Source organism: Streptomyces sp. NPDC107562, from assembly GCF_055657325.1.
In genome coordinates this window covers 1-55,685 of the sequence record NZ_JBVKBE010000008.1, presented here as the reverse complement: position 1 = coordinate 55,685, position 55,685 = coordinate 1, and the positions used below count along the sequence as shown (strand labels likewise).

Annotated in this window: 54 protein-coding genes, 1 pseudogene and 1 riboswitch (1 of these 56 running past the window's edge); of the genes and pseudogenes, 29 read left to right on the top strand and 26 right to left on the bottom strand. The window is 72.3% G+C overall.

Annotated elements, in window-relative coordinates:
- Positions 1–55, bottom strand: the beginning of a protein-coding gene (locus ACZ7LV_RS22325; RefSeq protein WP_471941582.1) for a hypothetical protein. 503 nt of this gene lie to the left of the window's left edge; only the first 55 of its 558 coding nucleotides appear in the window; its start codon is at positions 53–55; its stop codon lies off the left edge, out of view.
- Positions 56–317: 262 nt separating this feature from the next.
- Here ACZ7LV_RS22325 and ACZ7LV_RS22320 point away from each other — a divergent pair, with 262 nt between their 5' ends.
- The 5 genes from ACZ7LV_RS22320 to ACZ7LV_RS22300 all read left to right on the top strand — a co-directional run bounded on the left by ACZ7LV_RS22320 (position 318) and on the right by ACZ7LV_RS22300 (position 5,277).
- On the top strand, positions 318–1,172 hold the full coding sequence (locus tag ACZ7LV_RS22320; protein WP_401680011.1) for a bifunctional methylenetetrahydrofolate dehydrogenase/methenyltetrahydrofolate cyclohydrolase: 855 nt from the start codon (positions 318–320) through the stop codon (positions 1,170–1,172).
- On the top strand, positions 1,162–1,830 hold the full coding sequence (locus ACZ7LV_RS22315) for a DUF3017 domain-containing protein (protein WP_471941581.1): 669 nt from the start codon (positions 1,162–1,164) through the stop codon (positions 1,828–1,830). The genes ACZ7LV_RS22320 and ACZ7LV_RS22315 overlap by 11 nt, the downstream gene beginning before the upstream one ends.
- 369 nt (positions 1,831–2,199) lie before the next feature.
- The gene (locus ACZ7LV_RS22310; RefSeq protein WP_471941579.1) at positions 2,200–3,333 is read left to right on the top strand and encodes a helix-turn-helix domain-containing protein; all 1,134 of its coding nucleotides are present in this window, start codon (positions 2,200–2,202) and stop codon (positions 3,331–3,333) included.
- A 464-nt stretch (positions 3,334–3,797) separates the two neighbouring features.
- Complete coding sequence (locus ACZ7LV_RS22305; protein WP_471941577.1) at positions 3,798–4,787, top strand: malate dehydrogenase; 990 nt, start codon at positions 3,798–3,800, stop codon at positions 4,785–4,787.
- Between the two features lie 160 nt (positions 4,788–4,947).
- Positions 4,948–5,277, top strand: coding sequence for a hypothetical protein (locus ACZ7LV_RS22300; protein WP_471941575.1), 330 nt, complete (start codon positions 4,948–4,950; stop codon positions 5,275–5,277).
- Positions 5,278–5,290: 13 nt separating this feature from the next.
- Here ACZ7LV_RS22300 and ACZ7LV_RS22295 read toward each other — a convergent pair whose 3' ends face one another.
- Complete coding sequence (locus tag ACZ7LV_RS22295; protein ID WP_471941573.1) at positions 5,291–6,181, bottom strand: GNAT family N-acetyltransferase; 891 nt, start codon at positions 6,179–6,181, stop codon at positions 5,291–5,293.
- Between the two features lie 177 nt (positions 6,182–6,358).
- Between ACZ7LV_RS22295 and ACZ7LV_RS22290 the strand changes: the two genes are divergently transcribed.
- The 5 genes from ACZ7LV_RS22290 (at position 6,359) to ACZ7LV_RS22270 (ending at position 13,528) form a co-directional block, all read left to right on the top strand.
- Positions 6,359–7,894, top strand: coding sequence for an aldehyde dehydrogenase family protein (locus ACZ7LV_RS22290; RefSeq protein WP_471941571.1), 1,536 nt, complete (start codon positions 6,359–6,361; stop codon positions 7,892–7,894).
- A gap of 109 nt (positions 7,895–8,003) precedes the next feature.
- Entirely contained in the window at positions 8,004–9,533 is a 1,530-nt protein-coding gene (locus ACZ7LV_RS22285; RefSeq protein WP_471941569.1) for a GMC family oxidoreductase, read from the top strand.
- Complete coding sequence (locus ACZ7LV_RS22280; protein ID WP_471941567.1) at positions 9,533–10,639, top strand: quaternary amine ABC transporter ATP-binding protein; 1,107 nt, start codon at positions 9,533–9,535, stop codon at positions 10,637–10,639. The genes ACZ7LV_RS22285 and ACZ7LV_RS22280 overlap by 1 nt, the downstream gene beginning before the upstream one ends.
- Positions 10,639–12,573 (top strand): ABC transporter permease, encoded by a 1,935-nt coding sequence (locus tag ACZ7LV_RS22275; protein WP_471941565.1) that lies wholly within the window; start codon positions 10,639–10,641, stop codon positions 12,571–12,573. Before ACZ7LV_RS22280 ends, ACZ7LV_RS22275 begins: the two co-directional genes overlap by 1 nt.
- Before the next feature lies 1 nt (position 12,574).
- On the top strand, positions 12,575–13,528 hold the full coding sequence (locus tag ACZ7LV_RS22270) for an ABC transporter substrate-binding protein (RefSeq protein ID WP_471941563.1): 954 nt from the start codon (positions 12,575–12,577) through the stop codon (positions 13,526–13,528).
- Between the two features lie 3 nt (positions 13,529–13,531).
- Here the strand turns inward: ACZ7LV_RS22270 and ACZ7LV_RS22265 are convergent, their stop codons facing one another.
- From ACZ7LV_RS22265 to ACZ7LV_RS22255, 3 genes and pseudogenes are all read right to left on the bottom strand, one after another.
- On the bottom strand, positions 13,532–14,263 hold the full coding sequence (locus tag ACZ7LV_RS22265; RefSeq protein ID WP_471941561.1) for an isocitrate lyase/PEP mutase family protein: 732 nt from the start codon (positions 14,261–14,263) through the stop codon (positions 13,532–13,534).
- Positions 14,260–14,706: a carboxymuconolactone decarboxylase family protein gene (locus tag ACZ7LV_RS22260; protein ID WP_471941559.1), complete on the bottom strand. Its 447-nt coding sequence runs from the start codon at positions 14,704–14,706 to the stop codon at positions 14,260–14,262. Before ACZ7LV_RS22260 ends, ACZ7LV_RS22265 begins: the two co-directional genes overlap by 4 nt.
- A pseudogene (locus ACZ7LV_RS22255) lies at positions 14,703–15,209 on the bottom strand (carboxymuconolactone decarboxylase family protein). Before ACZ7LV_RS22255 ends, ACZ7LV_RS22260 begins: the two are co-directional and overlap by 4 nt.
- 46 nt (positions 15,210–15,255) lie before the next feature.
- Between ACZ7LV_RS22255 and pdxR the strand changes: the two are divergent.
- Positions 15,256–16,689 (top strand): MocR-like pyridoxine biosynthesis transcription factor PdxR, encoded by a 1,434-nt coding sequence (pdxR, locus tag ACZ7LV_RS22250; protein ID WP_471941557.1) that lies wholly within the window; start codon positions 15,256–15,258, stop codon positions 16,687–16,689.
- Between the two features lie 117 nt (positions 16,690–16,806).
- Here the strand turns inward: pdxR and rocD are convergent, their stop codons facing one another.
- A complete protein-coding gene (gene rocD / locus ACZ7LV_RS22245; RefSeq protein WP_471941556.1) occupies positions 16,807–18,027 on the bottom strand; it encodes an ornithine--oxo-acid transaminase in 1,221 nt (406 codons plus the stop codon).
- A gap of 93 nt (positions 18,028–18,120) precedes the next feature.
- A riboswitch (ZMP/ZTP riboswitch) is annotated at positions 18,121–18,212 on the top strand.
- 41 nt (positions 18,213–18,253) lie between these two features.
- Here rocD and ACZ7LV_RS22240 point away from each other — a divergent pair.
- Positions 18,254–19,702, top strand: a complete 1,449-nt coding sequence (locus ACZ7LV_RS22240; protein WP_471941554.1) for a glycine hydroxymethyltransferase — start codon at positions 18,254–18,256, stop codon at positions 19,700–19,702.
- A 94-nt stretch (positions 19,703–19,796) separates the two neighbouring features.
- Here ACZ7LV_RS22240 and ACZ7LV_RS22235 read toward each other — a convergent pair whose 3' ends face one another.
- The 4 genes from ACZ7LV_RS22235 to ACZ7LV_RS22220 all read right to left on the bottom strand — a co-directional run bounded on the left by ACZ7LV_RS22235 (position 19,797) and on the right by ACZ7LV_RS22220 (position 22,960).
- Positions 19,797–20,501: a hypothetical protein gene (locus tag ACZ7LV_RS22235; RefSeq protein WP_471941952.1), complete on the bottom strand. Its 705-nt coding sequence runs from the start codon at positions 20,499–20,501 to the stop codon at positions 19,797–19,799.
- A 35-nt stretch (positions 20,502–20,536) separates the two neighbouring features.
- A complete protein-coding gene (locus ACZ7LV_RS22230) occupies positions 20,537–21,235 on the bottom strand; it encodes a hypothetical protein (RefSeq protein WP_471941950.1) in 699 nt (232 codons plus the stop codon).
- Positions 21,236–21,447: 212 nt separating this feature from the next.
- The gene (locus ACZ7LV_RS22225) at positions 21,448–22,365 is read right to left on the bottom strand and encodes a hypothetical protein (RefSeq protein WP_471941552.1); all 918 of its coding nucleotides are present in this window, start codon (positions 22,363–22,365) and stop codon (positions 21,448–21,450) included.
- Positions 22,358–22,960, bottom strand: a complete 603-nt coding sequence (locus ACZ7LV_RS22220; protein ID WP_401680062.1) for an RNA polymerase sigma factor — start codon at positions 22,958–22,960, stop codon at positions 22,358–22,360. The genes ACZ7LV_RS22225 and ACZ7LV_RS22220 overlap by 8 nt, the downstream gene beginning before the upstream one ends.
- Positions 22,961–23,186: 226 nt before the next feature.
- Between ACZ7LV_RS22220 and trpS the strand changes: the two genes are divergently transcribed.
- A complete protein-coding gene (gene trpS, locus ACZ7LV_RS22215) occupies positions 23,187–24,200 on the top strand; it encodes a tryptophan--tRNA ligase (RefSeq protein ID WP_471941551.1) in 1,014 nt (337 codons plus the stop codon).
- A 202-nt stretch (positions 24,201–24,402) separates the two neighbouring features.
- Positions 24,403–24,981 carry a 2'-5' RNA ligase family protein gene (locus ACZ7LV_RS22210; RefSeq protein ID WP_471941549.1) on the top strand — a complete coding sequence of 193 codons (579 nt, stop codon included), beginning with the start codon at positions 24,403–24,405 and terminating at the stop codon, positions 24,979–24,981.
- A 42-nt stretch (positions 24,982–25,023) separates the two neighbouring features.
- On the opposite strand, the gene ACZ7LV_RS22205 is transcribed toward ACZ7LV_RS22210, so the two are convergent.
- Positions 25,024–25,779 (bottom strand): decaprenylphospho-beta-D-erythro-pentofuranosid-2-ulose 2-reductase, encoded by a 756-nt coding sequence (locus tag ACZ7LV_RS22205; RefSeq protein ID WP_471941547.1) that lies wholly within the window; start codon positions 25,777–25,779, stop codon positions 25,024–25,026.
- 117 nt (positions 25,780–25,896) lie between these two features.
- Positions 25,897–27,309, bottom strand: coding sequence for an FAD-binding oxidoreductase (locus ACZ7LV_RS22200; RefSeq protein ID WP_471941545.1), 1,413 nt, complete (start codon positions 27,307–27,309; stop codon positions 25,897–25,899).
- Positions 27,310–27,554: 245 nt separating this feature from the next.
- On the opposite strand from ACZ7LV_RS22200, the gene ACZ7LV_RS22195 reads away from it, so the two are divergent.
- Positions 27,555–28,490, top strand: a complete 936-nt coding sequence (locus ACZ7LV_RS22195) for a YihY/virulence factor BrkB family protein (RefSeq protein WP_471941543.1) — start codon at positions 27,555–27,557, stop codon at positions 28,488–28,490.
- 330 nt (positions 28,491–28,820) lie between these two features.
- On the opposite strand, the gene ACZ7LV_RS22190 is transcribed toward ACZ7LV_RS22195, so the two are convergent.
- The gene (locus tag ACZ7LV_RS22190; protein ID WP_471941948.1) at positions 28,821–30,119 is read right to left on the bottom strand and encodes a D-alanyl-D-alanine carboxypeptidase family protein; all 1,299 of its coding nucleotides are present in this window, start codon (positions 30,117–30,119) and stop codon (positions 28,821–28,823) included.
- Positions 30,120–30,222: 103 nt separating this feature from the next.
- Here ACZ7LV_RS22190 and ACZ7LV_RS22185 point away from each other — a divergent pair, with 103 nt between their 5' ends.
- From ACZ7LV_RS22185 to ACZ7LV_RS22175, 3 genes are all read left to right on the top strand, one after another.
- Complete coding sequence (locus ACZ7LV_RS22185; RefSeq protein ID WP_471941542.1) at positions 30,223–30,462, top strand: SCO4848 family membrane protein; 240 nt, start codon at positions 30,223–30,225, stop codon at positions 30,460–30,462.
- 37 nt (positions 30,463–30,499) lie between these two features.
- Entirely contained in the window at positions 30,500–31,831 is a 1,332-nt protein-coding gene (locus ACZ7LV_RS22180) for a metallophosphoesterase (RefSeq protein WP_471941540.1), read from the top strand.
- Between the two features lie 526 nt (positions 31,832–32,357).
- The gene (locus ACZ7LV_RS22175; RefSeq protein WP_471941538.1) at positions 32,358–32,771 is read left to right on the top strand and encodes an ATP-binding protein; all 414 of its coding nucleotides are present in this window, start codon (positions 32,358–32,360) and stop codon (positions 32,769–32,771) included.
- A gap of 43 nt (positions 32,772–32,814) precedes the next feature.
- Here the strand turns inward: ACZ7LV_RS22175 and ACZ7LV_RS22170 are convergent, their stop codons facing one another.
- On the bottom strand, positions 32,815–34,281 hold the full coding sequence (locus ACZ7LV_RS22170; protein WP_471941536.1) for a sensor histidine kinase: 1,467 nt from the start codon (positions 34,279–34,281) through the stop codon (positions 32,815–32,817).
- Positions 34,278–34,967, bottom strand: a complete 690-nt coding sequence (locus ACZ7LV_RS22165) for a response regulator transcription factor (RefSeq protein WP_471941534.1) — start codon at positions 34,965–34,967, stop codon at positions 34,278–34,280. The genes ACZ7LV_RS22170 and ACZ7LV_RS22165 overlap by 4 nt, the downstream gene beginning before the upstream one ends.
- Before the next feature lie 167 nt (positions 34,968–35,134).
- Between ACZ7LV_RS22165 and ACZ7LV_RS22160 the strand changes: the two genes are divergently transcribed.
- The gene (locus ACZ7LV_RS22160; RefSeq protein WP_471941946.1) at positions 35,135–37,558 is read left to right on the top strand and encodes an MMPL family transporter; all 2,424 of its coding nucleotides are present in this window, start codon (positions 35,135–35,137) and stop codon (positions 37,556–37,558) included.
- Here the strand turns inward: ACZ7LV_RS22160 and ACZ7LV_RS22155 are convergent.
- From ACZ7LV_RS22155 to ACZ7LV_RS22135, 5 genes are all read right to left on the bottom strand, one after another.
- Entirely contained in the window at positions 37,530–38,147 is a 618-nt protein-coding gene (locus tag ACZ7LV_RS22155; RefSeq protein WP_471941532.1) for a Uma2 family endonuclease, read from the bottom strand. The two genes, ACZ7LV_RS22160 and ACZ7LV_RS22155, sit on opposite strands and share 29 nt — an antisense overlap.
- 91 nt (positions 38,148–38,238) lie before the next feature.
- Positions 38,239–39,009, bottom strand: coding sequence for a TetR/AcrR family transcriptional regulator (locus ACZ7LV_RS22150; RefSeq protein WP_471941530.1), 771 nt, complete (start codon positions 39,007–39,009; stop codon positions 38,239–38,241).
- A 9-nt stretch (positions 39,010–39,018) separates the two neighbouring features.
- Complete coding sequence (locus ACZ7LV_RS22145) at positions 39,019–39,498, bottom strand: thiol-disulfide oxidoreductase DCC family protein (protein ID WP_471941944.1); 480 nt, start codon at positions 39,496–39,498, stop codon at positions 39,019–39,021.
- Between the two features lie 104 nt (positions 39,499–39,602).
- Entirely contained in the window at positions 39,603–40,010 is a 408-nt protein-coding gene (locus ACZ7LV_RS22140; RefSeq protein ID WP_471941528.1) for a hypothetical protein, read from the bottom strand.
- Positions 40,011–40,120: 110 nt separating this feature from the next.
- Positions 40,121–40,531: a VOC family protein gene (locus ACZ7LV_RS22135; RefSeq protein WP_471941526.1), complete on the bottom strand. Its 411-nt coding sequence runs from the start codon at positions 40,529–40,531 to the stop codon at positions 40,121–40,123.
- A 68-nt stretch (positions 40,532–40,599) separates the two neighbouring features.
- On the opposite strand from ACZ7LV_RS22135, the gene ACZ7LV_RS22130 reads away from it, so the two are divergent.
- Positions 40,600–40,992 carry a hypothetical protein gene (locus ACZ7LV_RS22130; RefSeq protein ID WP_471941524.1) on the top strand — a complete coding sequence of 131 codons (393 nt, stop codon included), beginning with the start codon at positions 40,600–40,602 and terminating at the stop codon, positions 40,990–40,992.
- Positions 40,992–43,478 (top strand): DUF4132 domain-containing protein, encoded by a 2,487-nt coding sequence (locus tag ACZ7LV_RS22125; protein ID WP_471941522.1) that lies wholly within the window; start codon positions 40,992–40,994, stop codon positions 43,476–43,478. Before ACZ7LV_RS22130 ends, ACZ7LV_RS22125 begins: the two co-directional genes overlap by 1 nt.
- 63 nt (positions 43,479–43,541) lie before the next feature.
- Here the strand turns inward: ACZ7LV_RS22125 and ACZ7LV_RS22120 are convergent, their stop codons facing one another.
- The 5 genes from ACZ7LV_RS22120 to ACZ7LV_RS22100 form a co-directional block, all read right to left on the bottom strand.
- Entirely contained in the window at positions 43,542–44,303 is a 762-nt protein-coding gene (locus ACZ7LV_RS22120) for a succinate dehydrogenase iron-sulfur subunit (RefSeq protein ID WP_471941520.1), read from the bottom strand.
- Positions 44,303–46,057 (bottom strand): succinate dehydrogenase flavoprotein subunit, encoded by a 1,755-nt coding sequence (gene sdhA / locus ACZ7LV_RS22115; protein ID WP_471941518.1) that lies wholly within the window; start codon positions 46,055–46,057, stop codon positions 44,303–44,305. The genes ACZ7LV_RS22120 and sdhA overlap by 1 nt, the downstream gene beginning before the upstream one ends.
- Before the next feature lie 22 nt (positions 46,058–46,079).
- Positions 46,080–46,562 carry a succinate dehydrogenase hydrophobic membrane anchor subunit gene (locus ACZ7LV_RS22110; RefSeq protein WP_401680119.1) on the bottom strand — a complete coding sequence of 161 codons (483 nt, stop codon included), beginning with the start codon at positions 46,560–46,562 and terminating at the stop codon, positions 46,080–46,082.
- A 5-nt stretch (positions 46,563–46,567) separates the two neighbouring features.
- Entirely contained in the window at positions 46,568–46,948 is a 381-nt protein-coding gene (sdhC, locus tag ACZ7LV_RS22105; protein WP_471941516.1) for a succinate dehydrogenase, cytochrome b556 subunit, read from the bottom strand.
- 200 nt (positions 46,949–47,148) lie between these two features.
- A complete protein-coding gene (locus tag ACZ7LV_RS22100; protein WP_471941942.1) occupies positions 47,149–47,673 on the bottom strand; it encodes a 2-oxo-4-hydroxy-4-carboxy-5-ureidoimidazoline decarboxylase in 525 nt (174 codons plus the stop codon).
- A 206-nt stretch (positions 47,674–47,879) separates the two neighbouring features.
- Here ACZ7LV_RS22100 and ACZ7LV_RS22095 point away from each other — a divergent pair, with 206 nt between their 5' ends.
- From ACZ7LV_RS22095 to ACZ7LV_RS22065, 7 genes are all read left to right on the top strand, one after another.
- Entirely contained in the window at positions 47,880–49,490 is a 1,611-nt protein-coding gene (locus ACZ7LV_RS22095) for a beta-N-acetylhexosaminidase (RefSeq protein ID WP_471941514.1), read from the top strand.
- Positions 49,491–49,677: 187 nt separating this feature from the next.
- The gene (locus ACZ7LV_RS22090) at positions 49,678–50,286 is read left to right on the top strand and encodes a hypothetical protein (protein WP_471941512.1); all 609 of its coding nucleotides are present in this window, start codon (positions 49,678–49,680) and stop codon (positions 50,284–50,286) included.
- A gap of 264 nt (positions 50,287–50,550) precedes the next feature.
- Positions 50,551–50,952, top strand: a complete 402-nt coding sequence (locus ACZ7LV_RS22085) for a hypothetical protein (protein ID WP_471941510.1) — start codon at positions 50,551–50,553, stop codon at positions 50,950–50,952.
- Positions 50,953–51,114: 162 nt separating this feature from the next.
- Complete coding sequence (locus ACZ7LV_RS22080; protein WP_471941508.1) at positions 51,115–51,729, top strand: RNA polymerase sigma factor; 615 nt, start codon at positions 51,115–51,117, stop codon at positions 51,727–51,729.
- Complete coding sequence (locus ACZ7LV_RS22075; protein ID WP_471941506.1) at positions 51,726–51,932, top strand: hypothetical protein; 207 nt, start codon at positions 51,726–51,728, stop codon at positions 51,930–51,932. The genes ACZ7LV_RS22080 and ACZ7LV_RS22075 overlap by 4 nt, the downstream gene beginning before the upstream one ends.
- 351 nt (positions 51,933–52,283) lie before the next feature.
- A complete protein-coding gene (locus ACZ7LV_RS22070; protein WP_471941504.1) occupies positions 52,284–52,952 on the top strand; it encodes an RNA polymerase sigma factor in 669 nt (222 codons plus the stop codon).
- Complete coding sequence (locus ACZ7LV_RS22065) at positions 52,952–54,061, top strand: hypothetical protein (RefSeq protein ID WP_471941502.1); 1,110 nt, start codon at positions 52,952–52,954, stop codon at positions 54,059–54,061. The genes ACZ7LV_RS22070 and ACZ7LV_RS22065 overlap by 1 nt, the downstream gene beginning before the upstream one ends.
- A 144-nt stretch (positions 54,062–54,205) precedes the next feature.
- Here ACZ7LV_RS22065 and ACZ7LV_RS22060 read toward each other — a convergent pair whose 3' ends face one another.
- Positions 54,206–55,039 carry a L,D-transpeptidase family protein gene (locus ACZ7LV_RS22060; protein WP_471941500.1) on the bottom strand — a complete coding sequence of 278 codons (834 nt, stop codon included), beginning with the start codon at positions 55,037–55,039 and terminating at the stop codon, positions 54,206–54,208.
- A 128-nt stretch (positions 55,040–55,167) separates the two neighbouring features.
- Between ACZ7LV_RS22060 and ACZ7LV_RS22055 the strand changes: the two genes are divergently transcribed.
- Positions 55,168–55,685 (top strand): methylmalonyl-CoA mutase family protein (locus ACZ7LV_RS22055; RefSeq protein WP_471941498.1); only part of this gene is annotated, 518 nt, incomplete at its 3' end.

Sequence of the window (55,685 nt, the reverse complement as noted above, 5' to 3'; positions counted from 1 at the left end):
CCTGCTGCTGGCCCTGCGGCGCGCCGTAGGGGTTGTTCGGATCGCCGAAACTCATGGCGGTGTTTCCTCCGTTGGCTCAGGTGCGGGGACGACGCGCGGCGGATGCGGAGGAAGGTTGCTACAGATGCGGTGCGTCCCCCCGGTACTGCCCGCGGCACTGTGGCCACAATCGTTCTTCAGCCATGGGTTGCTTGTCCAGCCGCATTCCCTATGTGTTGTGCAAGTGCAACATCGCCGATCATGGGCGGAAACGCCGGGACCGGGCCCCTCGCGACCCGGATTGGAACCGGGAGGCGGTCATCCGGGAGGATGGGGCCATGACCGCCCAGATTCTCGATGGCAAGGCCACCGCAGCCGCGATCAAGTCCGATCTGACCGCCCGCGTGGCGGCGCTGAAGGAGAAGGGCGTCACGCCCGGCCTCGGCACGATCCTGGTCGGGGAAGACCCCGGCAGCCAGAAGTACGTCGCCGGCAAGCACCGTGACTGCGCGCAGGTGGGCATCGCCTCCATCCAGCGCGAGCTGCCCGCCACGGCGACGCAGGAGGAGATCGAGGCGGTGGTGCGCGAACTCAACGAGGACCCGGCGTGCACCGGCTACATCGTGCAGCTGCCGCTTCCCCGGGGCATCGACGAGAACCGCATCCTCGAACTCATGGACCCGGACAAGGACGCCGACGGCCTCCACCCGATGAACCTCGGCCGGCTCGTCCTGAACGAGCCCGCGCCGCTGCCCTGCACCCCGAACGGCGTGCTGACGCTGCTGCGCCGCTACGGCGTGGAGATCAAGGGTGCGGAGGTCGTGGTCGTCGGCCGGGGCGTGACCATCGGCCGGCCGATGCCGCTGCTGCTGACCCGGCGCAGCGAGAACGCGACGGTGACGCAGTGCCACACCGGTACGCGGGATCTGTCCGCCCACCTCCGGCGCGCCGACATCATCGTCGCCGCCGCCGGGTCCGCCCACCTCGTGCGGCCCGAGGACGTCAAGCCGGGCGCGGCCGTCCTCGACGTCGGCGTCTCGCGCAGCGCCGAGGGCAAGATCGTCGGGGATGTGCACCCGGATGTCGCCGAGGTCGCCGGCTGGATCTCCCCGAACCCCGGCGGCGTCGGTCCCATGACCCGGGCTCAGCTGCTCGTCAACGTGGTCGAGGCGGCGGAGCGCAGTGCCGGCTGAGCCGCCCGAGGAGAACGGGACCACCGAGCGACAGGGCACCGCGGCGCACAACGGAGCCGCGGCGCACAACGGAGCCGCGACGCGGAGTGGTGCGTCGCAAGGCGGCGTGCCGCGGGGCGGCGGTGTGTCGCTGGAGGAGGCGTCGCCGAACGGCGTCTGCGGCAACGGCTCCGCGCCCGACCAGGAGGCCGCGGACGGGGCCGACGAGGGTGCCGAGCTCGTCGTGCGGGACGCGATCAGCGTTGTCGACGAGGACGGCACGCCCCGGCGGGCCACCCGCCGCTTCCCCTTGTTCACGCGGGACACGGCGCGACCCGAGGGCGGCGGCCGGGCGGCCGGGGGCGACGCGCCCGCGCCCGCGCGGCAGTGGCCGATGCTCGCCGTGCTGGGGCTGGTCGGTCTCGGCCTGCTGCTGACGGCGTTCGACGCGTTCCGGATCGGCACCCTGCTCGTCGGTGTCGCGCTGGTCGGCGGAGCCGTGCTGCGGTGGGTGCTGCCCGGCGTCGGCATGCTCGCCGTACGCTCCCGCTTCACCGACATCGCCACCTACGGCGTCCTCGGCCTGGCCATCGTCCTGTTGGCGCTGATGGCCCAGCCGAACCCGTGGCTGGAGGTCCCGTTCCTCAAGGACACCCTGCACTTCACCGTGCGCGGCTGACCGCGCCCCGACGCCCCGCACGGAAACGGCGGCCCATCCCCTCCCCCGAGGCAGGACGGGCCGCCGTCGCACCCAAACTCCCGCACGACGAACGGCCTGTTCAACGGTTGTCCGCGCGCTGTGGCACGGAAGTGACCGTTCCGCTACGGTGTCCGCGCTCCGCGACAGCCGGGGGCCGGTGGCGTCTGGGTGCGTTGCGTACCGCCGGGACGTCGGAGGTCACCGGTGTGTGCCCGTTGTGTCGATGTATGGACAGCTTCGGGAAGCCGGTTCAAGGCGCTGCGGGGCGCGGCTAATCTGCCCGATCGGGGACGGTCCGGGACGTCCCGCGCCGCAGTGGCGCACTCGGGGGGAAACAGGGGGGAAGCGATGCCTCGTTGGAAGGCCTTGCCGGAGGAACTCGATCCGCAGATCAGTGAATTCGCCGGGCAGTTGCGGCGGCTCGTGGACCGCAGCGGTCTGAGCGTCGCCGCGGTCTCCGACCGCACCGGGTACAGCAGGACGTCCTGGGAGCGCTATCTCAACGGCCGGCTGCTCGCGCCCAAAGGCGCGGTCGTCGCGTTGGCCGAGGTCACCGGCACCGATCCGATCCATCTGACGACCATGTGGGAGCTCGCCGAACGGGCCTGGAGCCGCTCGGAGATGCGGCACGACATGACCATGGAGGCCCTCCGGATCTCCCAGGCCCGCGCGGCACTGGGCGAGTTCGGCGCGGCCCCGGGCACCGCCCGGGGAAGGACGGCCCGCAAGGGCGGCCGCGCGACGGCGACACCGGGCATCGCGGGCCCGGCGGGGGTCTCCCCGACGGTTCCGGCCCAGCCGACGGCGTCGGAAGCCGACGCCCGGGACGCCGGGGCCCGGCCGGGCGTGCACTCGTGGGGACTCGCGGGACGCGGCGGACCGCCCCGCGCGGGCGCGCGAGCCGGCAGGGGGGCGGCTCCGGCGTCGGGTGCGGGGGCAGCGGGCCCCGGCGCGCCGACGCAGGACCCGCCGGGCGGCCCTTCCGGGGGTACGGGCAGGCGGCGGCTCGCGATGTTCCTCGTCGGTGCCGCCGTCGTGGTCGCCGCCGCCGGTGCCGTGCATCACGTCACCGGCGACGCCGCGGACAGGGCGGACGCCACGAGCGCCTCGCCGTCCCCGTCCGCCACGCCCGACCTCGATCTGCCACCCGGCGTGAAGTGCGCCGGGGACGGGTGCACCGGCAAGGACGCGGAGGCCATGGGGTGCAGCGGTGAACTGGTCACCACCGCCCGGTCGGCGACCGTCGGGGCCGCGGTCGTCGAGGTCCGCTACAGCGAGACCTGCGGGGCTGCCTGGGGCCGTGTCACCCAGGCCGTGCCGGGCGACGAGGTCCGGGTGACGGTCGGCGGCACGAGCCGGAGCGGCTCGGTCACGGCCGTCGGTGACACCCTCGCGTACACCCCGATGATCGCCGTCGAGGACCCGCAGGAGGCCACGGCGTGCGCGACGCTCGCGTCGGGGGAGCGGGGCTGCACGCGGTAGGGGCGACGGAGACGGGGACCGGTGCGCGTACCGGGAAGACGTCGGCTAAGGGGGCCGGCGAAGGATGCCCGGAAAACGGCGGTGAAAGGTGCCGGGAAGACGCCGGTGAAGGGTGCCCGGAGAACGACGGTGAAGGTGCCCGGAAGACGTCGTGAAAAAGTCGCCGGCCGCACGCATGCGTGCGGCGATCCCGGGCACGCGCACAGTACCCCCACGGGAGTCCGGCAACGGTACCCCCACCCGGCGGTCGCCCCGTCTTTCCTCTCCCGGACGGGCGGCCGCCGTTCTTCTCGTCGGCCCCGCGGGTCTTTCCCGAGCTCTGTGGGCCGGGCCACACCGACCCGGACGTCCGGGATACCGGAGGCGCGATAGCCTGACCGCTGGATCTCTCTTGACGCCAAGAGATCGATCAAAAAAAGCCGGGGCAGGGACGCCCCACCGCCAGCTGTCATACGGAGAACGCCATGACCCGCACTCCCGTGAACGTCACCGTCACCGGCGCGGCCGGCCAGATCGGTTACGCCCTGCTCTTCCGCATCGCCTCCGGCCAGCTGCTCGGCGCGGACGTGCCGGTCAAGCTCCGCCTCCTGGAGATCACCCCGGCCCTCAAGGCCGCCGAGGGCACCGCGATGGAGCTGGACGACTGCGCGTTCCCGCTCCTTCAGGGCATCGAGATCAGCGACGACCCGAACGTCGCGTTCGACGGCGCCAACGTCGCCCTCCTCGTGGGCGCCCGCCCGCGCACCAAGGGCATGGAGCGCGGTGACCTGCTGGAGGCCAACGGCGGCATCTTCAAGCCGCAGGGCCAGGCCATCAACGCGCACGCCGCCGACGACATCAGGGTCCTCGTGGTCGGCAACCCGGCCAACACCAACGCCCTGATCGCCCAGGCCGCCGCCCCGGACGTACCGGCGGAGCGCTTCACCGCGATGACCCGCCTGGACCACAACCGCGCGCTGACCCAGCTGGCGAAGAAGACGGGCACGCCGGTCTCCGAGATCAAAAAGCTGACGATCTGGGGCAACCACTCCGCCACCCAGTACCCCGACATCTTCCACGCCACGGTCGCCGGCAAGAACGCCGCGGAGGTCGTGAACGACGAGAAGTGGCTGGCCGAGGACTTCATCCCGACCGTCGCCAAGCGCGGTGCCGCCATCATCGAGGCCCGCGGCGCCTCCTCGGCCGCCTCCGCCGCCAACGCCGCCATCGACCACGTCCACACGTGGGTCAACGGCACGCCCGAGGGCGACTGGGTCTCCATGGGTATCCCGTCCGACGGCTCCTACGGTGTCCCCGAGGGCCTCATCTCCTCCTTCCCGGTCACCTGCAAGGACGGCAAGTACGAGATCGTCCAGGGCCTGGACGTCAACGAGTTCTCGCGCGCCCGCATCGACGCCTCTGTCAAGGAGCTGGAGGAGGAGCGCGAGGCGGTCCGCGGCCTCGGCCTCATCTGACCTGCTCGGTCACCAGCCGTACGACCCCCGGTCCGCAGCCATGGACCGGGGGTCGTCGTTTCCCCCTTGTCCCCCCTCGCGAGCGGCGTCGTCGGCCACGAGGCTCAGAAGCTGCTCAACTCCCTGGCCCGGCAGGCGGATCGGCGGCAAGGATGGCCCGATGTTCGGACGTGGGAAGCACCCGGAAACCGAGATCCTCTTCGTGCGCGACGCCGATGTCGCGGTGGCGGCGCTGCGCCGCGCTCTGGCCGACGCGGCACCGGAGGAACGGCCGGGCCTGGAGCGGGCCGTGGCGCTGGCCGAGCGGGCCGCTGCGGCCACCGACACGGACGTCCGCGCCCGTTGGGTGCGTGAGCGGCTGGCCGCCGTCGGCTATGAGGGGCCGGCCGACTCGATCGCGGCGATCAAGCACCTGCGCGAGGCGGCGCCCGGTCTGAGCCTGCTGAGCGCCGTGCAGCTGGCCAAGTCGGCGGTCGCGAAGGACGCGTAGGCGTCGGCCGGAGTCAGCCGGTCCGGCGCAGCCGCTTCTCGAACCAGTGACCGGCGTAGACGTGCTCGGCGTAGGCGGGGATCTCCCGGTAGCCGGCCGCCCGGTACATGGTCTGCGCCTCCGTGAGCACGGAGTGCGTGTCCAGCCGTACCGTGCCGAGGCCGCGCCCGAGCGCCTCGCGCTCCAGTTCCGCGAGGATCCGGCGGGCCAGCCCCAGGCGCCGGGCGTCCCGGTGGACCCAGACGTGCTTGATCTCGCCCACGCCGGGCGCGAGCCGGCGCAGCCCGCCGCAGCCGACCGGGCGCCCGTCCTCGTACGCCACGAAGAAGGCACCGGCGTCGCCGGACACCTCCTCGGGGCGGACGAGATCCGTGGCGTCGAAGCCCTCGGGGAATCGTTCGTCCAGCTCGGCCGCGTAGGCGGCGAGGCCGGCGCGGGCGTCCGGGCAGGCGCCGTCGACGCGTTCGACGCTGATGCCGGCCAGACGCAGCAAGCGTTCCGTGCTGGTCATCGCCTCCGTGAGGCGGGCACGCTGGGCCGGGGTGAGGCCGTCCAGCATCCCGCGGACCAAGGCGTCGGCCCGGCGGTTCTGCTCGGCGACTTCGACGCGGCCGGCCGGGGTCAGCTCGATCATGCGCACCCGGTTGTCGCCGGGGTGCACGCTGAGCCGGACCATGCCCTGCGCCTGGAGCGCCTTCGCCATCCGGCTCAGGTAGCCGGCGTCCAGGCCGAGCCGGGCGCGCAGGTCCCGTAGCGGAACGCCGTCGCCGATCTCGAAGAGCAGGCGGGCCTCGCCGAGGGGGCGGTTCTGGCCGAGGTACTGGTCGTCGAGGGCGCCGATGCGGCGGGTGAAGTAGCGATTGAAGCGGCGGAAGGTTGCGACATGCTCGGACACTGCCTCCATTCCTTTGACTTTAGTCAAAGAGTCGGGGGCGGGTCCAGGGATCCGGCGTGTCGAATTACTGGCGTATGTCGGAATTCGCCGTGACGCAGCACACTTTCGGCCATCGATTGCGCATGCCTGAAAGGGGTACGGGCAGGCGCTCACACTCCTGAACAGGAACGGAAGGCAACACCGAGCATGTCGGACAGAGCGGAGAACCAGGTGCCTCAGGCGCGCGACACCATCCACGTGGCAGGACAGTGGCTGCCCGCCGCCTCCGGTGCCACGCGCGAGATCCTCGACCCCGTGGACGCCCTGCCGTTCGCCGTGGTCGCCGAAGGGGACGAGAAGGACACGGACCTGGCCGTCGCGGCCGCGCGCAGCGCCTTCGACGGCGGTCGGGGCGCGTGGCCCCGCACCCCCGTCGCCGAGCGCTCCGCCGTGCTGCGCCGCGTCGCCGACCTGCTGGTCCGCGACCGCGAGGAGTTCGGCCTGCTGGAGAGCCGCGACGCCGGCAAGACCGTCGAGGAGGGCCGGGTCGACATCGACTGCGTGGCCGACGCCTTCCGCTACTTCGCCGACCTGGTGGCGGGCGAGGGCGCCGGCCGGGTCGTCGACGCGGGCTCGCCCGACATCCACAGCGTCGTCGTGCACGAACCGGTCGGCGTCTGCGCGCTGATCACGCCCTGGAACTACCCGCTGCTCCAGGCCAGCTGGAAGATCGCGCCCGCGCTCGCGGCCGGCAACACCTTCGTGGTCAAGCCGAGCGAGATCACGCCGATGACCACCGTCGCCCTGATCGACCTGCTCGCCGAGGCCGGCCTGCCCGCCGGGGTCGCGAACATCGTCACCGGCCCCGGGCACACCGTCGGCGCCCGTCTCGCCGAACACCCCGACGTCGACCTGGTCTCCTTCACCGGCGGCCTGGTCAGCGGCACCAAGGTCGCCGCGGCCGCCGCGCCCACCGTCAAGAAGGTGGCCCTCGAACTCGGCGGCAAGAACCCCAACGTCGTCTTCGCCGACGCCTGCGCCACCGACGAGGACTTCGACACCGCCGTCGACCAGGCCCTCAACGCGGCGTTCATCCACAGTGGCCAGGTCTGCTCCGCCGGCGCGCGCCTGATCATCGAGGAGTCGGTCAGGGAGCGCTTCGTCGCCGAACTCGCCGACCGCGCAACGAGGATCCGCCTCGGCCGCGGCACCGGCACCGGCGTCGAGTGCGGCCCCCTCGTCTCCGAGCAGCAGCGCGCCAAGGTGGAGTCGTACGTCGCCTCCGCGCTGGCCGAAGGGGCGGTGCTGCGCTGCGGCGGCAAGCGGCCCGAACCCGGCGCGTCCCGGCCCGCCACCGGCTACTTCTACGAGCCGACCGTGCTCGACCAGTGCCACCGCGAGATGAAGGTCGTCCGTGAGGAGGTCTTCGGTCCCGTCCTCACGGTGGAGACCTTCCGCACCGAGGACGAGGCCGTCGCCCTCGCCAACGACACCGAGTACGGACTGGCCGGCGCCGTCTGGACCGCCGACGCGGGACGGGCCCGCCGGGTCGCGGGGCTGCTGCGGCACGGCACCGTCTGGATCAACGACTTCCACCCCTACCTCCCGCAGGCCGAGTGGGGCGGCTTCGGCAAGAGCGGCGTCGGCCGCGAACTCGGACCCGCCGGGCTCGCCGAGTACCGCGAGACCAAGCACGTCTACCAGAACCTCGCACCCAAGCCGGTGCGCTGGTTCGCGGGCTGAGGCCACCGACGGGCCGCACACGCGCCGCACACGCCCCACACGCCACCGGTCCGCGGGCCCGTCCCGCCCCCGTCCCCACCCCCCACTGGAACACCGGAGTTACGACCCCATGTCCGAGAACACCCATAGCTACGACTACGTCGTCGTCGGCGGCGGGACCGCCGGCTCCGTGATCGCCGCCCGCCTCACCGAGAACCCCGACGTCACCGTCGCCGTCATCGAGGGCGGCCCGAGCGACGTCGACCGCGAGGACGTCCTCACGCTGCGCCGCTGGATGGGCCTGCTCGGCGGCGAGCTCGACTACGACTACCCGACCACCGAACAGCCGCGCGGCAACTCCCACATCCGGCACAGCCGCGCCCGGGTCCTCGGCGGCTGCTCCTCCCACAACACCCTCATCGCCTTCAAGCCGCTGCCGTCCGACTGGGACGAGTGGGAGGCGGCCGGCGCCGAGGGCTGGGGCGCCGTGCAGATGGAGGCGTACTACGCGCGGCTCCAGAACAACATCGTCCCGGTCGACGAGAAGGACCGCAACGCCATCGCCCGCGACTTCGTCGACGCCGCCCAGGCCGCGCTCGGCGTGCCCCGCGTGGAGGGCTTCAACAAGAAGCCGTTCACCGACGGCGTCGGCTTCTTCGACCTCGCCTACCACCCCGAGACCAACAAGCGTTCCTCGGCGTCCGTGGCGTATCTCCACCCGGTGATGGACGAGCGGCCCAACCTGACGCTCCTGCTGGAGACCTGGGCGTACAGGCTGGAGCTGGACGGCACCCGCGCCGAAGGCGTCCATGTGCGCACCAAGGACGGCGAGGAGATCCTCGTGCGCGCCCGCGAGGAGGTCGTGCTGTGCGCGGGCGCGGTCGACTCGCCCCGGCTGCTGCTCCACTCCGGCATCGGCCCGAAGGCCGACCTGGAGGCGCTCGGCATAGCTGTGGCGCTCGACCTGCCCGGCGTCGGCGAGAACCTCCTCGACCACCCCGAGTCGGTGATCGTCTGGGAGACCGACGGACCGATCCCGGAGAACTCCGCGATGGACTCCGACGCGGGCCTGTTCGTGCGCCGGGACCCCGAACACGCGGGCCCCGACCTGATGTTCCACTTCTACCAGATCCCCTTCACCGACAACCCCGAGCGACTGGGCTACGAACGCCCGCCGCACGGTGTCTCGATGACCCCGAACATCCCCAAGCCGAAGAGCCGCGGCCGGCTGTACCTGAAGAGCGCCGACCCCGCAGAGAAGCCCGCGCTCGACTTCCGCTACTTCACCGACGAGGACGACTACGACGGCCGCACCCTCGTCGACGGCATCCGCATCGCCCGCGAGATCGCGCGGAGCGAGCCGCTGGCTGGCTGGCTGAAGCGCGAGGTGTGCCCCGGACCGGACGTCACGAGCGACGAGGAACTCGGCGAGTACGCCCGCAAGGTCGCGCACACCGTGTACCACCCGGCGGGCACCTGCCGGATGGGCGCCGCCACCGACGAACTGGCCGTGGTGGACCCGGAGCTGAGGATCAGGGGACTGCAGGGCATCCGGATCGCCGACGCGTCCGTGTTCCCGACGATGACCGCCGTGAACCCGATGATCGGAGTGCTGATGGTCGGGGAACGGGCCGTGGAACTGATCGGAGGGGGCGCGTGATGACCGACACCACTGTGAGCGAGGCCGCCGTCGGCAGCACCGGGGCGGACGCCCCCGTGTTCTCGGTGGACGGACTGTGGAAGGTCTTCGGACCGAAGTCCGACCGGGTGCCCGCCGACCCCGAACTGACCGCCCTGCCCGCCGACGCGCTGCGGGCCCGCACCGGTTGCACGGCCGCCGTCCGCGACGTCTCCTTCGACGTGCGCAAGGGCGAGGTCTTCGTCGTCATGGGACTGTCCGGCTCCGGCAAGTCCACCCTGGTGCGCTGTCTGACCCGGCTGATCGAACCGACGGCCGGGACCATCGCCATCGACGGCGAGGACGTCCGCGCCATGGACCGGGCCCGGCTGCGCGAACTGCGCCGGCACCGCGCCGCGATGGTCTTCCAGCACTTCGGCCTGCTCCCGCACCGCACCGTCCTCGACAACGTGGCCTACGGCCTGGAGATCCAGGGCATGGGCAAGGCGGAGCGGCGCGAGAAGGCGGCCGAGGTCGTCGCCAAGGTGGGCCTCGCCGGCATGGAGCAGCGCAGGCCCGGCCAGCTGTCCGGCGGCCAGCAGCAGCGGGTCGGCCTCGCGCGTGCGCTGGCCGTCGACCCGGAGGTGCTGCTCTTCGACGAGCCGTTCAGCGCCCTCGACCCGCTGATCCGGCGGGAGATGCAGGAGGAGGTCGTCCGGCTGCATCGCGACGAGGGCCGCACGATGGTCTTCATCACCCACGACCTGAGCGAGGCGCTCAAGCTCGGTGACCGGATCGCCCTGATGCGCGACGGCCGGATCGTCCAGCTCGGCACGCCCGAGGAGATCGTCGGCTCGCCGGCCGACGACTACGTCCGCGAGTTCGTCCGCGACGTGCCCCGCGAACAGGTCCTGACCGTGCGCACCGCCATGCGGCCCGCGTCCGCGGAGGAGGCGGGGGCCGGACCGGCGGTCGCCCCGACGGCGACGGTGTCCGAGGCCATCGAGGCGGTCGCGCGCAGCGGCGGACCGGTCCGTGTGGTCGACCAGGGCCGCTGCCTCGGGGTCGTCGACCACGAGGGGCTGCTGGGCGTCGTGGCCGGTACGGAACCCCGTACCGTCCCGGGGCCGAGCAAGGAGGTGGTGTGATGGCCACCGTCACCGCCTCGGCGCCCCGTGCCGTCCCCGCCCTGCTCAGGAACCGTGTCGTCGTCAAGCTCGTCCTGCTGGCCCTGGCCGCCGCGATCCTCGTACCGCTGGCCGACGCCCGCTGGGCGAGCGGGAGCTGGCCCGACGCGCTCACCGTCGACCTGACGCAGCCGCTGACCGGCGCCAGCGACTGGATCATCGACAACCGGGACAGCCACCCCTTGTTCCTCTACTTCTTCGGCCACGTCAGCAACGCGGTCGTGCTGTCCGTACGCGCCGTCTACCTCGGCCTGCTCGCCATCGGCTGGCTGGGCGTCACCGCGCTCGGCGCCTTCCTGGCCTGGCGCGTCGCGGGTGTGCGGCTCGCGCTCGGCACCGCCGCGGCGTTCCTGGCCTGCGGCCTGCTCGGCATGTGGGTGCCGACCATGCAGACCCTGGCCCTCATGGTCGTCGCGGTGCTGGCGTCCGTGGTCGTCGGCGCCCTGCTCGGCCTCGCCGCCGGACTGTCCGACCGTATGGACCGCGCGCTGCGCCCGCTGCTCGACACCATGCAGGTGCTTCCCGCGTTCGCCTATCTGCTCCCGGTCGTCCTGGTCTTCGGCATCGGCGTACCCGCCGCCGTCCTGGCCACCGTCGTCTACGCCGCCCCGCCCATGGCCCGCCTCACCGCCCTCGGCCTGCGCGGCGCCGACAAGGGCGTCCTGGAGGCGGTCGAGTCGCTCGGCGCCACCTCGCGGCAGCGCCTGCTGACGGCCCGCATCCCGCTGGCCCGCAAGGAACTCCTGCTCGGCCTCAACCAGACGATCATGATGGCGCTGTCCATGGCCGTCATCGCCTCCGTGATCGGCGCCGGCGGTCTCGGCGACCGTGTCTACCAGGCGCTGGCCTCGGTCGACGTCGGCGCGGCCCTCGCCGCGGGCATCCCGATCGTGCTCCTGGCCGTCGTGCTGGACCGCGTCACCGGGGCCGCGGGCAGCGGCACCGGCGAGCGCCCGCAGGCCGGCCGGCCCTACGTCCTGGCCGGCGCCGTGGCCGCCGCGGTCGCCGCCCGTCTGCTGGGCCGTGCCGACTGGCCGGACGCCTGGACCCTGAACATCGCCGAGCCCGTCAACCGTGCCGTCGACTGGATGACCGCCCATCTGTACTCCGGTGTCCCGGTCGTCGGCGGCACGGCCGACTGGGCCGGCCACTTCACGACCTGGGTGCTCGACCCGCTGCGCGACGGCCTGCAAGGGCTGCCGTGGTGGTCGGTGCTGCTCGTCGTCGCCGCCCTGGCCTGGCTGATCGGCACCTGGCGCACCGCCCTGACCGCCGTGCTCGCCATGGCCGCGATCGGTGTCCTCGGCGTCTGGGAGCCGTCCCTGGACACGCTCTCCCAGGTCCTCGCCGCCGTCGCCGTCACCCTCGTCCTGGGCTTCGCGACCGGCATCGCGGCCGCCCGCAGCGAACGCTTCGAGCGTGCCCTGCGCCCCGTCCTCGACGTCTTCCAGACGATGCCGCAGTTCGTGTACCTGATCCCGGTCGTCGCGCTGTTCGGCGTCGGCCGTGCCCCGGCGGTGGCCGCGGCCGTCGTCTACGCGCTGCCCGCCGTCGTGCGCATCACCGCCCAGGGACTGCGGCAGGTCGATGCCGCCGCCCTGGAATCGGCCCGCTCGCTCGGCGCGACCGGCGCACAGCAATTGCGTCAGGTCCAGCTCCCGCTGGCCCGCCCGGCGCTGCTGCTGGCGGTCAACCAGGGCGTCGTCCTCGTCCTCGCCGTCGTCATCATCGGCGGCCTGGTCGGCGGCGGTGCCCTCGGCTACGACGTCGTCTTCGGCCTCGCGCAGGGCGACCTCGCGACCGGTCTGGTGGCCGGCGGCGCGATCGTCTGCCTCGGGCTGATGCTCGACCGGGTGACACAGCCGACGGAACGCCGTGCGAAGAAGGGAGCCTGACATGCGTACGCGTACGACCGTCCTCGCGGCGGCGGGGCTGCTCGCCCTGACCACCGGCTGCGGTGCCGCCGACATGACCAAGCAGGCCTCGCCCTTCGCCAACGCGCAGGGCACCAAGAGCCTGACCCTTTCCGTGCAGTCGTGGGTGGGCGCCCAGGCGAACGTCGCGGTCGCCCAGTACCTGCTCGAACACGAACTCGGCTACCACGTCGACACCGTCCAGATCGACGAGGTCCCCGCGTGGGACGCCCTCAGCCAGGGCCGCGTCGACGCGCTCCTGGAGGACTGGGGACACCCCGAGGAGGAGCAGCGGTATGTCAAGGACAAGAAGACGATCGTGGGCGCCGGCGACCTCGGAGTGACCGGGCACATCGGCTGGTACGTCCCGACCTACTTCGCCGAGCGGCACCCCGACGTCACCGACTGGAAGAACCTGAACAAGTACGCCGACCAGTTCCGCACCCCGGAGAGCGGCGGCAAGGGCCAGCTGATGGACGGCTCCCCGTCCTACGTCACCAACGACAAGGCGCTGGTGAAGAACCTGGACCTGGACTACCAGGTGGTGTTCGCCGGGTCCGAGGCCGCGCAGATCACGCAGATCAAGCAGTTCGCCAAGGAGAAGAAGCCCTTCCTGACCTACTGGTACGCACCGCAGTGGCTGTTCAAGAAGGTCCCCATGACCGAGGTGAAACTGCCCGCCTACAAGGAGGGCTGCGACGCGGACCCGGCGAAGGTGGCCTGCGCCTACCCGCACACACCGCTGCAGAAGTACCTGAACGCCGACTTCGCGAAGGACGGCGGGGCGGCGGCCCGATTCCTGAAAAAGTTCCGGTGGACCACTGAGGACCAGAACGAGGTCTCCCTCATGATCGCCGAGCAGAAGCTCAGTCCTGAGGAGGCGGCCGCGAAATGGGTGGACCGCCACGAGTCCACATGGAAGCAGTGGCTGTCCTGAGGCTCACGCCCTCGCGATGACCTCGGCCGAGATCCGGCGCAGCGCCTCGGTGGCGCGGCGCTGGAATCCCGGCCCGAAGGTGATCCTCGTCGCCCCTCGCTCGCCCAGTTCGGCGAGCGAGGGGCCCGCCGCCCCGTCCAGCCGCGCGAGCGCGTTGATCGGTCCCTCGATCCCGGCCCGCAGCAGCGGCAGTACCTCGGGCGGCGCCCCGATCGGGTACACGCAGTCGGCGCCCGCCGCGACGTACAAAGCGGCCCGCTCAAGGGCCCGTTCGGGATCCCCGTCCCCGTACAGGAACGTGTCGATCCGGGCGTTGACGAACAGGCTCGCGCCCGCCGCCGCCCGCACCTCGGCCAGCCACTCGGCGTGTGCGCGGGGGTCCTTGAGGACGCCGTCGGCGGAGTCCTCCAGATTGCAGCCGGCGACGCCCGCCTCCAGCAGCCGCTCGACCAGCTCCCGAGGCGCGATCCCGTACCCGTCCTCGACATCCGCCGACACCGGCACGTCCACCGCCCGCGCGATCCGGGTGACCGCCGCGAACATCTCGTCCGCGGGCGTCTGCCCGTCCTCGTACCCGAGCGAGGCCGCGACCCCCGCGCTGGGCGTCGCGAGCGCCGGGAAGCCGGCGTCCACGAAAGCCCGGGCACTGGCCGCGTCCCACGGCCCGGGGAGGATCAGGGGGTCGGCCGGGTCGGGCCGGCGGTGCAGCGCGCGTAGCGTCTCCGTCTTCCTCACCACTCCACACTGCCCACCGGGATGCGCCGGCTCACCATCAACCGGTTCCAGCTGTTGATCGCGGTGATCAGCGCGACGAGATGGGCCAGCCGGCGCGCGTCGAAATGCTCCGCCGCCCGCTCGTACACCTCCTCCGGCACGAAGCCGTCCGTCAGGACGGTCACCGCCTCCGTCAGCGCGAGCGCCGCCCGTTCCCGGTCGTCGAACAGCTCCGGCGCCTCCTCCCAGGCGGCCAGCAGGTCGAGTTGCCGTGCGCTCACCCCGAGCCCGCGGGCGATCGAGAGATGCATGTCGAGGCAGAACGCGCAGTGGTTCAGCTGGGAGGCGCGGATCTGCACCAGTTCGGCGAGCGCGGGATCGCCCAGCCCCCGCTTGGCGGCGGCACTCACGCCCTGCAGCGCGGTGCGGACCGCCGGGTCCAGATGTGTGGTGCGTACGGTCACTTGTGCCGCCCCGGCCGATAGTGGCCCGGCACGGGACGGCAGGTCACACCGAACCTGTTCCACGCGTTGATCACCGTGATCACGGCGATCAACCGTGCCAGCTCGGCCTCCCCGAAGTGCTTCGCCGCCCGCGCTTACACCTCGTCCGGCACGAAGCCGTCCGTCAGGACTGTCACCGCCTCCGTCAGCTCCAGCGCCGCCAGCTCCTTCTCCGTGTAGAAGTGCGCCGACTCCTCCCAGGCGTCGAGCTGGACGATCCGCTCCACGCTCTCGCCCGCCGCCAGCGCATCCTTGGAGTGCATGTCCAGGCAGAAGGCGCAGTGGTTGAGCTGCGAGGCACGGATCCGCACCAGCTCGCGCAGCTTCGGGTCGACGCCCTGCTGCGTGGCCGCGTCCAGCCGGACCATCGCCTTGAACACGTCGGGGGCGAGCGCCGCCCAGTCCAGACGCGGGGTGGGCGCGGGGGCGTGGCCGACGCTCCCGCCGGGATCGTTCGTCGTCATGCGCCGACCCTACGAGCGAGGCAGCCCAGGAGTATGGTCCACTTTCATGGCGAAACCTCGGGCCACTCTGGGCATCGACCTGCACCTCGAACCGGCCGGGCCGGGCGTGCGCCGTGGTCTCACCGACGCGCTGCGCGAGGCCGTCCGCACCGGCCGCCTCACCCCGGGCGTCCGGCTCCCCTCCTCCCGCTCGCTCGCCGCCGATCTGGGTATCGCCCGCAACACCGTCGCCGAGTCCTACGCCGACCTCGTCGCCGAAGGCTGGCTCACCGCACGGCAGGGCTCCGGCACCCGGGTCGCCGACCGCACCGTCCCCCCACCGCCCGACCCCCCGGCACCGCGGCGCCGGGAGCCTGTCCGCGCCGCCCACAGCCTCGCCGCCGGCGCCCCCGACCTCGCTTCCTTCCCCCGGGCCGACTGGCTCAAGGCCACCCGCCGCGCCCTGACCGCCGCCCCGAACGACGCCTTCGGCTACGGCGATCCCCGCGGCCGCGTCGAACTGCGCACCGCGCTCGCCGACTACCTCTCCCGCGCCCGCGGCGTCCGCACCGACCCCGACCACATCATGATCTGCGCCGGATTCGCCCAGGGCCTGCGCCTCCTCGCCGAGGTCCTCCACACCCGCGGCCTGCGCACCCTCGCCGTCGAGTCCTACGGCCTGGACGTGCACTGGGACCTCGTGGAACGCGCCGGCCTGCGCACCCTCCCGCTCCCCTTCGACGAACACGGCACCCTGCCCCAGGCCCTCGACTCCCGTCCCGAGCGAGCGGCGGCGCGCACCCTCGGCGCCGGCCTCGCCGCCACCCGGGCCGTGCTGCTGACGGCCGCCCACCAGTTCCCCCTGGGCGACGCCCTGCGCCCCGCGCACCGGGCCGCCGTCTTGGACTGGGCCCGGCGCACCGGCGGACTGATCCTGGAGGACGACTACGACGGAGAGTTCCGCTACGACCGTCAGCCCGTCGGCGCCCTCCAGGGGCTCGACCCGGACCACGTCGTCCATCTCGGCACCGCCAGCAAGTCCCTCGCCCCCGGCCTGCGGCTGGCCTGGATGGTCCTGCCGTCCTCGCTGGTACCGGAGGTCGCCGAGTACGCCGGCGGCCCCACCACCGGGGTGCTCGAACAGCTGACCCTCGCCGAGTTCCTCACCTCCGGCGCCTACGACCGTCATGTCCGCGCCGCCCGCCTGCGCTACCGGCGCCGCCGCGACGACCTGATCGCCGCCGTCACCACCCACGCACCCGACGTCCGCGCCACCGGTATCGCGGCCGGCCTGCACGCCCTCCTGCGTCTCCCGCCCGGCACCGAGCAGTCGGTCGTCCGCGCGGCCCACTGGCACGGCGTCGCCGTCCACGGCCTGTCCCGCTACCGCCACCGCGCGGCCGCGGACCCCCACTTCGACGCCCTCGTCGTCGGCTACGGGACCCCACCCGACCACGCCTGGAAGGGCACCCTGGAAGCCCTGTGCAAGGCGCTGCCCTGACCCCCGCGACCACCCCCGGTCTCCGGGCGAAGCTCCCGGCCTCGGCGCCCGGTGAGCCCCCTCGGCCTCGGTCGGCGAGCCCCCGTCCTGGGCACCGGCGGGCCCCCGGCCCGACCTCTATGCGTCGGACCCCTCCACACCCAGCACGGCGCGGAGTTGGGCCAGCCCCCAGTCCAGGTCCTCCTCGCTGATGACCAGGGGCGGCGCGAGCCGGATCGTCGCACCGTGGGTGTCCTTCACCAGCACACCCCGGTCCATCAGCTTCTCGGACACCTCCCGCCCGGAGCCGAACTCCGGGGGGATGTCCACGCCGGCCCACAGCCCGCGGCCCCGCACCTGCGACACCCGCCCGGTGCCTCGCAGCGCCACCAGCTCGCGGTGCAGATGCCCGCCCAGCTCGGCCGCCCGCGCCTGGTACTCGCCCGACCGCAGCATCGCGATCACCTCCAGCGCCACCGCGCAGGCCAGCGGATTGCCGCCGAACGTCGACCCGTGCTCCCCGGGCCGGAACACCCCGAGCACCTCCGCCGAGGACACCACCGCCGACACCGGCACGATCCCCCCGCCCAGCGCCTTCCCCAGCACATACATGTCCGGCACGACACCCTCGTGCTCGCAGGCGAACGTCCGCCCCGTCCGCCCCAGCCCCGACTGGATCTCGTCCGCGACGAACAGCACGTCCCGCTCCCGGGCCAGCTCCCGCACCGCCGGCAGATAGCCGGCCGGCGGCACGATCACCCCCGACTCGCCCTGGATCGGCTCCAGCAGCACGGCGACCGTGTTCTCCGTCATCGCCGCCCGCATCGCCGTCAGGTCCCCGTACGGCACGATCTCGAAGCCCGGTGTGTACGGTCCGAAGTCCGCCCGCGCCTCCGAGTCGGTGGAGAAGCTGATGATCGTCGTCGTACGGCCGTGGAAGTTGCCCGCCGCGACCACGATCTTCGCCCTCTCGGCGGGCACGCCCTTGATCCGGTACCCCCACTTCCGGGCGGTTTTCACCGCGGCCTCCACCGCCTCCGCGCCCGTGTTCATCGGCAGCACCATCTCCATCCCGCACAGCGACGCCAGCTCCGTGCAGAAGGCCGCGAAGCGGTCGTGGTGGAAGGCGCGGGACGTCAGTGTCACCCGTTCCAGCTGCGCTTTCGCCGCCTCGATCAACCGCCGGTTGCCGTGCCCGAAGTTCAGGGCGGAGTAGCCGGCCAGCAGATCCAGATAGCGCCGGCCCTCGACGTCCGTCATCCACGCCCCGTCGGCCGTGGCCACGACCACGGGCAGCGGGTGATAGGTGTGCGCGCTGTGCGCCGCGGACCCGGCGATGTGGCTCTCCGTGGCGTTCACGGCGACTCCCGGACATGAGACGGAGCCCCCCTTCCTATCGTCGCTCGCATGGTGGACTGGGGAACTGGACCTTCCGGCGCGCCCGGTAGGCTGGCCGCGGGCCGTGACTGGCGCGCTGGGATGGGACCGACCATCGGGGAGCGGCCTGCAGCAGTGAGCGAGTGCCGTGCGCCTGGGCCGAACCGTGAACCGTGACCGCTGTAAGCCACGCCGCCCGGAGGCCGAGATGTCAGAGCAGCCCCTCTCCACCGAGTCCACCGCCTTCCGTTCCGCTCTGGATGTGATCCGCGCCGTCGAGCCGCGCGTCGCCGACGCGATCGGCCAGGAGGTGGCCGACCAGCGCGAGATGCTCAAGCTCATCGCCTCGGAGAACTACGCGTCACCGGCCACCCTCCTCACGATGGGCAACTGGTTCAGCGACAAGTACGCCGAGGGCACCGTGGGCCGCCGCTTCTATGCCGGCTGCCGCAACGTCGACACCGTCGAGGCACTGGCCGCGGAGCACGCCCGCGAGCTCTTCGGCGCCCGCCACGCCTACGTCCAGCCGCACTCGGGCATCGACGCCAACCTGGTCGCCTTCTGGGCCGTCCTCGCCGACCGCGTCGAGGCCCCCTTCCTGGAGAAGACCGGCGTCCGCCAGGTCAACGACCTCTCCGAGGCCGACTGGTCGGAGCTGCGCCACGCCTTCGGCAACCAGCGCATGCTCGGCATGTCCCTGGACGCCGGCGGCCACCTCACCCACGGCTTCCGCCCGAACATCTCCGGCAAGATGTTCGACCAGCGCTCCTACGGCACGGACCCGGCCACGGGCCTGATCGACTACGACGCCCTGCGTGCCCAGGCGCGCGACTTCAAGCCGCTGATCATCGTCGCCGGCTACTCCGCCTACCCGCGGCTGGTGAACTTCCGGATCATGCGCGAGATCGCCGACGAGGTCGGCGCCACGCTCATGGTCGACATGGCCCACTTCGCCGGTCTCGTCGCCGGCAAGGTCCTCACCGGTGACTTCGACCCGGTCCCGCACGCCCAGATCGTCACCACCACCACCCACAAGTCGCTGCGCGGCCCGCGCGGCGGCATGGTCCTGTGCGACGACTCCCTCAAGGACCAGGTCGACCGCGGCTGCCCGATGGTCCTCGGTGGTCCGCTGCCGCATGTCATGGCCGCCAAGGCCGTCGCCCTCGCCGAGGCCCGTCAGCCCTCCTTCCGTGACTACGCCCAGCGCATCGTCGACAACTCCCGCGCCCTCGCCGAAGGCCTGACGCGGCGCGGCGCCACCCTGGTCACCGGCGGCACCGACAACCACCTCAACCTGATCGACGTGGCCTCCTCCTACGGCCTCACCGGCCGCCAGGCCGAGGCCGCCCTCCTCGAGTCCGGCATCGTCACCAACCGCAACGCCATCCCTGCCGACCCCAACGGCGCCTGGTACACCTCCGGCATCCGCGTCGGCACCCCCGCCCTGACCACCCGCGGCCTGGGCACCGCCGAGATGGACGAGGTCGCCGGACTCATCGACCGTGTGCTGACCACCACCGAGCCCGGCACCACCAGCAAGGGCGCGCCCTCCAAGGCCCAGCACATCCTGGACCCGAAGGTCGCGGACGAGATCTCCCACCGCGCCACCGACCTCGTGGCCGGCTTCCCGCTGTACCCGGAGGTCGACCTCGGCTGAGGCTTCCGGCGGGTCGGGGGAGCGGCCCTGTCGCGTGGCCGTCGGGACCCCGCGGCCCGAACCCTGCGGCTCCCCGCCACCGCTCAGAGGTCGATCAGAGGTCGATCAGCTCCTGACGTCGCTCCACTCGCGGCGGTCCGGCTCCCGGCCGGGCCGCCGCGTGGCCTATCAGGCGCGTGCCACCCACCCCGAGCGCCAGGCCGGCCGCCAGGCCGGGTATCGCCCACCAGATGCCCGGTAACGCGCCCGCCGTCGTCCTGGGCGCGGCCCCGCTCGTGGCCGTGCCCAGCAGGCCCGCGTCGTCCAGCCGCTCGAACAGCTGTCGTGGTGCCCGGTGCCAGCGGATGTCGTCGTCCACCACGTCCGGCGCCGGGTCCGTGCGCACCCAGGGTGTGCCGTCCTCGGCGAGGAACAGCTGGTCCTGGCGCTCGATCGCGACGTCACCGCCCGGCGCACCGCTCGTCCGGGGATAGCCTCCGACGCCTGTCAGACCCCACATGACGGTGATCCGCACCGGCGGGTGCCGGCCCTCCGTCCATTGCGCCGGCACCCGCTCCGTTCCCGGATACAGCGGCTGGAGCAACTGCCAGAAGCGGGCGAAGCGCGATTCGCCCGAGCGCAGCACCGTCGTCCGGCCGGAGTCACCGGCCGTGACCAGCGCCAGATCGGGCACGTCCGGGGAGCCTGGAGTCCGGGCCGCCGCCTCCGTCGCCGACAGCCCGCCGAGCGCGACCGCCAGCGCGGCGGCCGACGCGAGCCTGAGCCACGTCGTCGTGCGTCGTCTCCCGCACCGGACCATCTCTCCGCCTCGCCTCTCTCGCTCCTGGTGCCGTCTCATAGATCACGCAGCTCCTGCCTCGGACCGGGCTCCGGTCGCAGCCGGGCCGCAGGGATGCGGGCGGCCAGCGGGCGCAGGGCCAGCGCGAGCACCGCGCCGGCTACGACACCCGGCAGCGCCCACCACCAGCCGGTGGTGCGATCAGGATCGGCGGCCGTGACGCGGGATGCGACGGCCTCCTCGTCCGCGGGGCCCGAATCCGCGCCCGTGCCGGCTGCCGCGCCCGCCTCGGGGCCCGTCGCCAGCTCGTCGTCCGGGGCCACGCCGGCGTAGCCCGTGTCCGACGCCGGGCCCATGACGCCCAGGTCCTTGAGCAGGGCGAGCAACTGGGTGGGATTCTCGGCTCGGTGCCAGTGGCCCGTCATCGTCCGGGGCAGGTCGGCCGCCGTGTGTATCCAGATGTCCCGCTCCTGCGAGGAGGCGTAGAGCTGGTCGTGCCGCCAGGGCGTGATGTCGTGGAGCAGCCAGGTGACGTTGATCAACCGCCCGGCGGCCAGATCGGCCTCCGGCGGCTTGACCGCCGAGCCGGTGCGGGGGCCCTCCAGCAGGCGCTGCAACTCCCTGTACTCCTCCTGCGAGTTGTACAGCCCCGTCGCCTGAGCACTCTGCGGGGAGGCGACGAGCACGCTCGTCGGCCCGCCCGCCGAGGCCGACGGAGCGACCCCTGTCAGCAGGGCGAGCGTCGCCGTCAACATCCCTGTCACCACCGCCAGTTCACGACGCCTGCTCTTCCACCACATCACATGCCTGCGCATCCCAACCCCCAACCGGGCGATCCCGTGCGGCCCGCCCGCGAGCCGCGTGTCACTTCTGGTACACCGCCCGACCCCTGCCGGTTCCCATCCCGCGTCCCCGGTGCGCAAGATTTTTCGGGGACCGGACGGAAGGCCGCACCCTCGCCCGGCGTTCAGCCCTCCGCTTCCGGTTCTCCGCCCTTCTCCAGGGAGCGCGCCACCTCCAGGGCTCGCTCCCTGGCCGGCACACCCTCCAGCCGGAGCGTCACCTCCCTGCCCTGGGTCCGCTCGGCCCACAGCAGGGTGGGGCCCGCCGTGCGCTCCTCGCGGGTGTGGCGGGTGCCGTCCGCGTCCACCAGCCAGAAGCTGAGCAGATGAGGGCGGGGGAACCACAGGGCCGTGTCCGGTACGTCACCGGCCGAGGTGCCGGCGTTCAGGGAGAGCCACTGCGGCTGCTCACGCACCGTCTTCGCGAAGGTCATGTCGAGACCCGCCGCGTACTGGTCGAGCCGTACGGTGCGCCCCCGCTCGGTCCAGCACAGGCTCACCAGGAAACGCCCCCGCGGCAGCCCGGACACCGACACCGCCTCGGGAGCGCCGAGCGCCTTGGGCACCAGCGGCTCGAAGCCCACCCGCCGGGCGGCCTGCGTGAGGGGGATGGACCGGCCGCAGCCGGGCACGTCGGCGCCGGGGGAGGGCTCCGCCGACGGGTCGTACCGCACCTCGACCCCGCCGAAGCCGAACCAGTCGAAGACCGCGGCGCGCACCGGGGGCGTGAGCACCAGCACCGCGAGCAGACCGCACAGCGCCGCCGTCAGGGAGCGCCTGCGGGCCCGCAGCCTCCGTCGCACCGCCCGCAGCCGCTCGGTGGGGCCCGGGGGCTCGGGAACCGGGACCGGTACCCGCTCGGCCAGTATCTGCCCCAGCACCCGCTCGACCATCGTCTCGGGGCCGGCCTCGGGCGGATCCAGGGACCGCCCGAGCGCCCGCAGCTCCTCCGGCAGCCGGTCCGCGCCGTCGCGGCCACCCCGTCCGCTGCCGGTGCGTCCGCTGCCGGTGCCGCGACCACCGTCGTACGACCTGTCACCCACGCTCGTCACCCCCTTCCCGGGGCTGGAGGTCCGGCAGCAGCCGCCCCATCTTCCGCAGTGCTCGGTTCAGCCGGGACTTCACCGTGCCCCGGGGCCAGCCCAGGGCCTCGGCGGTCTCGGATTCGTCCATCTCCAGGAGATAGCGGTACGTGACGACCAGGCGGTGCTCCTCGCTCAACTTGTCCAGGGCCGCCACCAAAGCCGCACGGCGCTCCGTCTCGAGTGTCGCGACCGCCGGGTCGGCCGCTTCCGGTATCAGCGGCTCGGCTCCGGCGTACGCCGCCTCGCGGCCGGCGAGCGTGCGCTGGCGCGCCGCCGTCCGCACTGTGTTCCTCGTCTCATTGGCGACGATCGACAGCAGCCAGGGCCGGAACGCCGAGCCGCCCCTGAAGCGGCCCAGCGCGCAGTACGCCTTGACGAACGCCTGCTGCACGACGTCCTCCGCGTCCGCACCGGCCCCGAGCGCCGCGGCCGCCCGCAGGGCGATGCCCGTGTGGGCACGCACCAGCTCCGCGTACGCCTCCGGGTCTCCGGCGCGTACGCGGGCGATCACCGCGGCCTCATCGACGATGCGGCCCCCCTCCCGCGTCCTCACGCTCTTGTTACACCGCTCGGCCCGAATCGGTTCCCACCCGTGCGGTGCCGAGTTCCGAGTCAGTCGCGCAGCGGTCCCCGAGCGGCCCCGGCCTGGAGAGAAGGGCTCCGGCCTGGAGAGAAGGGCGGGTCCCCGGCCCCGTGGGCAAGGCGGTCCGCGCCCTGGCGGAATGCGGCCCCCAGCGCTGCGAGACGAGCTGTCCCCCAGCTCTGAGAGAATGGTGAACATGGCCTCTGATCGACCCCGTGTGCTCTCCGGAATCCAGCCCACCGCAGGCTCGTTCCACCTCGGCAACTACCTGGGCGCCGTCCGCCAGTGGGTGGCTCTGCAGGAGACCCACGACGCGTTCTACATGGTCGTCGACCTGCACGCGATCACGATCCCGCAGGACCCCGCGGACCTGCGCGCCAACACCAGGCTCGCCGCCGCGCAGCTGCTCGCGGCCGGGCTCGACCCCGAGCGCTGCACGCTGTTCGTCCAGAGCCACGTCCCCGAGCACGCCCAGCTCGCCTGGGTCATGAACTGCCTCACCGGCTTCGGCGAGGCCTCCCGCATGACCCAGTTCAAGGACAAGTCCGCCAAGCAGGGCGCCGACCGGGCCTCCGTCGGCCTGTTCACGTACCCGATCCTCCAGGTCGCGGACATCCTCCTCTACCAGGCCAACGAGGTCCCCGTCGGTGAGGACCAGCGTCAGCACATCGAGCTGACCCGCGATCTCGCCGATCGCTTCAACGGCCGCTTCGGCCCGACGTTCACGGTCCCGAAGCCGTACATCCTCAAGGAGACGGCGAAGATCTACGACCTCCAGGACCCGGCGATCAAGATGAGCAAGTCGGCGTCCACGCCGAAGGGCCTGATCAACCTGCTCGACGAGCCCAAGGCGACGGCGAAGAAGGTCAAGAGCGCGGTCACCGACACCGACACGGTGATCCGCTTCGACCCCGAGGCCAAGCCGGGCGTCAGCAACCTCCTGACGATCTACTCGACCCTCACCGGGGCGGGAATCGCGGAACTGGAGGAGAAGTACGTCGGCAAGGGCTACGGTGCGCTCAAGACGGATCTCGCCGAGGTCATGGTCGACTTCGTGACGCCCTTCCGGGAGCGGACCAACCAGTACCTCGACGACCCGGAGACGCTGGACTCGATCCTGGCCAAGGGCGCGGAGAAGGCGCGCGCCGTCGCGGCGGAGACCCTGGCACAGGCCTACGGCAGGGTGGGGTTCCTGCCGGCCAAGCACTGAGCCGGGCCGTACGCCCGTACCCCTCGGTCGTACCTCCACGACCCCGGGCCGTACGCCCGTACCCCCCACAGCGCTGCACATCACTTCGGCTGCGCCTGCCCACGGCACGGCCGGAGCCGTACAGTCGATAGCCGGACGGCCGAGACAACGGCCACCCGTGCCCGCCCGAAAATGCGTACCCGACACGACGACAGGAGACGACGTGGGGACCGTAACGATCGGTGTGTCGATCGCGGTCCCGGAGCCGCACGGCAGCCTGCTCCAGCAGCGGCGCGTGGGCTTCGGCGACGCCGCGGCTCACGGTATCCCCACGCATGTCACCCTGCTGCCGCCGACCGAGGTCGACCACGCGGAACTGCCCGCCGTCGAGGCGCACCTCGCCGACGTCGCCACCGCCGGCCGCCCCTTCGTGATGCGGCTGTCCGGCACCGGGACCTTCCGGCCCGTCTCGCCGGTCGTGTACGTCCGGGTCGTCGACGGCGCCGAGGCCTGCACCTGGCTGCAGAGGCAGGTCCGGGACGCCTCCGGCCCCGTGGCGCGCGAACTGCAGTTCCCCTACCACCCGCACGTCACCGTCGCCCACGGCATCGACGAGGCGGCCATGGACCGTGCCTTCGACGAACTCGCCGACTACCAGGCCGAATGGGCCTGCACCGGGTTCGGTCTCTACGAGCAGGGCGCCGACGGGGTGTGGCGCAAGCTGCGGGACTTCACCTTCGGTGCGGCGGTGGTGCCTCCGCAGGCGGGACGCGTGGAGCGGGGCACCATCTCCAGCCGCTGAGGCCTGTCCCGGGAAACGCGCGCCTGCGTCGGCGCCGGGCCGCTACAGCGGCAGACGCCGGAACACCCGGCGCGGAACGTGCCGCAGCGCCGCCATCACGAGGCGCAGCGCCCCCGGTACCCACACCGTCTCCGAGCGGCGCCGCAGGCCCAGTTCGACGGCCGTCGCGACCGCTTCCGGGCTGGTGGCGAAGGGGGTCTCGGCCAGATCCTCGGTCGTCTTCGAGCGGACGAACCAGGGACGCACGACCATGACGTGTACCCCGGTCCCGTGCAGCGCGTCACCCAGACCCTGGGCGAAGGCGTCGAGGCCGGCCTTGCTGGAGCCGTAGATGAAGTCGGCCCGGCGGGCGCGTTCGGCCGCGACGGAAGACAGGACGACCAGGGAGCCGTGTCCCTGCGCCTGCAACGCGCGGGCACTGACCAGGCCCGCCGAGACGGCCCCCGTGTAGTTGGTCTGCGCCACGCGGACCGCCCCCGCCGTCTCGCGCTCGTCCTGCGCCTGGTCGCCGGGGATCCCGAACGCGAGCAGCACCATGTCGATGTCGCCCTCCGCGAAGACCTTGCCGAGCACGGTCTCGTGGGACTCGGGGTCGAGCGCGTCGAAGGCGACGGTGTGCACCTCGGCGCCGCGGGCGCGCAAGCCTTCCGCGGCCTCCTCCAGGGCGGGCGAGGGGCGTCCGGCCAGCCACACGGTGCGGGTCCGGCGCATGAGCAGACGGCGGGCGGTGGCCAGCGCGATCTCGGACGTGCCGCCGAGGACGAGGAGGGACTGGGGGAGACCGAAGGCGTCCTTCATGACAGCTCCTGGGGAGGTGCGGGGTACGGGCTCGGCAGGGGGTCGGGTGCCGACCGGGCGACGGGGAGGAGTCCGGCGGCGGGGCGGCGGGCCGGCGGCCGTCGTGGCCGGGGTGGGCTACAGCCCGAGTCGGCGGGAGAGGTCCGAGGTGAAGACCCCGCGGGGATCCAGTTCCGCGCGCAGCGCGCGGAACTCGGCGAGCTTGGGGTACATCGGGGCGAGCAGGTCGGGGCGGAGCCGGGAGTCCCCGGCGAGGCAGACCCGGCCCCCCGCGGCCGCCACCTCCTCGTCCAGTTCGTCGAGGAAGGCGGCGAGGCCCGGCAGGGCGGCCGGGATGTCCAGGGACAGCGTCCAGCCGGGCACGGGGAAGGAGAGCCATCCCGGGGCGGCCTGGCCGAAGCGTTCGAGGACGGCCACGCACGCGGGGCGGCGGCGCGCGGCGATACGCCGCACGATCCGGCCGAGGGTGTCCTCCTGGCCGTGTCCGACGACGAACCGGTACCGCACGACACCGCCCCGGCCGGGGAGCCGGGTTCGGTGCGGAACGCCGTCCAGGAGGGGGAAGAAGGCGGAGAGCCGCTGGAGTCGGGCGGTACGCGCGCGTGGCGCCTTCCGGAACCACAGGTCGTTGAGCAGCCCCGCCGTACGACGGTTCAGCAGACCCTCCGGCACGAGGCCGGGGAGGCCGGGTGCGACGAGGGCGGCGGGGAGTTCGGGGAGGTGCGCGGGACGGGAGGCCAGCGGGTCCCTCCGCGCGCGTGTGCCCCCGCGCAGTGCCTCCAGCGGCGCGTGGTCGGCCAGGGTCAGCACCGCCCGCCCCGTGGCCGCGCCGCGGGCCAGCAGGTCGATCCAGGCGGACGCGTAGGTGTGGCGGTGGGCGTCGGCCGTCAGGCGGGCGAGCAGATCGTCGAGGTCGTCGGCGCGCTCGGTCTCGACCCTCATCCACGCCGTGTCCACCGGCTGGAGCCGGAGGGCCGCCGTGAGGATGACGCCCGTGAGGCCCATGCCGCCCGCCGTCGCGTCGAACAGGGGCGTCCCCTGGCTGACGGTGCTGATCTCGCCGTCTGCGGTGAGGAGTTCGAGGGAGGGCACATGCCGGCTGAAGGAGCCCGCGGTGTGGTGGTTCCCGCCATGGACGTCGGCGGCGATCGCCCCGCCGACCGTGACGTGGCGCGAGCCGGGCGTCACCGGCACGAACCAGCCGAGCGGCAGCAGCACTTGCGCCAGACGGTGCAGGGAGACGCCCGCGTCGCACAGGACGGTGCCGCCGGCGGCGTCGATGGCGTGTACGCGGTCGAGGCCGGTCATGTCGAGCACCGTCCCGCCGGCGTTCCGCGCCGCGTCCCCGTACGCCTGCCCCAGGCCCCTCGGGATGCCGCCGCGGGCCCCGCAGTCCTGGACGGCCGCCACGGCCTCCTGATAGGTCCGGGGGCGGATCAGGCGGGCGGTGGCGGCCGTGGTGCGGCCCCACCCCGACGCGGCGGAGCGGGCGGCGGGGGGCGCGGTGTCGGGGGCGGTGTCGGCAGGCATGGTGGTGACCGTAACGCCGTATGTGTCGTATTGATCCTGGAACATCCACCCCCTACCCGGAATGGGTGATTAATGGGATGTCGCCCAATATTCCCGTACTTCCGGGACGTTGGCGCGAACAGTGCCGCGGTGTCGGTCACGAACCCCCGGTTCCGGGGCACCAGGACAGTGGAGTTCGGCATCGGCCGTGGGGCCGGCGGCCGCGTCGGCCGTATCGGCGGTGAAGCGGAGGGCAGGCTCGGATCATGGACTGGCTGAAAAAGCTCCCCGTCATCGGCCCCCTCGCCACTCGGCTGATGGTGACGCACGCGTGGCGGTCGTACGAGCGGCTGGACCGTGTGAAGTGGACACGGCTGGCCGCCGCGATGACGTTCACCAGCTTCGTGGCGCTGTTCCCGCTGCTCACTGTCGGCGCCGCGATCGCCGCCGCCACGCTGAGCACGGAGCAGCAGAAGGAGATCCAGGACAAGATCGCGGAGCAGATCCCCGGCATCTCCGAGCAGTTGAACATCGGCGCCTTGGTCGACAACGCCGGCACCGTCGGGGTCATCGCCGGCGCGCTGCTGCTGTTCACCGGCATCGGCTGGGTCGGCTCGATGCGCGACTGCCTGCGCGCGGTGTGGGAACTGCCGGACGAGGAGGAGAACCCCCTCCTGCGCAAGGCGAAGGACACCGGCGTGCTGCTCGGACTCGGCGGTGCGCTGCTGGTCACGCTCGCCGCGTCCACCGTCGCGTCGGCCACGGTCGGCTGGAGCGCCCGCCGGACGGGCCTGGAGGAACACGGGTGGGGGAGCGTGCTGCTGCGCACCGCCGCGTTCGCCGTCGCCGTGCTCGCCGCCTTCCTGCTCCTGCTGTACGTCCTCACGCTGCTGCCCGGCGTCGAACCGTCCCGGCGGCGGCTGGTGGTGGGCGCGTTGCTCGGCGCGGTCGGGTTCGAGCTGCTGAAGCTGCTGCTCAGCAGCTACATCCAGGGGATTGCCGCGAAGAGCATGTACGGCGCGTTCGGCGTTCCCGTCGCGCTCCTGCTGTGGATCAACTTCACGTCGAAGCTGGTCCTGTTCTGCGCGGCGTGGACGGCGACGCCGAGCAAGGAGGCGGAGGACGAGCACGCGGAGGCCGGCGGGGCCGACGGCATCGACGGGAACGGCATGGCGGGCGCGGCCGTTCCCGGAGGGGGCTGACCAGCGCCCCCGCGCACGCCGTCCGCTAGCTCCCGCGGCGCCCCGTCCGCTCCCGCGGCACGCCGTCCGCGCCTCGTACAGCGCCCCGGCCACACGTCGTATGGCGCCCCGGCCGCGCCTCGTAGGGCGCCCCGGCCACACGTCGTACGGCGCCCCGCCGCGCCTCGTACGGCACCCCGCTCACACCTCGTACAGCGCCCCGGCCCCACACGTCGAACGGCGCCCCGCTCACGTCTCGTACGGCACCCCGCTCACACCTCGTACGGCGCCCCGCCCACGCCTGGCCGACGCTCACCGGCCGCGCAGGCCTCCCCCCCCCCGTTGACCAGCTCACCGCCTGCGCAGCGGCCACCGTCGGTTGACCAGGACCGCGCCGGCCGCGATCAGCGCGAGGAGTCCCGCCGTGACGGCGAGGGCGATACCGACGCCGGTGGAGGCGTTCCCGGCCGTCGAACTCGCCACCGGCTTGCCCGACTCCCCGGCGCTCCCGGAGCCCCCGCCCGCCTCGCCGGACGCGGCCCCCTCGGAGGCGGACGCGGTGGCGCCGGCCTCGGCCCCCGCCGCGCCCCTGGGCGGCACCAGCTCACCCACCGGCTCCACCTTCCCGGCCGCCTTGAAGCCCCAGTCGAACAGTCGCGCGGTCTCCTTGTAGACCTGGTTGTGCTCGCCCTTCTCGGGGTTCATCACGGTCACGAGCAGTACCTTGCCGCCCCGTTCCGCGACGCCCGTGAACGTGGCGCCCGCGTTGGTGGTGTTGCCGTTCTTGACGCCCGCGATGCCCTGGTACTGGGAGATGTCGGAGTCGCCGGTCAGCAGCCGGTTGGTGTTCTGGATCTCGAAGGTCTCGCGGACCGGCCGGCCCTTCTTGTTCTTCGTGGTCTGCCCCGGGAACTTCGCGCTCACCGTCGAGCAGTACTCGCGGAAGTCCTTCTTCTGCAGCCCGGAACGGGCGATCAGCGTCAGGTCGTACGCGGAGGAGACCTGGCCCGCGGCGTCGTAGCCGTCGGGGGTGATCACATGCGTGTCGAGGGCCTGGAGCTCCTCGGCGTGCCGGTTCATCTCCTGAACGGTGTTGCGGACGCCCTTGTTCATGGCGGACAGCACGTGCACGGCGTCGTTGCCGGAGCGCAGGAAGACACCGAGCCACAGGTCGTGGACGGTGTACGTCTCGTTCTCCTTTATCCCGACCATGCTGGATCCGGAGCCGATGCCCGCCAGGTCGGTCGGCGCCACCTTGCGGGTCATCGTCTTGGGGAACTTCGGCAGCAGCGTGTCCGCGAACAGCATCTTCAGGGTGCTCGCGGGAGCCAGCCGCCAGTGCGAGTTGTGCGAGGCGAGCACCTCGCCCGACTCGGCGTCGGCGATGATCCAGGAGCGTGCGGAGACGTCCTTGGGCAGCACCGGGACCCCGCTCGCCAGGTTCACCTGCGTCCCCGGACGGCCCAGTCGCGCGCCGCCCACCGTCGACATGTTCGCCGGGGGAGTCGCGGACGGGCTGGTCGAGGAACTCGGTGACGGGCGGGGCGCCGCGAGAGCGGCGGGCGCGGTCAGCGAAACGGTCAACAGGGTCGCGGATGCGAGCAGCAGGGAGCGCCGGGCGGTCGTTTTCGGTGCGCGGGCGGTCTTCATCGGTGCGGGCACGACCGAGAACGTACATGTACGGTCCCCGGAAGTCCCGTCGCCCGCCCCACCCCGGCGCACGAACCGGACACCCGGCGGTGATACTGAACGCATGAGACTCAGCCGCCCGATCTCCTGGTTCCTGCTCGCCTTCGGGGTGTGGAGCTGGGTCATCTGGGTCACTTTCGTCAACAACCTGATCAAGGACAGCAGCGGGCTGGCTTTCGAGGACGGTCGACCGACGGCGTACTTCTGGGTGCATCTGACGCTCGCCGTCGTCTCCCTCGTATTGGGGACGGTCGTCGGGGTCATCGGGTTGCGCGGAGTGCGCGCACTGCGCCGCAAGTCATAGCAATCCGCAGGACCTTGGCCAAGGAGAGAACAACGGAATGGTGATCGTCTTCCTGCTCGTCGTGGTGAGCGTCATCGTCGGGGCGAACTGGTACGTGTGGCGCCGCCTGTTCCGCGACACCATCCGGACCCCGGGCGGACGCCGGGCGGGTGCGGTGGTACTCGCGGGCGGGTGGGCGCTCGCGATCGGCGCACTGGTGGCCGAACGCGCCGGCGCGCCCTTCTGGCTCCAGCGCACCCTCGCGTGGCCGGGCTTCCTGTGGCTGGCGCTCTCGATCTATCTGCTGCTCGGCGTGGTGGCCGGTGAGGTCGTACGACCGCTGCTCCGGCGTCTGCTGGAGCGCCGGGACGCGCGTCGGGGGCCGGCCGACGCCGGAGTGGCCCGCCCGGCGCCGCGGCCCGAGCCGATACCGGCAGGCGCGCCGCCCCAGGAGGCCGTGTCGCAGGAGCCGCCCGCCGGGCCCGTCCCCGACGAGCCGTCCACGGAGGGCGCCGGCCCGGAGACCGGGACGACCGCCTCCGGCGAGGAACCGGCGCACCCCGGCCCCTCCCGCCGGCTGTTCGTCTCCCGTGTCGTCGCGGGTGCCGCCGCCGCGGCGGCCGTCGGCACGGTCGGTGTCGGTACCTACGGCGTCCTCGACGGACCTGGCGTCAAGCGCGTCACCGTTCCGCTGGCCAAGCTCCCGCGCGCGGCACACGGTTTCCGGATCGCCGTGGTCAGTGACGTCCACCTGGGCCCGGTGCTCGGCCGGGGCTTCGCCCAGAAGGTCGTGGACACGATCAACAGCACCCAGCCGGACCTGATCGCGGTCGTCGGTGACCTCGTCGACGGCAGCGTGAAGGACCTGGGCCCCGCGGCCGCGCCCCTGGCCCAGCTGCGCGCCCGGCACGGTACGTACTTCGTCACCGGCAACCACGAGTACTTCTCCGGCGCCGAGCAGTGGATCGAGCAGGTGCGGCGGCTGGGCATGCGCCCGCTGGAGAACGCGCGGACGGAACTGCCCTGGTTCGACCTGGCGGGCGTCAACGACGTCGCGGGCGAGAGCGAGGGACAGGGGCCCGACTTCGCCCGTGCGCTCGGCGACCGCGACACCACGCGCGCGTGCGTGCTCCTCGCCCATCAGCCGGTCCAGATCCACGAGGCCGTCGAGCACCACGTGGACCTCCAGCTCTCCGGCCACACCCACGGCGGTCAGCTCTGGCCCGGCAACCTCGTCGCGGCGGCCGCGAACCCGACCCTGGCGGGCCTGGAGCGCTACGGCGACACCCAGTTGTACGTCAGCCGCGGCGCCGGCGCCTGGGGACCGCCCACGCGCGTGGGTGCCCCCTCCGACATCACGGTGATCGAGCTGGCGTCGGCCCAGGCGTAGGCCGCCCGGCGGCGACGGCCGGGCCCTTCCGTGCGGGAATGCGTCCACCGCGCATTCCCGCACAGCCACTCCCTCGTGAACAGCGTGTGAAACCCCCCGGAAGCAAACACCCGACAAGTTCGCCCCCCTCTCGACCAAGTCGCCTTCCGCACCGGAAGCACCCCGTGATGGAGTGGCGGTGCCATGGGGAAGTGGCACCTGGGGCCTTGGGGAGGGCACCGATGCGATCGGTTCGCACGCGGAGCGCCGCGACATCGACGGTGAGCGCCGCGACATCGACGGTGCTCGGGGCCGTTTCGGCGGCCGGCTCCCCGCCGCACGCCATCCGTGGCCACCCGTGCCTCACCGACGGCGCCCGGGTGCCGTGCCTGTGGCGGCTCACCCGGATCTGACGCCCGCCCGGCCCGCGGCGGCGAACGGACGCCGTTGCGCGGCTTCGACAGTCACCGGATCCGCCCAAGTGATGCCGGACAGCCCTCGGACACAGCACCATGTGTCGCAGGTGTGTACGGGGTGAGGAGTGAACGTGGTGAGACGCTACGCCTTCCGGCTGCCCCGGCACCCGGCCTCCGTCGGTCTCGCCCGTCGCCGGGTGCGGGACCATCTGACCGACTGGGGGCTCGGCGCCGGGAGCCCGGCGCTGGCCGACGCCGTGCTGCTGGTGTCCGAGCTCGCCACCAACGTCGTACGCCACGGGCCGTTGACGGAGGCCGAGTTCGAGATAGCGGTGACCGCTCTCGCCGACGGCTCCTGCCTCATCGAGGTCTCCGACGAGGGTGCCCGCATGCCCCGCCTGCGGACCGTCGACGACGACCAGGAGGCCGGCCGGGGCCTGCACCTCGTGGAGCACGTCGCCACCGCGTGGGGCGTCTGGAGCAGGGGCACCCACGGCAAGACGGTGTGGGCGCTGGTGCACTCTGAGGCACAGGGCCCGGCGTAGGCCCCCGCGCGGCTCTACTCGTCACAGGCGCGCCGCTTCCGCCCTATGCCCCCACCCGGGCCCGCACCGGCAGCGTCACCGTTACCGCGAGCCCCTCGCCCGGCGCCGTACGCACCCCCACCTCGCCCCCGTGCGCGTCGACCACACCCTGCACGATCGCCATCCCCAGCCCGCTGCCCGCGCCGCCTCCGGTGCGGAAGAAGCGGTCGAAGATGCGGCCCGCGTCGTCCGCGTCCAGCCCCGGCCCGTCGTCGGCGACACACAGCCGCACGGCCCCGTCGTCCGCCCGCTCCACCCCGAGCCGCACCGGCACGTCGGCGGGCGTGTGGATGCGCACGTTGGTCACCAGGTTGCCGAGGACCTGCCGCAGCCCCGACTCGTCGGCGTGCACCAGCACCGAGCCCTCCGCCCGGACGGATATCGGCCGCTCCGGCTGCTGCACACGCAGGTCCTCGGCCGCGTCGCGCACCAGGCGGCTCACGTCGACGTCACGGAACCGCAGTTGGGGTTCCTGGTCGAGGCGGGCGAGCGTGAGCAGTTCGTCGACGAGCCGGCCCATGCGGTCGGCCTCCGCGAGCACCCGCTCCCACGCGCGCTTGCGTTCCGCCGGGTCCCGCAGCATGCCTTTGTCGTAGAGCTGGAGGTAGCCGCGTATCGCGGACAGCGGGGTGCGCAGTTCGTGCGAGGCGTCCGCGACGAAGCGGCGCAGCTGGGCGGCGCTGTGCTCACGGGTGCGGTAGGCCGACTCCACCTGGTGGAGCATGGAGTTGAGGGCGAGCCGCAGCTGCTCGACCTCCAGGGTGGGCTCGCGGCTGGAGGGCACGCGCCGGGTCAGGTCGCCCTCCGCGATGGCCGTGGACGTCTCGACCATGTCCTCCAGCGGCTGGGTGCGGCGCCGCACGCTGAACATCGTCAGCCAGGCCAGCATGGCCGTCAGCAGGATGCCGGCCGCGATGTCGAGCTTCAGGGCCCGGGTGACCACCTCCCTGAGGGACTCGGTCGAGGCGGCGAGCAGCACGGTCGTGCCGTCGGCGAGCTGCCCGGCGGTGACGCGGTAGTGGCCGCCCCGCATCTGCAGGTCGTGCGGCTCGGTGTCGGCGGCGAGGGCCGCCGGGTCGTCCACGGCGTCGGCCAGGGCCCGCTGGATGCCGGTCGGGGCGATGCCGCCGATCGTCCGGGCCCGCCCGTCGCGGTCGACGGCCACGAAGAGCGAGCCCTGCACCAGGGAGTCGGTGTCGTCGCCGGAGGCCTCCGCTCCCATCTTTTCGCTCAGGGCGAACAGCGCGGTCAGGGAGTCGACCTGCTCGAAGGTCAGCGGGGTCTCCCCGATCGAGTCCCGGGACACCATCAGCTCCCGGTCGACGGCGTCGAGCAGGTAGAGCCGCATGCCCATCACGCTGACGCAGGTCGCGACGACGACGCCGAGGGCCAGCAGCAGCACGTTCGCCATGGTCAGCTTGCCGCGCAGGGAGCGTGGGCCGCGCGCGCGACGCCCCTTCGGCCACCTCATGCCAGTCCGTAGCCGACACCGCGCCGGGTGGTGATCACGGGCGGTCCCAGGGCGTCCAGCTTGCGCCGCAGATAGCTGATGTAGGTCTCCACGACGGTCGACTCGGACGGCGCGTGCTCGTACTGCCAGACGTGCCGCAGGAGTTGCTCCTTGGGCACGATCCGGCCGCCGTTGCGCACCAGGAAGCGCAGCAGCGCGTACTCGGTGGGGGTCAGCTCGACCGACTTGCCCGCGCGGTGCACCCGGTACGTCGTCTCGTCCAGCTCCAGGTCGCCGTAGCGCAGGGGCGGGCGCTGCGGCAGGACGTCGGCGGGCCGGGTGCGGCGCAGCACCGCGGTGACCCGGGCGACCACCTCGTCGATGTTGAAGGGTTTGGTGATGTAGTCGTCGCCGAAGCCGAGGGCGCCGACGATCTCCGCGGGCGAGTCGCGCGCGGTGAGGAAGACCAGCGCCAGGTCGGGCCGCCGCGCGCGCAGTTCGCGGCCGAGCGCCCGGCCGTCGCCGTCCGGGAGCATGACGTCGAGCAGCGCCGCGTCGGGCCGGGTGCGCTCGGCCAGGGCGAGCGCCTCGCGGACGGTGCCCGCGGTCATGACCTCGAAACGGTGGTAGCGCAGGGCGATCGCGAGGACGTCGGCGATGCTCACCTCGTCCTCCACGACCAGCACGGTGCCGGGAGCCGTCGTCATGTCCCCAGTATCGGCGCGGCCACCGACAACGGGGCCCGGGATCGCTTTGGAGTTCCTTGAGAGTCATGGCCGCGTCGTGTCCCCACCCGCGCGCCGCCGCCAATCCTGTTGCCCAGGACCTGGGGGACCGACCGACTTGCGACGAAGGAGCGTAGAGCGTGGCGACATTGGCACGCTGGTGCTATCGACACCGGCTGGTGGTCCTGGTGCTGTGGGTGGGGGCGTTGTTCGGCCTGGGTGTCACGGCGACGACGGCGGGAACGGACTACGCGAACGTCTTCTCCCTGCCCGACACCGACTCGAAGCGCGCGTACGACCTGATGGAGAAGGCCTTCCCGGAGAGCGCCGGCGACACCGGCACGGTGGTGTGGAAGGTCGACGAGGGCTCGGTCCGGGACGAGGGGGTACGGTCCCGGATCGAGCCCGCGCTGGCGAGCATCGGCGCGATGGACGGCGTCGGCGAGGTCACCGGCCCCTACGCCGGTGAGCGGGGCGCGACACAGATCAGCCGGGACGGGCGGATCGCGTACGCCCAGGTGACCTTCACCGAGCAGGCGAACGCCGTCCCGATGGAGCTGATCGAGGACGTCGTGGACACCGCGCGGGCGGCGCAACGCGACGGACTCCAGGTCGAGCTGGGCGGGCAGGCGATCGCGCGCACCCAGGAGCCGCCCACCGGCACGGCCGAACTGGTCGGCATCGGGGCGGCGGCGATCGTGCTGTTCCTGGCGTTCGGCTCGCTGTTCGCGATGCTGCTGCCGATCGTCGTGGCGGTCTTCGGCGTCGGCACCGGCATGCTCTCGACGATGCTGCTCAGCCATGCCACGAACGTGCCCGACGTGGCGCCGCTGCTCGGCTCGCTGATCGGTCTCGGGGTCGGCATCGACTACGCGCTGTTCATCGTGACCCGCCACCGGCGCGGCATCCTGCGCGGGACCAAGCCCGAGGAGGCGGCCGTCACCGCCCTCAACACCTCCGGCCGCGCGGTGCTGTTCGCCGGTGGCACGGTCTGCATCGCGCTGGCGGGCATGCTGGTGATGAACCTGCGCTTCCTGGACGGTGTGGTCGTCGCGACCTCCCTCACCGTCGTGTTCAGCGTCCTCGCGGCCGTCACGCTGCTGCCCGCGCTGCTCGGTCTGCTCGGCATGCGGGTGCTCAGCCGCCGCCAGCGTGCCCGGCTGGCCCACGCGGGGCCGGAGCCGGAGGAGGCGAGCGGCCTCGCGGCTCGCTGGTCGGCCTACGTCCAGCGGCGTCCGCGCACGATTGCGGCGCTCGCGCTGGCGGTCATGGTGGTGCTGTCCCTGCCCGTGCTGTCCATCCGGCTGGGCGCCACCGACCAGGGCAACCACCAGGAGACGCAGACCACCCGGCAGGCCTACGACCTGCTCGCCGAGGGCTTCGGGCCCGGCTTCAACGGGCCGCTCCAGGTCGTGGTGGACGGCGCGGCACCCGACGCGCTGGTGTCGCGCATCGAGTCGGCCGACGGTGTCGCCCAGGTGGCGGCGCTGCCGCCCGCGAACGACGTCACGGTGATCCAGGTGGTGCCGACGACCTCACCGCAGTCCGAGGAGACCGACCGGCTGATCGACGTGCTGCGCGACGAGGTGATCCCGGCGTCCGGCGCCGAGGCCCATGTGGGTGGCGTGACGGCGGTCTTCAAGGACTTCGCGTCGGTGACCGGCGACCGGCTGCCGTACTTCGTCGCGACGATCATCGCGCTCGGTTTCCTGCTGTTGCTGGTGGCCTTCCGCTCGCTGGTGGTGCCGCTGACGGCGGCACTGATGAACCTGATCGCCGCGGCCGCGTCCTTCGGCGTCCTGGTGGCGATCTTCCAGTGGGGCTGGGGCACGGAGTTGCTCGGCATCGGCAAGGAGGGCCCGATCACGGCGTTCCTGCCGGTCATCATGTTGTCGCTGCTGTTCGGCCTGTCGATGGACTACCAGGTGTTCCTGGTGAGCCGGATGCACGAGGAGTGGGTGCACACCAAGGACAACGCGCGCGCGGTGCGTGTCGGCCTCGCGGAGACCAGCCGCGTCATCAACTGCGCGGCACTGATCATGATCTGTGTCTTCTCCGCGTTCGTGCTGAGCGGCGACATGGAGGGCGCGATGGCCGGCATCGGCCTGGCGGCGGCGGTGGCGCTCGACGCGTTCATCCTGCGCACGGCGCTGGTGCCGGCTGCGATGCACCTGCTGGGCAACTCCAACTGGTGGCTGCCGCCGGGGCTGGAGAAGCGGCTGCCGCACCTGGCGGTGGAGCCGCGGGAGGAGGAGCCCGCCCACGAGACGAGCGGTCCCGCCTCCGTCGTCCACGGCTTCATCCGTACGGCGGACGGCGAGCCCGTCCCTGACGCCGCGGTGACCCTGCTGTCGCGCGGCGGACGCCGGCTGGACCGGGTGACGTCGCTGGCGGACGGTTCGTACATCGTGGCCGTACCGGGGCCGGGGACGTATCTGCTGACGGTGACGGCGGCGACGCACCCCTCACGCGAGGGTCAGGTGGCGGTCGGTGAGGGGCCGTCGGTGTATGACGTGGAGCTGGCGGAGGGGGAGGTGGACGCCGTCAGTCAGCCTTCCGCTGCCCGGCCTTGATGATCTGCTCCACATCGAGGGTGACCTCGGCGCCGATCGTCTCGGGCAGCGAGACGGTCTCGCCGGGGGCATGTACACGGTGGCTGACGTACGCGCTTCCGGCCGGCTCGGTGAGCACGTGCAGGCGCTGGTGCTTGCGATCGACGACGACGTAGACCGGCACCTTGGCCTCGGCGTAGGCGGCGACCTTGGTCTTCAGGTCGTCCCGCCAGTTGCCGGAAGTGACCTCCAGAACGAGGCGGAAGCAGACTGGGTCGTAGGCGTTGTTCTCGACAAGGTGGTCGTAGATGTCGGCATCCACTACGACGAGATCCGGGATGGCATAGTCCTCGGCGCCGGTGGGCAGCCAGAGGCCGACGTTCTGGACGACCTTGCTTTCCTCGCCGTGCATTCCGGCGGCGAGGAAAGGGACCATGATGTCTGTCAGAACAACGGCGTGCGGGGCATCCGGTGATGGGGTCACGAGGAGGTGGCCGCCGATGATCTCGACGCGGTAGCCCGGATGGCGCTCCATGATCTCGTCGGCGATGGCCGTGAGCGAGAACGGCTCGTCGTCGTCGAAGGGCTGCTCGACGGATGCAGCGGACATCGCGTGCCTCCTAGGGGCTGGTGTCGAGAGCATCATCGTAGGCCGGTGAGGACCCGAACGTCCCGATCGTGGCGCTTCACCCGATCGTGGATCAGCCCGCCCGGCCCTTGCCTCCCGGATCCGGCAGCGCCTTGGTCATCCCGGGCAGGAAGTCCGTGAACAGCTCGTGGACCTCCAGCACCAGCGGCCTGAGCACCCGGAAGCGGGCCAGGGAGACGCCACGGGCGGTGAGGCGGGCGCCCCGTTCGGCCAGGCGGTAGCTGCGCTCCCGCCCCTCCGTGCGGTCGAAGATCCAGTACAGGACGAGGCCCATCTGGGAGAGCCACATCAGCTCCGGAAGGATGTCGCGCAGCTCCGGCGCCACCTTGGTCCTCGAACCCGACAGCACCTCCCGGTGGACGCTGATGGCCTCCTCGCGCGCGTGCTCCGACTCCGGGGAGAACGGGCTGAGCGGGCTGTCCGGGTCGGCGGCGTTCTTGAAGAACTGCACCGCGAACTCGTGGTACGGCATCGCCACGTCCAGCCAGGCCTTCAGGACGCCGGCGAGCCGTGACTCCAGATCGGTCTCCCGCTCCAGCACGTCCCGGACCGCCGCCTGGTGCTCGGCGGCGACCCGGTCGTAGAAGCCCTGGATGAGGTGCTCCTTGCCGGCGAAGTAGTAGTACGCGTTGCCGACGGAGACCCCCGCCTCCTGCGCGATGGCCCGCATGGTGGTCTTGTCGTACCCGCGCTCCCGGAACAGCCGCATCGCGGTCTCCAGGATCAGTGCGCGGGTCTGCTCGGACTTGGTCTGCTCGGCCTTGGCAGGCGTGTCGCCGCCCGCGCCGGGGCGGTCGTTCGGGCTGTCGTTGTTCGCGGGCACGAAGAGAGCCTAGTCAGTGGGACAGGCGCCGTCCGCGCACCCCTTGGGGAGATACACCCAGCCCAGGGACGGTTCGTACGTCCACCCCTCGGCGCGCCGGTACGCCTGTCCGCCCCCCTGCCCGCCACGCCACTTCGCGGCGGCCAGTGCCGCCCCTTTGGCGAGGCGTATCCCCGCCGGCGTGCTCAGGCGATGGGCCAGCGGGCGGTGCTCGCGCAGCGCCCACAGGGTGACGATCCACGCGGCGGCGCCCCGGTAGACCTGCCCGCCGTCACCGACGACGGTGATGTCGTCGAGGGTCGTGCCGTGGTCGAGGCCGGGAAGGCGCCGCCGCGCCTCGGCGGAACCGGCGGGCACCAGGTCCAGCGGCACCAGCTGCCGCTGTCGTGCCAGCCAGTCGCGCAGGAAGGCGCACAGCGCGCAGTTGGCGTCGTACAGCACGGTCAGCCGGCGAACCGGGGCACGCACCGCGCCCCGGCTCACCACCACCGCCGCAGCGGCGTCGCTGCCGCCCCGACCCCCGTCCGGGGCGGCAGCACCGTCACCGCGGCCGAGCCGCGGTGCGCGGCCCCCCTGCGCGGTCCCCACGGTGCTCATGCCCCGGCCGCCGGAGCGGCCCAGCCCTGGGGCGCGACCGGCGGCTGCTGCTCACGCTCCATGACGCCGCGCCGCCGGATCCGGTTGAGCACGTACACGTTGCCCAGGTGCATCACCCCGAGCACCAGCAGCACCACACCGAGCTTGGTCGACAGCGCCTCGAAGACGCCGCGTGTGTCGCGGATGGTCTCGTCGCCGCTCAGGTACAGCGCGACGAAGCCGAGGTTGACCAGGTAGAAGCCGACCACCAAGAGATGGTTGACGGCATCGGCGAGCTTCTCGTTGCCGTGCAGCACGTCGGCCAGGAAGACCCGCCCGTTCCGGCTGAGCGTGCGGGCCACCCAGATGGTCAGGCAGATGCTGACGACCAGATAGATGACGTAGGCGACGACCGTGCGATCCATGTCCCCCACCCTTTCTTGAACGCGTTCAAAACGCTGACAGGGATGACTGTAGCCCTGTTTTTGAACGTGTTCAAGTGGGGGTGGAGGGCCTGGTGCCGACGGGGCCCGCGTCAGGAGATCCGGCCCAACTCCGGCCGTTTGCTGTAGTCCGTGAACCCGACGACGTTCCCCCAGGGGTCGGCGATCTCGACCGTCCAGCCGGTGACCACGGGGGAGGGGGCGTCGAGCAGCGCGATGCCCGCGGCGGTCAGCGACTCCGCCGCCACCCGCGCGTCCGGCACCTCCACCCACACGCGCGGGGACGGCCACGGCGGTGGCCGGTGCCCGAACTCCTCCTCCTCGCGCAGCAGGAGCCCGGGCGTCTCACCCCCGACCCTCAGCAACGCGATCCCCGCCTCGTCGATCCGGAACCCCGTCGTGAAACCGGCCCGCTCGTAGAATCCGACGGCCTCGCCGAGGTCCCCGACGGGCAGCAGCACGTTGTCGAAACCGAGCAGCTCGTACGACTCGTCATCTGACATGCCGTCAGCGTAGGTCGGCGAGCGTCCGAACCCCGGCATTGTCAGTGGTGGCCCTTACCGTCGTCGTCATGGCAATCGTGACGTTCGTCGACGAGACGACGACGGGGGACAGGGGCGCGGGCTGGGAGCTCGAGGTCGCCGAGGAGCGGCTCACCGTGGGTGAGTTGATCAGGCGCCGGGTGTTCCAGGAGGTCGCCGAGTACAACGCGCGCACACCGGGCGTGTTCCGTGGCCTCGTGCAGCCCTCGGACACCGAACGGGTGCTGAACGGGTACGCGTTGCGCACCCCCCGGCGCATAGACCCCGAGGCGCAGACCGCGCTGGCGCTGAAGGCCTTCGCGGGCAACGGCTTCGTGATCCTCGTGGGCGACCGCCAGGTCACGGACGTGGACGCGGAGATCGAGCTGACGTTCGGCACCGAGGTCACCTTCCTCAAGCTCGTCCCCCTGGTCGGTGGCTGATGATCACATCGACCGCCGAGTACGCCGACCAGGTCAGGAGCGTCCTGGACCTGATCGCCGCCGGGGACGCCGAGGGGGCCGTGCCCCGGCTCCTCGCCCTCGCCGAGACGATCGACGACCACTGGAGCGGGGAGGGCCGCAAGGTCGTCACCGCCGTGCGGGACGCGCCCCCGCACTTCAAGGCGGCACTGCTGCACTGCCTGGCCGTCCGGTACCACGAGCTGGAGGAGAGCGCGCCCGTCCGCCGCCGCGTCGTGCACCTGGTCGACTGGATCCAGGGCGAGGGCCTGTTCGACGGACAGCCACGCGACACCCGCGCCGCGCTGATCCGGCTCGCCGCCGAGCGGGAGATGCACTACCACACCGAGCACCTGGTGCGTCTCGCGGAGCTGGAGCTGGCCGAGGGCCGTGACCTCCCCGGCGAGTTCGTCGCCGTCGTCCGCCGCTCCCAGCTCATGCTCTGGAACGGCTCCCAGCAACTCGGACCCCTGGTGAAGCGCATGACCCACCCCGTCCTGAACCCCGGAGAGGCCTGGTCCGACCAGGCGCTCGCGGACATCTCCGGCCTCGACGAGGTCTGGCAGCGGCTGCTCGCCCACTCCGCCACCGCCACCGCCGCCCGCCCCTCGGCGAAGTGGGAGCGCACGGCACGGTCCCTGATCGACGCCGTCGGACCCGAGGCCCTGCGGCAGCGGGCGCTGCCCTGGCTGAGCCTGGTGGGGCGGCCGCGCACCCACGCGCTGGTGTCCACGTACTACGGCCCGAACCCCAACGACACCCTGGACCCCTACAACGCCAACGCACTGCGCGGACTGACCTGGCTGCTGGCCCTGCTGCCCGCCCACGCCGGGACCGCGCGCACCCTCGGCACCCTGGTGGAAACCTGCCTGAAGAAGGTCCAGGGGCTCGGCCCGCGCAACCCCAAGGTCGCCAACGCCGCCGTCAACGCCCTCGCCCGCCTCGACGGCGAGGCCGCCCTCGCCGAACTGGCACGGCTCACCACCCGTGTCACCTACAAGGGCACGCTCAAGCTGCTCGACACCGCGCTCGACACCCGGGCGCAGGCGCTCGGCCTCGGCCGCGACGAGATCGAGGAGCTCGCCGTCCCCGCGTACGGCCTCACCGCCGTCGGCCACGCCCGGTACACGTTCGGCGAGGCCACCGCCGAACTGCGCGTCGACGGTCCCCGTGCGGTGCTGAACTGGCGGAACGCGGCGGGCAAGCTCGTCAAGGCCGTCCCCGCCGCCGTGCGGCGCGACCACGCCGACGAGCTGAAGGAACTCAAGGCGGCGGTCAAGGACATCGACAAGATGCTCACGGCCCAGAGCGAGCGGCTCGACCGGCAGTTCCTCGCCCGGCGGACCTGGTCCTACGCCACCTGGCGCGAGCGCTACCTCGACCATCCCCTCGTCGGCACGCTCGCCCGCCGTCTGCTGTGGACCGTCGACGGCGCCACCGTCGGCTTCGCGGACGGCGCCCCGCGCACCCTCACCGACGACCCCGTCACCGAGGGCGCCGAGGTCGCGCTCTGGCACCCCGTGGACCACGAGCCGGCCCACGTCGTCGCCTGGCGGGACTGGCTGGAACGGCACCGGATCACCCAGCCGTTCAAGCAGGCCCATCGCGAGGTGTACCTGCTCACGGACGCCGAGCGTGCGACCGGCACGTACTCGAACCGGTTCGCGGCGCACATCCTGCGCCAGCACCAGTTCCACTCACTCGCCGCGATCCGCGGTTGGCGCAACAAGCTCCGCCTGTGCGTCGACGACGAGGCCCCGCCGGCCACCCGCGAACTGCGGCAGTGGGGCCTGCGCGCCGAGTACTGGATCGAGGGTGAGGGCGAGGACTACGGCGTCGACACCACCGAGTCCGGCAGCTACCTCCGGCTGCGCACCGACCAGGTCCGCTTCTACCCGATCGACGCCCCGGAGAACTCGGCGCACTGCTACGGCGGCGAGTACCGCATGTGGCTGCGTGACGGCGCCGACCCGGTCGGCCCGCTCCCCCTCGCCGACATCCCGCCCCTCGTGCTGTCCGAAGTCCTGCGGGACGTCGACCTGTTCGTCGGTGTCGCCAGTGTCGGCAACGACCCGACCTGGCAGGACGGCGGCCCGGACGGCCGCTTCCGCGAGTACTGGACGTCGTACGGCTTCGGAGAGCTGGGCCAGAGCGCCGAGACGCGCCGCGCGCTGCTCGAACGCCTGATACCGAGGCTCGCGATAGCCGACCGCTGCACGCTGGAGGGCCGGTTCCTCCAGGTGAAGGGCGAGCGCCACACGTACAGGATCCACCTGGGCTCGGGCAACATCCTCAGGAGTCCGAACGACCAGTACCTGTGCATCGTCCCCAAGTCGGCCGCGGGCACCGCGCAGTCCGGCTACCTGCCCTACGAGGGCGACCGCATGCTGGCGGTCGTCCTCAGCAAGGCGATGATGCTGGCGGACGACACCAAGATCACCGATCCGACCATCCTGAGCCAGCTGTAGACGCGCGAGGGCCCCGCGTCCGGTGCCTCACCGGAAACGGGGCCCTCGCGAAAGAGGCGGAGATCAGAAGCGGCGCGTGATCAGCGCCCGCTTCACCTCCTGGATCGCCTTGGTGACCTCGATACCGCGAGGGCAGGCGTCCGTGCAGTTGAACGTCGTACGGCAGCGCCACACGCCGTCACGGTCGTTGAGGATCTCCAGGCGCTGCTCACCGGCCTCGTCGCGCGAGTCGAAGATGAACCGGTGGGCGTTGACGATCGCCGCGGGGCCGAAGTACTGGCCGTCGTTCCAGAACACCGGGCACGAGGAGGTGCACGCCGCGCACAGGATGCACTTCGTCGTGTCGTCGAAGCGCTCGCGGTCCTCGGCGGACTGCAGGCGCTCACGCGTCGGCTCGTTGGTCTCCTTCGTGATCAGGAAGGGCATCACGTCGCGGTACGCCTGGAAGAACGGGTCCATGTCGACGATCAGGTCCTTGAGGACCGTCAGGCCCTTGATGGGCTCGACCGTGATCGGCTTCTCGGGGTTGATGTCCTTGATCAGCGTCTTGCAGGCAAGGCGGTTCTTGCCGTTGATCCGCATGGCGTCCGAGCCGCAGATGCCGTGCGCGCAGGAGCGGCGGAACGTCAGGGTGCCGTCCAGATCCCACTTGATCTTGTGCAGACCGTCGAGGACGCGCTCCTTGGGGTCGATCTCCAGCTGGAAGTCTTCCCAGGTCGCGTCCGCCGAGACCTCCGGGTTGAACCGGCGGACCCGGAAGGTGACGGTGATGTACGGGGAGGCCGCGGACTGCGCCTCGGCCTTGTCCAGAACGGGTGTAGCCATCAGTACTTACGCTCCATCGGCTGGTAGCGGGTCTGGACGACCGGCTTGTAGTCGAGACGGATGGATTCGGTGCCGTCGGCGCCGACCTCGCGGTACGCCATGGTGTGGCGCATGAAGTTGACGTCGTCGCGGTTGGGGTAGTCCTCGCGGTAGTGACCGCCGCGGGACTCCTTGCGGGCCAGCGCGGAGACCGCCATGACCTCGGCCAGGTCGAGCAGGTTGCCCAGCTCGATGGCCTCCAGCAGGTCCGTGTTGAACCGCTTGCCCTTGTCCTGGATCGCCACGTTCCTGTAGCGCTCGCGCAGCTCGGCGATCTTCTCGACGGCCGTCTTGATCGTCTGCTCGGTGCGGAACACCATGACGTTCGCGTCCATGGTCTCCTGCAGCTCCCGCCGCAGGGTCGCCACCCGCTCGTTGCCCGTCGACGTCCGCAGCCGCTCGATCTGCTCCAGGACGAGGGACTCCGGGGTCTCCGGCAGCTCGACGAAGGACGCCTTCTGCGAGTACTCCGCCGCCGAGATGCCGGCCCGCTTGCCGAACACGTTGATGTCCAGCAGCGAGTTGGTGCCGAGGCGGTTGGCGCCGTGCACGGAGACACAGGCGACCTCGCCTGCGGCGTACAGGCCCGGGACGACGGTGGTGTTGTCCGCCAGGACCTCACCCTCGACGTTGGTCGGGATGCCGCCCATCGCGTAGTGCGCCGTCGGCTGGATCGGGATCGGGTCCGTGTACGGCTCGATGCCCAGGTAGGTGCGCGCGAACTCGGTGATGTCCGGGAGCTTGGCGTCCAGCTGCTCCGGCGGCAGGTGGGTGAGGTCCAGGTAGACGTGGTCACCCTCGGGGCCGCAGCCGCGGCCCTCGCGGATCTCCGTGTAGATCGAGCGCGAGACGACGTCACGGGACGCGAGGTCCTTCATGACCGGCGCGTACTTCTCCATGAAGCGCTCGCCGTCCTTGTTGCGCAGGATGCCGCCCTCACCGCGGGCGCCCTCCGTCAGCAGGATGCCCATGCGCCAGATGCCGGTCGGGTGGAACTGGAAGAACTCCATGTCCTCCAGCGGCAGACCCCGGCGGTAGACGGCGGCCTGGCCGTCACCGGTCAGCGTGTGCGCGTTCGACGTCACCTTGAAGAACTTGCCGGTGCCTCCGGAGGCGTAGATCACTGCCTTCGCCTGGAAGATGTGGATCTCGCCGGTCGCCAGCTCGTACGCCACGACACCGGCCGAGTGCTTGACGCCGTCGACCTCGGTGATCAGCTGGTCCAGGACGTAGAACTCGTTGAAGAACTCCACGCCCTCCTTGACGCAGTTCTGGTACAGCGTCTGGAGGATCATGTGGCCGGTGCGGTCGGCCGCGTAGCAGGAGCGGCGTACCGGGGCCTCGCCGTGGTTGCGGCTGTGGCCGCCGAAGCGGCGCTGGTCGATCGTGCCGTTCGGGGTCCGGTTGAACGGCAGGCCCATCTTCTCCAGGTCGAGGACCGAGTCGATGGCCTCCTTCGCCAGGATCTCGGCGGCGTCCTGGTCGACCAGGTAGTCACCGCCCTTGACCGTGTCGAAGGTGTGCCACTCCCAGTTGTCCTCCTCCACGTTGGCCAGCGCGGCGGCCATGCCGCCCTGCGCGGCGCCCGTGTGGGAGCGGGTGGGGTAGAGCTTGGTCAGCACGGCGGTGCGGCTGCGCTTGGTCGACTCGATGGCCGCGCGCATGCCCGCGCCACCGGCGCCGACGATGACGGTGTCGTACTTGTGGATCTTCATCAGTGGTACCTCAGCCCCGTGCCTAGCGGATGTTCGGGTCGAAGGTGAAGATCACCAGCGTGCCCAGCAGGATCGTGAACACCGTTGCGGTGTACAGCAGGCCCTTCAGCCACAGGCGCGTGTTCGCGCGCTCCGCGTAGTCGTTGATGATCGTGCGCAGGCCGTTGGCGCCGTGCAGCATCGCGAGCCACAGCATCAGCAGGTCCCAGACCTGCCAGAACGGGGACGCCCAGCGGCCGGCCACGAAGGCGAAGCCGATCTTGGAGACGCCGCCGTCCAGCACGAGCTGGATCAGCAGGTGGCCGATGACCAGGACGACCAGCACGATGCCGGACAGCCGCATGAAGAGCCAGGCGGCCATCTCGAAGTTGCCGCGCGTGCTGCGCGGGGTCTTCCTGGTGCGCTGGCGGGGCGGCTCGATGAGCGGCGCGGGGTTGTCGACCGTGTAGACGGAGGCACCCTCGACGGGGCCGATACCGGAGGCGGTCTGCTCAGTGGTGGACATGCGCGTCAGCTCCCGAAGACTTCACGAGCGGCGTGGCCGAGGACGGGGTAGATCGCCCCGAGCATCAGCACGAGCCAGACGCCCATGACGGACCAGAGCATCTGCTTCTGGTAGCGCGGGCCCTTCGACCAGAAGTCGACGGCGATGACACGCAGGCCGTTGAGCGCGTGGAAGAGGATGGCGGCCACGAGGCCGTACTCCAGCACGGCGACGAGCGGCGTCTTGTAGGTGGCCACGACCTTGTCGTATGCCTCGGGGGAGACACGGACGAGAGCGGTGTCCAGCACGTGTACGAACAGGAAGAAGAAAATGAGGACGCCGGTGACTCGATGAGCCACCCAGGACCACATTCCTTCCCGGCCGCGGTACAGCGTTCCAGCCGGCACGGAAGAACCCTCCGGGAGCGGGGACTGGGGCCTGCCGGCTTCGGTGTCGGACGGGCCCGGCCGGGTACGGTCCACCGGCCCCCAGCATCGTAGCGACGCGCTGCCGCTCGGCTGAGCCCGGGTCTGGCGATGTGATCAAACTGGCAGTCGAACGGGCTATTCGGGTGGGCTGTTCCGTTATGTTCCGGACGGGCCCGCGTCTAGGTGCCGGACGGGCCCGCATCGTGGCTGGTCACACAGTCCCTCGCCCCTCTGAGCAGCTCCAGCAGCCGCCCCCTGGCCAGGTGGCGGAGTTCCTCCGCCGCCACGACCCGCTCCTCCTCGGGATCGTTGGTCAATCGTGATCGCACCGCGGCGAGCATCCGGTCGGGGATCTCGTCCGGATGTGTGCCGTCCAGGCAGATGACGAACACATGGCCGAATCGGGCCTCGTATGCCGCGTGGGCCGCGCCCAGCGCCGTGTGCGCGGCCGAGTACGCGTCCTCCGGAAGGGCCGGCAGCGACTCGGCCGACAGCGCTTCGGCCAGGTCGGCGGCGGTGAGGTCGTACGCGGCCTCGTCCGAGGCGGCGAGGAGGGCGGCCAGGTCGGGATAGGGGCGGTGGGCCGTGACGCGGTCCGCCCAGCGGAGGCTGTTCAGGCAGCCGAGGAGGGCCTGCCGGAGCGCCGCGGCGGGGGCGGCGTTGAAGTGCGCCAGGACGGGTGGCGGGCCGGTCCGCACCGGTATGGCGACTCGGCCGGGGAGGTCTGGGAGACGGTGCGCGGGCAGCGTGATTCCTCGTGGGCGTCGCGTGTGTCGGCAGGGGATGCTGTGGGAGATGTGCCGTCACGCTATCGAGAGTGTTCACGGCGTGTCCGAGCGATGCCTGAATTTCACCCGGACGGGAGAGTTTAAAGACGCGCGGTGGACGCTCCACGTCGTACGTTGGGGGAGTGAGCCAGCACAGGCGCCGGGCGCCGGCGCGTAGCGACATACGGACGCGGTGGCTGATCGTGGCGGTCGCCACCGCGGTGGTGCTCGTGAGTCTCGGTCTGGGGCTGTGGACCGGCAAGGGGGCACCGGAGGGCTCGCCCGCCGCGGCCGCGCCGACCCCCACCCCGACGCCCACCCGCTCCTACCCCCTGTCCACGGCTCCGCGCACGATCCCCGCCGTCCGTGAACACTCCCCGGCACGGGGTCCGGGCTGGCAGCCCGAGCAGGGCGGGCGGGTCGTGGTGGGCGCCGCCGGGCTGGCCGACGAGGGGCGGCTGATAGCCGGGGAGCTCGGTCTGACCTATGCGGGGGAGAAGGGCGACTCCCGGGCCGGTGACGTCCGGCTGTCGCTGAGCGGGGCCGACGGGGCGAACCCGGAGTCGTACACCATGACCGTCCGCGACGGGCGGGTCGCCATCAGCGGGGCCGGTGAGGCCGGGGTCTTCTACGGGACCCGCACGCTGAAGCAGACGGTGCACGACGGCGCCACGGCGCCGGAGGGGGTCGTGCGGGACGAGCCGGCCAAGGAGCGGCGGGGTCTGATGGTGGACATCGCCCGCAAGCACTTCACGGCCGGCTGGATCGAGGACCGGATACGCGAGCTGGGCGACCTCAAGTTCAACGAACTGGGGCTGCACTTCTCCGACGACCAGGGGTTCCGGATCGAGTCCGCCTCGCACCCCGAGATCGTCTCGGAGCAGCATCTGACCAAGGCGGAGGTCCGGCGGATCGTCCAGCTGGCCGAGAGCCGGCACATCAGCATCGTCCCGGAGATCGACTCTCCGGGGCACCTGGGCGCGGTGATCGCCGCGCACCCGGACCTGCAGCTGCGCAACGCGCAGGGCGTCGCGGCGACCGGGGCCGTGGACATCGCGAACCCCGAGGCCGGCAAGCTCGTCGACGAGCTGTTCAAGGAGTACGCCGGACTCTTCCCCGGTTCCCAGTGGCACCTCGGCGGCGACGAGTACCGGGCGCTCACCGTGTCCGACCCGCAGGCCTCCTACCCGCAGCTCGCCGCCGCCGCGCGCGAGGCGTACGGCCCCGGCGGCACCGTGGCCGACCTCGCCACCGGATGGCTCAACGACCGCGCCGCCGCGGTCCGGGCGCTCGACCGTACGCCGCGGGCGTGGAACGACGGCTTCTACACCGACGCCTCCGTGCAGCCCGACAAGGACATCGAGGTCGCGTACTGGACGGGCAAGGAGATCGGCGCGCGGCAGCCGGCGGAGTACCTGAGCGCGGGGCGCAAGGTCATCAACTACAACGACGAGTTCCTGTACTACGTGCTCGGTCAGCCGCAGACCTTCGTCTACCCGACCGGGCAGCGGATCTACGAGCAGTGGACGCCGCGGGTGCTGCGCGGGACGGAACCGGTCGCGGCGGGCTACGACGAGCAGATCCTCGGCGGCTCGTTCGCCGTGTGGTGCGACCTCGCGAACTCGCAGACGCAGGACCAGGTGGCCGCGGGGATCCGGATGCCGCTGCGGGCGACGGTCCAGAAGCTGTGGGACCCGCGCGAGCCGCAGCTCTCCTGGGCGGAGTTCGGCGCACTGGCCGACCGACTCGGCTGAGCACCTCGCCGGCCGGGGCGCCGGCCGGCGTGCTGGGCGCCGCTCTCGACCCCGTTGGCCGAAAACCTCTTCTTCCTGTTCCTTCAGCGACTGGGTGTCGTGCCGGTGTGACAGTACGGCAGTATGGCGCGCAGTTAGGGGAAGTGCGGGCTCCGTAAGGGATGGCGCCCCGGAACGGGAGGCGTGGATGAGCCTGGTGGAACTGATCGCGCAGGCCGACGAACGCGGGCTGACCGTGAGCGCGCTGGCTTGTTTGGACCGGTGCGTTCCGCTCCTCGGGGGTGATGACGAGGTCCTGCGCCCCTTGTGGGCGAACCTGGCGGACGACGGGGACACCGTCGAGTGGGGCGCGCTGCTGGACAAGGCGCGCGGGCAGTTGGGCGTCGCGGACGTCATGGACGCCGCCGACGTCGAGGACGAGGCCGCGCTGCTGGTCCGCCGGATGCTGGCCGCCGCCCCGGCCGTGCGGTCCGCCGACGAGGCCCGGGTGTGGGCCGACGGCTGCTCGGTGGCGGCGCTCCAGGTGCACCGCCTGCTCGACCCGGCGGAGGACGGCGCCGCATCCGCCGAAACGTTCCCGCAGATCCTTGGCGCCGTCCGGTCGGAGACGGGGCCCGTCGCGGACCGTACGGCCGCCATGTCGCCGCTCGTCGCCGCCGAACTGCGCCGCCAGATCACCGTCCTGGAACTCCTCACCGAGCACGGCACGACCGGTCTGCGCCGCGCCCTGGAGGTGTCGACGGAGGGCCGCAGGGTCCTGCGCGCGGTGGTCTCCCGCCGGGCGAGGAACGCCTGACACACACGCCGGCGGCTCCCCGGCTCGCCGCGCACCTCGACCTCGACGCAGGCATCGACGCAGGCATCGACGCGGGGCATCGACGCGGGCCGCACCCCCGGACCGGAGCCCCGGATCCGGGGTCGTAAACCCGGCCTCGCGCAAGGATCCTGTGACCGTCCTCGGGGTGCCGTGGGGCGGTCCTGCGCCGGTTGCGGGCAGGGGCCGAACCGGCGTGACGAATCGTCGTCGCGGGGCGCTTTACCCCATGTGACGACCCAGACTGTGACGACGACCCAAGCGGGGGCGACCCCGGAGAACAGGCCCTCGGCCGCGACGAAGCCGGTGCGCTGGGCCGCGGACGCGGTGGCGACGCTGCGGGAGGGGGCGCGGCTGCGGCTCGACTACTCCGCGCAGTCACTGTGGCGCGCCGACCGGCTGATCGACGAACTGCGCCGGGAGGGGACGCCGTACGCCGCCGCGGAACCCGTCCTGCGCGGACTCGGCGCCTACGCCGGTGAGGTGATCGCCCGTCAGGTGGGCGCCGAGTGGTGGGCGAGCGGCGGTGACCACTGGGTCCGCACGCCGGACGGCCGCCTCTTCGACCCCATCGACGAGGCGCGCCGCTGTTTCACCGGCGACGGTTCGCTGCGCCTGCTGTGCCGGGACGCGAGCGCCGGCGGGTGAGGGAGCCTCGCGGCGCCGGGTGACGCCGGGGACCGCGAGGGCTTCTGACGAGCTGTGACACTTCTGTGAGGCCTGACGCTGATGACCTTGGGGGCGTCGACACGGCCGGTTCGTGTCGCACGGTGCCGACTTCCTACGAACGCGGTGCGAACGAGGACGGTTGTGGGCCAGGGAGGGGAACCCCGTCGCGTGCAGGCGCACGACGGGGAATTGGGTGCCGCGGTCGCACGGGCGCAGGACGGCGACGAGCCCGCCTTCGCGGTCGCGTACCGGCTGGTGCAGCCGGGTCTGCTCGGCTATCTGCGCGGGCTGGTCGGCGACGACGCCGAGGACGTGGCGTCCGACGCCTGGCTGGAGATCGCCCGCGACCTCGGCCGGTTCCGGGGTGACGGGGCGGGCTTTCGCGGCTGGACCGCGACCATCGCCCGGCACCGGGCGCTGGACCATCTGCGCCGCACCCGGGCCCGGCCCCGGCCGGCCGCGCTCGAACCGGACGTCCTGGATCTGCCCGGTCCCCACAGCACGTACGACCAGGCCCTGGAGTCCATCACCACCGAGCGGGCCCTGGCCCTGGTCCGCGAACTGCCGCGCGACCAGGCGGAGGCCGTGCTGCTGCGGGTGGTCGTCGGTCTGGACGGCCCCGCCGCCGCCCGGGTGCTGGGCAAGCGGCCCGGCGCGGTGCGCACGGCCGCCTACCGCGGTCTTCGACGACTCGCCCGCCGCCTCGGCGCCGAGGACGGTCCGGGCGACGGCACCCAGGGTGCGGAGGAGTCGTGAGGAACGAGGAGCAGCGGGTCGGGCGAGCCCGGCGCGGCGGCCGGTTCGCGGCGCTGCTGGGTGCCGTCCTGCGGGACGCCGGGGTGGACGCGGAGGCCGAGCGGCGGGCGATGGCCGCGTTCCGCGCGGCCCGGGAAGCGGGCGCCCACCGGGCCCGTACGCGCCGCCGGGACGACTGGCGGGCGCGGGGCGCCGAGCGTTGAGGCCGGGGGGCGAGAGGGGGCCAAGGCAACGGCCGGGGCCGCCACCCCCCACAGGAGAGGCCCCGGCCGTCGCGCGGCACGGGCCGCGCGGCGGCCCGTACTTCCTTCAGCGTCATGACTGCGTTTTCTGTCACACCCCACTGCGTCACGAGTTAGTTGCATCGACGACTACCTGCATGGACGGGAGGCAGTTTCAAGACGTAACGTGCCTTTCGCGCCGGAGTGCGGGGGCGGGACGACCACCGCAACCGCAGCGGTCCTCGAACGGCGACCACTGAGGTGAGGAATCACGACGGCGAGATCCCGGTCCGTGCGAGCGGCGCCGGCTTGGCGCAAAGAAGGGCGCGCGCGGTGGGGGACGACGCGGAGCTGACGGCCGCGGTGCTCGCGGCACGGAGCGGGGACGAAAGCGCGTTCCGCACGGTGTATCGCGCGGTGCACCCACGTCTGCTGGGATACGTACGGACGTTGGTCGGCGATCCCGACGCCGAGGACGTGGCGTCCGAGGCCTGGCTGCAGATAGCCCGGGACCTGGAGCGGTTCAGCGGCGACGCGGACCGGTTCCGCGGGTGGGCCGCCCGGATCGCGCGCAACCGGGCCCTGGACCACATACGGATGCGTGGCCGGCGGCCCGCGATCGGTGGTGACGAGACCGAGTTGACCGGCCGGGCCGCAGAGTCCGACACGGCGGGCGAGGCCATCGAGGCCCTCGCCACCGACCACGCCCTCTCCCTGATCGCCCGGCTGCCGCAGGACCAGGCCGAGGCCGTGGTGCTGCGGGTGGTGGTGGGACTCGACGCGAACACCGCCGCGGAGACGCTCGGCAAACGGGCGGGTGCCGTGCGCACCGCCGCGCACCGGGGGCTGAGACGGCTCGCCGAGCTGCTCGGCGACCTCGGCGACGATCCGGAATCCGCCGGCGTGCTCGATGCCATGCCGCCCCAGCGAGAACCGCGCGGTCGCGCGTCGACGTCCGCGAGTGTGACGCCTACGCGCGCGCGGACGCAGAAGGACATGTGATGGCCGACGAGCAGCACAAGTGGCTGGACCGCGACACGGCGGAGCGTTTGCTGAGCGGGGAGCCACTGGACGCTGCCGACGACGCCACCCGCGAACAGGCCGACCGGCTCGCCCGCGCTCTCGGCGCACTGTCCGCGACACCCCCGCTGACCAGCGACGAACTCCCCGGTGAGGCCGCCGCGCTGGCCGCCTTCCGCAAGGTGCGGGCGGACCGCGACAGCGAGCGCGCCGCCTTTGACGCGCCGGGCGGTGTGCGGGCCTGCGACGCCGGACTGGTGCGCATCGGCGGCCGCGGGGGCGGCCGTACGCGTGCCGCCCGCCACCCGCGCAGGGGCCGCCCGCTGCGACTGGGGCTGGCCGCCGCGCTGGCCGTCGCGATGGTCGGAGGAGTGGCCGTCGCCGCCGGAACCGGAGCCCTGGACGCGCCGTTCCACGACGAGGACCCGCGCCCCGCCGCCTCCGTCTCGGCAGCCGAGCCGCCCGAGCTGCCGCTGGACCCGTCCGGGCCCACGGGAAGCGCACAGCCCGGCTCGCCCACCCCGGACGGGGCCACGGGCGGCCCCGCCGTCGGCGGCCCCGGCGCGTCCGGGGGCGACTCCCCGTCCGCCGGCCGGGACAGCGAAGAGCACCCGCGCGACGCCCGGGACCGGTGGAGGGTGCTCATCTCGGCCTGCCGCGACCTGTGGGAGGGCCGAAGCCCGGACCACGACGGCGAGCGTGCCCTGCGCAGGGCGGCGGGCGGCCCTTCGCGCATGCGGGCCTACTGCGACACCGTGCTGGGTGGCTTCGACGGCCGGCGGGACGAGGGCCGGGACAGGGACGCCGACGACCACTCGGACGGCAAGGGAGACGACGGCCCCACCAGGGGCGACGGTGACGGCAGGGACGACGGCGACGGTCGCGGCGACGGCGACGGTCGTGGCGACGGCGACGGCAGGGGTGACAGTGACGGTCGTGGCGACGGCGACGACGGAGGTGGCGGCGGCGGGCACGACGGGCCGGTGTCCGGCCGCGACGGCCTCGGCACCCGCACCTCCGCGTGGTCGCCGCCCCTCGTCCCTGACCTGCGTTTTCGTGAGCCCGTAGATATTTCTGTCCGAGGGGTGTGACGTTTCGGGCCGGCTCGGCGCAGTACAGAGTGAGCCGACTGGTCATCGGCTGTCGCACTGAGCCGGGGTTCCCCCCGTACCTACGGCTCGTGCACCTGAGCGCGGGCGGGACACGTTCCCCCGGTCCCGCCCGCGCCCCGAACCTCACCGGTGCACGACGACCCGGTCGCCGTTGCGCACCTCACCGAACAGCTGCGCGATCGCCGCCTCGTCCCGGACGTTGACGCAACCGTGCGAGGACCCGGCGTAGCCGCGGACGGCGAAGTCGGACGAGTAGTGCACGGCCTGCCCGCCGCTGAAGAACATCGCGTACGGCATCGGCGAGTCGTACAGCGTGGAGTGGTGGTCGCGGGACTTCCAGTACACCTGGAACTCGCCCTCCCGGGTCGGGGTGTACTCCGAGCCGAAGCGCACCGGCAGGGTCGTCACCGTGCGGCCGTCGACCATCCAGCGCAAGGTGCGGCTCGACTTGCTGATGCACAGCACCCGGCCGGTCATGCAGCGCGCGTCCGGCGCGCCGGCCGGCTGACCGCCCATCAGGTACAGGTCCCAGTGACCTGGCTCGCGGGTCATGCCCAGCAGCCGCTGCCAGGTGACCGTGTCCGTGGTGCCCGTGCGGGGCAGCCCGCGCTTGCCCTGGAAGCCGCGTACGGCCTGCTCGGTCAGATCGTCGTACGTCCCCGTCGGACCGTCGAACAACCACGCGACCTGCCGCAGTCGGGCCTGGAGTTCGCGCACGTCACGCCCGGTGTCGCCGGGGGACCAGAGCACCGGCGCGGGCGCCGGGGCCGGGGCGGCCGGCCGCTCGGGGGCCGGGGAGCGGGTGGTCGGCGGCGGCGCGGGCGCCGTACGGGTGATCTCGACATGGATCGGCCCGCGCGGCTTTCCGTCCGCGTCCACGGCCTGCGCGGTGCACCCGCACACCGCCGCCAGCGCCGCCAGCGCGGCCGCCGTCCTCCCCGTCAGTGCACTGCGCATGACCAGTCCCCGCCCTCTCACCGAAGTACGCCGGTGTCACCTGAGATGGTTCCCGCGCATGACGGGTCGCGAACGGCGCGGCATCGTGGTGGGCAAGGAGTGGTCACCGCACAGGGAAGGCACCCACGATGGCACGCGAGTCGGAGTCCGGACTGCCCGTCGAACCGGTCTACGGGCCGCGCGCCCTGGACGGCTGGGACCCGGCCGTGCGGCTGGGTGAGCCCGGTGGGTATCCCTTCACGCGGGGGGTCTACCCGTCGATGTACACGGGCCGTCCGTGGACGATGCGGCAGTATGCGGGGTTCGGTACGGCTGCGGAGTCCAATGCCCGTTACCGGCAGCTGATCGCGCACGGCACCACCGGTCTGTCGGTCGCCTTCGATCTGCCGACCCAGATGGGCCATGACTCGGACGCGCCGCTGGCGCACGGCGAGGTGGGCAAGGTCGGTGTGGCGGTCGACTCGGTCGAGGACATGCGGGTGCTGTTCGGCGGGATCCCGCTGGACCAGGTGTCGACGTCGATGACGATCAACGCGCCGGCGGCCCTGTTGCTGCTGCTGTACCAGCTGGTGGCGGAGGAGCAGGGGGTGCGGGCGGACCAGTTGACCGGGACGGTCCAGAACGACGTGCTGAAGGAGTACATCGC

Bases quoted from the DNA above. Each gene is read 5' to 3' on its own strand.
- ACZ7LV_RS22185 (WP_471941542.1), top strand. From the start codon at position 30,223: ATGAGACTCAGCCGCCCGATCTCCTGGTTCCTGCTCGCCTTCGGGGTG.
- ACZ7LV_RS22165 (WP_471941534.1), bottom strand. From the start codon at position 34,967: ATGACGACGGCTCCCGGCACCGTGCTGGTCGTGGAGGACGAGGTGAGC.
- ACZ7LV_RS22270 (WP_471941563.1), top strand. From the start codon at position 12,575: ATGCGTACGCGTACGACCGTCCTCGCGGCGGCGGGGCTGCTCGCCCTG.
- ACZ7LV_RS22140 (WP_471941528.1), bottom strand. From the start codon at position 40,010: ATGGATCGCACGGTCGTCGCCTACGTCATCTATCTGGTCGTCAGCATC.
- ACZ7LV_RS22090 (WP_471941512.1), top strand. From the start codon at position 49,678: ATGAGCCTGGTGGAACTGATCGCGCAGGCCGACGAACGCGGGCTGACC.
- ACZ7LV_RS22110 (WP_401680119.1), bottom strand. From the start codon at position 46,562: ATGTCCACCACTGAGCAGACCGCCTCCGGTATCGGCCCCGTCGAGGGT.
- ACZ7LV_RS22300 (WP_471941575.1), top strand. From the start codon at position 4,948: ATGTTCGGACGTGGGAAGCACCCGGAAACCGAGATCCTCTTCGTGCGC.
- ACZ7LV_RS22285 (WP_471941569.1), top strand. From the start codon at position 8,004: ATGTCCGAGAACACCCATAGCTACGACTACGTCGTCGTCGGCGGCGGG.
- ACZ7LV_RS22060 (WP_471941500.1), bottom strand. From the start codon at position 55,039: ATGCGCAGTGCACTGACGGGGAGGACGGCGGCCGCGCTGGCGGCGCTG.
- ACZ7LV_RS22065 (WP_471941502.1), top strand. From the start codon at position 52,952: ATGGCCGACGAGCAGCACAAGTGGCTGGACCGCGACACGGCGGAGCGT.
- ACZ7LV_RS22240 (WP_471941554.1), top strand. From the start codon at position 18,254: ATGTCAGAGCAGCCCCTCTCCACCGAGTCCACCGCCTTCCGTTCCGCT.
- ACZ7LV_RS22180 (WP_471941540.1), top strand. From the start codon at position 30,500: ATGGTGATCGTCTTCCTGCTCGTCGTGGTGAGCGTCATCGTCGGGGCG.
- ACZ7LV_RS22275 (WP_471941565.1), top strand. From the start codon at position 10,639: ATGGCCACCGTCACCGCCTCGGCGCCCCGTGCCGTCCCCGCCCTGCTC.
- ACZ7LV_RS22170 (WP_471941536.1), bottom strand. From the start codon at position 34,281: ATGAGGTGGCCGAAGGGGCGTCGCGCGCGCGGCCCACGCTCCCTGCGC.
- ACZ7LV_RS22230 (WP_471941950.1), bottom strand. From the start codon at position 21,235: ATGTTGACGGCGACGCTCGCCCTGCTGACAGGGGTCGCTCCGTCGGCC.
- ACZ7LV_RS22135 (WP_471941526.1), bottom strand. From the start codon at position 40,531: ATGTCAGATGACGAGTCGTACGAGCTGCTCGGTTTCGACAACGTGCTG.
- trpS (WP_471941551.1), top strand. From the start codon at position 23,187: ATGGCCTCTGATCGACCCCGTGTGCTCTCCGGAATCCAGCCCACCGCA.
- ACZ7LV_RS22295 (WP_471941573.1), bottom strand. From the start codon at position 6,181: ATGGAGGCAGTGTCCGAGCATGTCGCAACCTTCCGCCGCTTCAATCGC.
- ACZ7LV_RS22120 (WP_471941520.1), bottom strand. From the start codon at position 44,303: ATGGCTACACCCGTTCTGGACAAGGCCGAGGCGCAGTCCGCGGCCTCC.
- ACZ7LV_RS22320 (WP_401680011.1), top strand. From the start codon at position 318: ATGACCGCCCAGATTCTCGATGGCAAGGCCACCGCAGCCGCGATCAAG.
- ACZ7LV_RS22190 (WP_471941948.1), bottom strand. From the start codon at position 30,119: ATGAAGACCGCCCGCGCACCGAAAACGACCGCCCGGCGCTCCCTGCTG.
- ACZ7LV_RS22310 (WP_471941579.1), top strand. From the start codon at position 2,200: ATGCCTCGTTGGAAGGCCTTGCCGGAGGAACTCGATCCGCAGATCAGT.
- ACZ7LV_RS22195 (WP_471941543.1), top strand. From the start codon at position 27,555: ATGGACTGGCTGAAAAAGCTCCCCGTCATCGGCCCCCTCGCCACTCGG.
- ACZ7LV_RS22130 (WP_471941524.1), top strand. From the start codon at position 40,600: ATGGCAATCGTGACGTTCGTCGACGAGACGACGACGGGGGACAGGGGC.
- ACZ7LV_RS22125 (WP_471941522.1), top strand. From the start codon at position 40,992: ATGATCACATCGACCGCCGAGTACGCCGACCAGGTCAGGAGCGTCCTG.
- ACZ7LV_RS22290 (WP_471941571.1), top strand. From the start codon at position 6,359: ATGTCGGACAGAGCGGAGAACCAGGTGCCTCAGGCGCGCGACACCATC.
- sdhA (WP_471941518.1), bottom strand. From the start codon at position 46,057: ATGAAGATCCACAAGTACGACACCGTCATCGTCGGCGCCGGTGGCGCG.
- ACZ7LV_RS22280 (WP_471941567.1), top strand. From the start codon at position 9,533: ATGACCGACACCACTGTGAGCGAGGCCGCCGTCGGCAGCACCGGGGCG.
- ACZ7LV_RS22305 (WP_471941577.1), top strand. From the start codon at position 3,798: ATGACCCGCACTCCCGTGAACGTCACCGTCACCGGCGCGGCCGGCCAG.
- pdxR (WP_471941557.1), top strand. From the start codon at position 15,256: ATGGCGAAACCTCGGGCCACTCTGGGCATCGACCTGCACCTCGAACCG.
- ACZ7LV_RS22200 (WP_471941545.1), bottom strand. From the start codon at position 27,309: ATGCCTGCCGACACCGCCCCCGACACCGCGCCCCCCGCCGCCCGCTCC.
- ACZ7LV_RS22235 (WP_471941952.1), bottom strand. From the start codon at position 20,501: ATGGTCCGGTGCGGGAGACGACGCACGACGACGTGGCTCAGGCTCGCG.
- ACZ7LV_RS22205 (WP_471941547.1), bottom strand. From the start codon at position 25,779: ATGAAGGACGCCTTCGGTCTCCCCCAGTCCCTCCTCGTCCTCGGCGGC.
- ACZ7LV_RS22155 (WP_471941532.1), bottom strand. From the start codon at position 38,147: ATGTCCGCTGCATCCGTCGAGCAGCCCTTCGACGACGACGAGCCGTTC.